Origin of the sequence: Pseudonocardia charpentierae (assembly GCF_031845345.1) — a bacterium.
GTDB classification, from domain to species: Bacteria; Actinomycetota; Actinomycetes; order Mycobacteriales; family Pseudonocardiaceae; genus Pseudonocardia; species Pseudonocardia charpentierae.
Genome location: NZ_JAVREJ010000002.1, coordinates 454,118 through 508,796, shown reverse-complemented (window position 1 = coordinate 508,796; position 54,679 = coordinate 454,118). Strand labels below are relative to the sequence as shown.

Sequence of the window (54,679 nt, the reverse complement as noted above, 5' to 3'; positions counted from 1 at the left end):
TGCCAGTGGTCTGGTTGTCGTCCATGAGAAAAGCCCTTCCTGGGCAGAGGTGACACGCGCAGGTGTCATCGCGGCGCCGGCCGGTCGGCCGAGCCGTGCAGAAATTTCAGATGGGGCGGTGGTTCAGAGGGGGTGGTTCAGATGGTGCGGGGGGCGAGCGCGGTCTTGACCGCCCGCGACGCCCTAAACGCGCCCAGGACCTCGACCGATGCGATCGTCGCCAACGCCAACTCCGGGCTGACGTCCTCGGCGATCGTGGCCAAGCCGAGCACGCGCAGCTCGATCCGCCGCCCGGCCTCGCGCAACTCCTCGAGATCGGCGCGGCCCAGGTGCTGGGTGCCCAACGTCAACGCCCGCCGCTCCACGGTGTCGTTCACCGCCGCCGCCCGGCTGTCGAGCTGACGCCGGATCGCGGTGCGGATGAAGTCGGTGCGGTTGGCGTAGAACCCCTCGTCGACCAGCAGATCGATCTGGCCCAGGTCGACCAGCCCGATGTTGATGGTGATCTTCTCGCTCTTGTCGACCTCAGCCATGCCGTCACCTCTTCCCCATCTGCAACCAGCCTACCACCATCCCGCAGGATGGCAAGCGGCTGGCGTGAGGCCGCCCCGCCCGGCCGGCAAGGTGGTCGGCGCGTAGTGTCACAGCAGTCGGGAGTATCTGGTGCACGGGCTATCGAGCCCGCGTCGTCCCCGAGTAGGTCCAATCCGGACGACACGTCGTCCGGAGGACGGGTAATGATGATCACCAACAACGCCGCCCCGGTAATGCACGCGCAGACTTCAGATCATGAGCAGGTAGGCGCAGCCACGTGCCCGGCCTGCGTCCATCTGGTCGACTCACACGATGTGATCGCCACGCGATTCTGCGCGGCGACGCTCGCGCGCTCGATGGATCGCGGTTGCGCCTGCCTGCGTTGAGGAATCCGATCCGGCTCACGGACCCGTCCGGTACCGCTGCGGTCCTGCTTGCCCTGTTCCCGGACATCGCTGCGTCCTAGACTTCGCCGCGTGCGCCTGCTGGAGCGCGACCTTCCTCTGGCAGTCCTGTGCGACCGTGCCGGCCGCGCCGCCGAGGGCCGCGGTTCGGTGGTGCTGGTGACCGGGGAGGCCGGCATCGGCAAGACCGTCCTGCTGCGGGCGCTCGCGGAGCAGGCTCCGGTACCGGTGCTGTGGGGCATGTGCGACTCCCTCAGCACTCCGCGTCCGCTCGGCCCGCTCCGCGACGTCGCCACGGACCTCGGTCCCGCCGTCGCCGCGGTGCTGCAGGAGGCGACCGCCCAGCACGAGATCTTCGGCGCCGCCCTCGACGCATTGCGGAGCCGGCCGCGGGTGTTCGTCGTCGAGGATCTCCACTGGGGCGACGAGGCGACGCTGGACCTCGTGCGGTTCCTGGGCCGCCGCATCGGTGCGCTGCCGCTGCTCCTCGTGCTGTCGTACCGGGAGACCGTCGGGCCCGCACACCCGTTGCGCGCCGTGCTCGGTGATCTCGTCACCACGCCCGACGCGCGGCGGTTGCAGCTCACCCCGCTGAGCCGCGGGGCGGTCGCCGAGCTGGTCGGCGAGCACGGTCTCGACCCCGCAGGCATCCACGCCCGGACGGCGGGCAACCCGTTCTTCGTCAGCCAGATCCTCGCCCAGCCGGACTCCCCGCTGCCGGAGACCGTGCGCGACGCGGTCGTGGCCCGGACGGCGGCGCTCGCACCGGCCGAGCGGCGGACGCTGGAGCTGCTGTCGTGCGCACCCGAGGGCGTCACCGGCGCGCTGCTCGCGGCCCTGGCCGTCGCGCCCGGGACCGTCGAGGCGCTCGAAGCCACCGGACTGCTCGACCGCCGCGAACGCAGTGTGGTGTTCCGGCACGAGATCGCACGCCTCGCCGTGCTGGGTGCGGTGCCGGCAGGTGCGGAACCGGACCTACATGCCGCGATGATCGAGGCGCTCGAGGCAGTCGGGGGCGACGCCAGCGTGCTCGCCCACCACGCGTCGGCGGCCGCGGACGTCGCGCGCATCCTGCGGTACGCCCCTGCCGCGGCGGTGGAAGCCGCGCGCTCGGGCGCGCACCGCGAGGCCGTGGCGTTCTACGAGCTCGCGCTGCAGCACATCGGGCAGGACGATCCCGCCGCTCGCGCCGCCGCCCTCGAGTTCCTGGCCGAGGAGCTCTACCTGACCGACCGCCTCGACGCCGCGATCGCCGCCCGTACGCAGGCTCTGGAGCTGCGTCGTGGACTCGGGGACGTCGTTGCGGTCGGCGACGGCCACCGAGCTCTCTCCCTGTTCGAGTGGTACGCCGCGGACCGCCGGGCGGCCGAGCGCCAGGACGAGGCGGCGATCTCGATCCTGTCCGACGCGGGCGAGCCTCGTGCGCTCGGCTACGCGCTCGCCAACCGCGCCTACCTGGCCGCGGGCCGCGGTGACGAGACGAAGGGCCTGCAGGCGGGCCACGACGCGCAGCGCATCGCTCACGAGCTGGGTGATCCCGCCCTGCACACCGCCGCGTCGATCGGCGTGGCACTGATCCGGTTGGGCGGCGGCGGAGCCCAGGAGGCGCGGTCCGACCTGTTCGCGGCCCGGGATTCCGGACTGCGCCTGCGACGCGACGAACTGGTCACCGTGCCCATGAGCAACCTCGCGCATCACGAGGTCGAGCAGGGGCGCTTCGCGCAGGCGGACAGCATCCTCGCCGACGCCCTGCGCTTCAGCGAGCAGCGGGACATCCCGATCTGCACCATGTGGCAGCGGGCGGTCCAGGCCCGCCTCCGGCTGCTCCAGGGCCGCTGGCCCGAGGCCGAGCAGGCCGCCCTCGCGGTGCTGGCGGCCGGCGACATCCCGCTGGGCCGGCTGTGGTCGCACCTCGTGCTCGGGCTCCTCGCCGCCCGCCGCGACGCGCCCGTGGAGAACCCGCACCTCGACGAGCTGTGGCGGCTGGCGAGGAAGCTCGGGCTGCCCGGCGTGCTCGCCCCGGCCACCGCGGCACTCGCCGAACAGGCGTGGATCACCCGGCGGGCGGATCCCCGGCTCGACGGACATCTCTCCACCCTGGCCGATCTGCCCGGTCCGGCCGGGAACCAGCTGCGCCGGTGGGTACGACGCCTCGCCGGGGCCGGCATGGCCGACGCCCACCGGTCCGTCCCAGCACAGGAGCCTGTGCCGGCGATCGAGGAACAGCCCTACGAACAGGCCCTCGCACGCTGGGACGACGGGTCGTCGGACGCCCTGCTCGCCGCGCTCCCGCTGCTCGACGACCTGGACGCCCGGGTGGTCGCCGCGCGGATGCGCGGGCGGCTGCGCGAGCTCGGGGTGACCGGTCTCCCCCGCGGTCGCTCACCCGCCACCCGGGCCAACCTCGGCGGTCTCACGGGCCGTCAGCTCGACGTGCTGACCCTGCTCACCGAGGGTCTGAGCAACGCCGACATCGCGGCGCGACTGGTGATCTCGCGGAAGACGGCGGACCACCACGTGTCGGCGATCCTCGGCAAGCTCGGCGCCCGGTCGCGCGGCGAGGCGGTGGCGGCCGCGCGCCGGCTCGGGCTGGAGCAGTAGCGCTCCATCGCGTCGACCTGCACGTTGGAGCGCGGTTGGAGCCCCGCGGTGGAGTGTTCGGCTCGTGACGAACCCGCGCACCGTGACGCTGTACTCCCGATACCGAGCCGTGGGCACGCTCCCGGTCGTCTGCGCGGTGCTCGTCGCGCTCAACGGCCTCTACGTGCTGCTCGTGGCGTTCGGCAACATCACCGACTACGCCGCGAACGCCGCCTTCGTGCAGCACGTGCTGGCGATGGACACCACCAACTTCGGTGCTGCGCCGGGGTCCGGTCTGGATCCCCGGGTCATGTGGCGGGCGATCACCGACCCGGGCCTGCAGACCACCGCCTACGTCGGGGTGATCCTCTGGGAGGCGGCGACGGCGCTCGTCCTCGGCGCGGCCGTCGTCCTGTGGATCCGCGAGCGCGACACCGCCCGGCCGACGGCCCGGTCCGCTTCGACGATCGGGCTGCTGATGATCCTCGTGCTGTTCTTCGGCGGCTTCATCGTCGTCGGCGGAGAGTGGTTCCAGATGTGGCGGTCGACGGCCTGGAACGGCCTCGACCCCGCGTTCCGCAACTGCGTGCTCGCGCTCGTCACCCTCGTCCTGCTGCACCTGCCGACACGCCGTGCAGAAGCGGCCTGAACAGTCACCTCACGGAAAGAGAGCACCCATGTCGTCCCCTTCGTCGTCCGCGTCCTCCTCAGTGACCGAGCAGACCCGCCATTTCCTCACCGACTGGTTCGCCCGCCTGGAGGCCACCGGCTTCGACGGAGGCGTCTTCCTCGACGCCCTCTCCGACGACCTGGTGTGGACCGCCACCGGCCACTCGCCGGTGTCCGGGACCTTCCGCGGCAAGCAGAGCTACATCGACAACGTCTGGCGCCCGCTCGACGACCACCTGTCCACCTGGCCGAGGGCCGACGTGGTGCGCATCCTCGCCGACGGGGAGTGGGCCGTCGTCGAGTTCCGGGGAGTCGGCGGGGTCGGCCGGAACGGGACGGACTACACGCTGCAGTACTGCTGGGTGATCCGGGTCGCCGACGACCACATCCGTGAGGTCGTCGGCTACTACGACCAGGTGAAGGTCAACGAACTCTTCGCCTGACCGAGGGTGCCGGGGACCCGGTACTCCTCGCGTCGGTGACCGCGACGACCACCCGGTCCGGGCGCAGCAGGGCCGCCGTGGCGCGGCCCCGCTGCAGCCAGGCGCGCAGCGTGCCGTCGTCGGACACGACGACGTCGCCGGGCGCGGCGGCGGACGAGGCCAACCGGACGGTGACCGCGCCGAGCGCCCGCGCCCGCTCCCGCAGACCGGCGTCGACCGGACCCCCGACGAGGAGCGCGAAGCCGCCGCCGAGCACGTCGTCGAGCCGATGGACGGCGCCGTCGAGTCGGACGGACGGTTGGGGACACAGGGTGCCCGGCAACGCGTGCCGGTGCGCGCGATGGTCCACGTAGGGCCCGGCCGGGTAGCGCAGCGCGGTACCGCGGAGGGCGCGCGCCTCGGCACCCGGGAGGCGGAGCAGCGCCGCGGCGACGGGGCGGCGCAGCGCGGCGACGACGTCCTGTCCGCCGGTCATGGCCCGGCCGGCGCGGATCGCGACCCGGATCGTCGCCTCGGCCTGCGGCGCCCGTTCGGTCTGATAGGTGTCGAGCAGGCTGTCCCCCGCGGTGCCGTGCAGCACCGCGGCGAGCTTCCACGCGAGGTTGTGCGCGTCGCGCAGCCCGGCGCCGAGGCCCTGGCCGACGAACGGCGGTGTCAGGTGCGCCGCGTCGCCCAGCAGGAGCACCCGCCCGCGCCGCCACCGGTCCGCGACGCGGGCCTGGAAGACGTACTCCGCGCAGCGCACCACCTCCCAGTCGTGGGACGGCACGTCGCCCAGCCACGGTGCGGTCAGCTCGACGAGGTCGCGAGCCAGGTCGTCGCCCCTCTCGCCGTCCCTCAGCCGGAACTCCCAGCGGTAGCGGTCGCCGGTCAGGTGCATGAACGTCGCCGCGCGGCGGGGCGAACAGACCTGGTCGACGCCGCCCCACCGGTCGAGCGGGCGACAGCAGCGCGCGTCGACGACCAGCCACCGCTCGGTGAAGCGCAGGTCCCGCAGTACGGCGCCGACGACGTCGCGCACCGTGCTGTGTGCGCCGTCGCAGCCGAGCACCACGTCAGCGCGCAGGTGCTCCTGCTCTCCGGTCCGGAGGTCGCGGAGCGCGACCCGCGCTCCGTCGCCGTCCGGAGTCAGGGCGGTGACGGCGACTCCGTTCCGGAGGGTCACGGCCCGGCGGGCGAGGTTGCGGCGCAGCAGAACCTCGAGGTCGGGCTGGTCGAACAGATTGGCCTCGGGATGACCGTTGCGGCCCGCGGCGCGGTCGCGACGGAACTCCGCGAACGGGCGCAGACGGGCGTCGAGCAGGCGCAGTCCGGCGGCGGGTCTGCTGATCGCCGCGAACTCCTCGTGCACGCCGATCCGCTGCAGGATGCGCACCGACTCGCCGTCGAGGTGCACGGCCCGCGGCAGCCCGGAGGGGCCGGTCTGGCGGTCGACGACCGTCGCGGCGACGCCGTGCTGGGCGAGCAGAGCGGCGACCGTGAGTCCGGTGGGCCCCGCTCCCACGACGAGCACGGGTACGCGGCGCACGCGGCCAGTCTCGTCGAGGCCGCGGACGGACGCGCGCCGCCGCGGGAGCCGGGTGATGATGAGCGCGTGGACGGGCTCGCCGACGTCGCGATCGTCGGTGCCGGTCCGGCGGGCGCCGCGACCGCGCTGCGGGTGCTGCACGTGCGCCCCGAGGCACGGGTGGTGCTGCTGGATGCCGCGGCCTTTCCCCGCGACAAGACCTGCGGCGACGGCGTCGCCGCACCCGCGCTGGACCTGCTCGACGCGCTCGGCGTCGACCTGACGGATATCGGTCGTCCGCTGTCCCGGCTGCAGGTGCGCTCGCCCGGCGGACGCACGGTCGCCGCCGACTGCGCCCGGCCGCACCGCGTCATCCCGCGCACCGTCCTCGACGCCGCGATCGTCGACGCGGCCGTCGCCCGCGGTGCGGAGCTCCGCCGGCACCGCGTCCGGCGGGTGCAGCAACTCCCCGACCGCGTCGTCCTCGACGGCGAGATCGCGGCCCGCGTCGTCGTCGGGGCGGACGGGGCGAACTCGGTGGTGCGCCGGGCACTGGCGCCGCCACCGGCGCCCGACGCCACGACGGCCGTCGCCATCCGCGGATACACCACCGGTGCTGCGGTCGACCAGGACGCCCTGGTGATCGCGTTCGCCCGGCGGGCGCCGCTGGCCTACGCCTGGTCGTTCCCGCTCCCCGACGGCCGGGCGAATCTCGGCTACGGGGTCTTCGACCGCGGCTGCGGGTTCTCGAGGCGTGAGCTCCTGCAGCGGCTGGCCGAGGAGTTCCCGGACCAGGAGTTCGAGCCGGGCACCGTGCGCGGCCACCACCTGCCGCTGTCCACCGGCCCGCGCTTCCAGCCCGACGGCCGGGTGCTGCTCGTCGGCGACGCCGCCGGCCTGGTCAACCCGTTGACCGGGGAGGGCATCTACTACGCCCTGCTGTCGGGCGTGCTGGCCGCGAACGCGAGCGCTCACGGCGGTGCCCCCGGCGCCCGGTACCGGACGTCGCTGCGCCGCCGGCTCGGCCGCCACCACCGCCATGTCGGCGCGCTGGCGCGGCTCATGCCGCACGGCCGGTTCGTCGACGCCGCCGTCGCCGCGGCCGGGCGCGACCGCCGCGTCTTCGACGCGATCGTCGACGTGGGCCTGGCCTCGGGGACCGCCCGGCCGCGGGTCCTCGCCGCGATCGCCGGCGACTACCTACGAGGTTGAGCCCACCATGGCCGGACCGGCGGCCACCAGCAGCGCGACGTCGATCAGCGCGACGACCATGACGGCCCGGAACGGCGCGCGCGAGCCGGGCCGGCGGCCCGCGACGAACCCGGCCGCGAGGACGACCGCGGCCAGAACCGGTGCCGCCGCGGCCAGGACCGGCGGCACCGGTACCCCGAAGGCGAGCACCGCGGACGCCGCCAGCAGCAGCACGGCGGCCACCACCCGGGAGACCCGCGCCCCCAGACGGTGCGGCAGCCCGCGCACACCGGTGGTCGCGTCGTCGTCGAGGTCGGGCAGGACGTTGGCGAAGTGTGCGCCGGCGCCGAGCAGCCCGCCCGCGACCGGCAGCCACCATGGCGGCGTCGGCGTCCCCGGAGCGCCGAGCACGACGAACACCGGGAGCAGCCCGAAGCACACGACGTAGGGCACCACCGAGCCCCACGTCGCCTTGACGCCGAGGTCGTAGGCCCAGCCCGCCGCCACGGCGACCAGGTGCAGAACCCCGGCGAGCAGCCCGGACGCCAGCGAGAGCGGGACGCAGAGCACCGCCGCGACGACCGCCGCCGCCCGGACCGCCTCCCGCGAGATCGCGCCGGTCGCGACCGGTTTGTCGCGACGGGCCACGAGCACGTCGCGGTCGGCGTCCAGGTGGTCGTTGAGCCAGCCGATCGACAGCTGCCCGGTGAGCACCGCGGCGGCGACGAGCAGTACGCCCACCGCGTCGCGGCCCGTGGTGGCGGCCAGCGCGGTCGCCATCGCCGTGACGGCCATCGTCGGCTCCGGGTGACAGGCCGCTGCCAGAGCGAGGGCACTGCGTGCGACGGGCCGCATGGCCGTCAGCATGGCAGCCTGGGACCGTGCCCCTTGCACAGTCCACTCGGGCGACCCCGGCCCGCCGGGCGCGCAACGACCCTGCCCAGTACGACGATCTCGCCGCCGACTGGTGGCGTCCGGACGGCGTGTTCGCGATGCTGCACTGGATCGCGGAGGCGCGAGCGGCGCTCGTGCCGCCGGCGACGCGCGACGGCGCGGTTCTCGTCGACCTGGGCTGTGGCGCCGGGTTGATGGCCCCGCACCTGAGCGGCAAGGGGTACCGGCACGTCGGTGTGGACGTCACCAGTTCCGCGCTGGGCCAGGCCGCGCAGCACGGGGTGCTGGCGGTCCGGGGCGACGTCGCGGCCGTCCCGCTGGCCGACGGCTGCGCCGACGTCGTGGCGGCCGGGGAGATCCTCGAACACGTGCCCGACCTTGCGGCCACGGTCGGCGAGGCCTGCCGCCTGCTGCGGCCCGGCGGCCTGCTGGTGATCGACACGCTGGCCGCGACCGCGCTCGCCCGCCTGATCGCCGTCACGCTCGCCGAACGGCTGCCGGGTGGTCCGCCGCCGGGGATCCACGACCCCGCCCTGTTCGTCGACCGCGCTGCGCTCGTGCGGGAGTGCGCCCGGCACGGCGTCGACCTCCGCCTGCGGGGTATCCGCCCGTCCGTGCGGGATCTGCTGCGGTGGTTGCGAACGCGCCGCGGCGTGGTCCGGATGGTGCAGGCGCCCACCACGGCGGTGCTGTTCCAGGCCGTCGGGCGCCGCCGGTGAGTCGCGTCACGGGAATCGCATCGGCCGTTCCGGACCAGCGGGTCGGGCAGGCCGAGATGTGGAACGGCTTCTACGCGCAGCATTGCGGCGGTGGTCCCCTGCACGAACGGCTGTTCCGGGGAGCGGGGGTGCAGCAGCGCCACCTCGCGGTGAATCCGCTGGTCGAGGACGTGTCGCAGTGGTCGACCGGGCGACGGATGCGCCGCTACGTCACCGAGGCGCTGCCGCTGGGCAAGGAGGCGGTCGCCGCCGCGCTGGCCGACGCCGGACTCGCGGCCGACGACGTCGGCATGTTCGCCGTCGCGTCGTGCACCGGATACGCGACTCCCGGGATCGACATCCGGACCGCGGCCGCGCTGGGCATGGCGGCCGACGTGCAGCGGCTCGTCGTCGGCCACATGGGCTGCTACGCGGCCGTGCCCGCCCTGGGGGCGGTCGGCGACTACGCGACCGCGCGGGGTCGGCCTGCCGTGCTGCTGTGCCTGGAACTGACGTCCCTGCACGCGCAGCCGCCCACCGACGACACAGGCCAGGTCGTCGCCCACGCCCTGTTCGGCGACGCCGCGGCGGCCGTGGTCGTGGAGCCCGGGCGGGGCGCCGGGCTGGAACTCGTCGACGTCGCCGCCGTCACCGATCCGGGCACGGCGGACCACATGACGTGGGACATCACCGATCTCGGTTTCCGGATGGAGCTCTCCGCCGGAGTGCCCGCGGTGCTGGGCAGGCACGTGGCACCCGCGGTGACCCGGCTGCTCTCCCGCCACGGTCTGCAGACGTCCGATGTGGACGCCTGGGCCGTCCATCCCGGCGGTCCCCGCATCCTCGACACGGTCGCCGAGCACCTCGACCTGCCCTCCGACGCGCTGGACGCGTCGCGCCGGGTGCTGGCCGAGCGGGGCAACTGCTCGTCCGCGACGGTGCTGCTGGTGCTCGACGCGCTGCGGTCGGCAGGTCGGCCGGGCGCCGGCGCGTACGCCGTGGTGCTGGCGTTCGGCCCCGGCCTCACGCTGTACGCGGCGTTGCTCCGCGCCCGCTGAGCCGCGCCTCGGAAGTTGTTCCGGTGGAGATCACCTGAGGCTACGGTCGGTTCGTGCCCATCGCGCAGCCACCGTCGGAAGCCCGGGACCAGCGGTCCGAGGTCGGGGTGAACCCGGTGTTCGCGCAGGAGCCCGTGCGGGTGCCGCGGTTCACGCTGCCTCCGGAGGGGGTGCACCCGGACGTCGCGTACCAGGTCGTGCACGACGAGCTGATGCTCGACGGCAACGCCCGGCTGAACCTGGCGACGTTCGTGACGACCTGGGCCGAGCCGCAGGCCCGCCTGCTCATGGCGGAGTCGTTCGACAAGAACATGATCGACAAGGACGAGTACCCGCGTACCGCGGACCTGGAGCAGCGCTGCGTCCGGATGCTCGCCGACCTGTGGAACGCCCCGGACCCGGCCACCGCGGTCGGCTGCTCGACCACCGGGTCGAGCGAGGCGTGCATGCTCGCCGGGCTGGCCCTCAAACGCCGCTGGCAGCACGCCCGCCGGGCCGCCGGTCGCTCCACGGACCGGCCCGACCTGGTCATGGGCGTGAACGTGCAGATCTGCTGGGACAAGTTCGCCAACTTCTTCGAGGTGGAGCCCCGCCTGATCCCGATGGAGGGCGACCGGCTGCACCTGGGAGCGGCCGAGGCCGTCGCCGCCTGCGACGAGAACACCATCGGCGTCGTCGCGATCCTGGGCTCGACCTTCGACGGCAGCTACGAACCCGTCGCCGAGATCTGCGCCGCGCTCGACGACCTGGCGGCACGCACCGGCGTCGACGTTCCCGTGCACGTCGACGGGGCGTCCGGCGCGATGATCGCGCCGTTCTGCGACCCGGATCTGACCTGGGACTTCCGTCTGCCGCGGGTGGCGTCGATCAATACGTCCGGGCACAAGTACGGGCTGGTCTACCCGGGAGTGGGCTGGGCGCTGTGGCGCGACGCCGCCGCGCTGCCGGAAGACCTCGTCTTCCGGGTCAACTACCTGGGCGGTGACATGCCCACGTTCGCCCTGAACTTCTCCCGCCCGGGCAGCCAGGTCATCGCCCAGTACTACAACTTCCTGCGCCTGGGCCGCGACGGGTTCCGGCGCGTGCAGCAGACCTGCCGGGACGTGGCGACGTCACTCGCGCACCGGATCGCCTCGACCGGAGCGTTCCGGCTGCTGACCGACGGGTCCGAACTGCCGGTGTTCGCCTTCACCACCGCGCCGGACGTGCCCTTCTCGGTGTTCGACGTCTCGGCCGCACTGCGCGAGGAGGGTTGGCTGGTGCCCGCCTACACGTTGCCGAAGAACCGCGAGGACATCGCCGCGCTGCGGATCGTGGTGCGCAACGGCTTCTCCCACGACCTCGCCGATCTCCTCCTCGACGACCTGCACCGGATCCTCCCGCGGCTGCAGAAGCAGACCGGACCGGTCCGCGGCCCGGAAACAGCCTCGTTCGCCCACGGCGCCGGCGCCCCCGCCGGGAACGACGGCCGCCGGCCCGCCTGATCCTCCGCCTCCGCGCAGACTCCGCGTCCTCGTCGCAGGGGTGATCGCCCCTGTGAGGGGGCGACCGCCCCTGCGAAGAGCCGTCGGGTGGTCACGCCACCCGGAGCTCGGGCATCCGCGGCCGGTCGGGACCGCCATCCCGGAAACCGCCGTCGCCGTGGCCGAGACCGACGTCGGGCCCGAGCACCAGGACGTCCGCCCAGCCCGGCGCGCGCTGGGAGACACGCAGCCCGGTGACGCCGAGGGCAGCGGCCAGCTTCCGTTCCGCCGCCCTGATGTCCGAGGCCCGCTGGCCCGGCCGCAGGCGCACGGTGAAGGACACCGGGGGCCCGAAGTCGGCGCGTTCGATCCGCGGCACCGAGACCGTGACACCGCTCGGTGTGTAGACCGTGAGCCCCAGCCCGGCGTGGTGGCAGGCCTCCTGCCAGTCGTAGCGCAGCGCCGCCACCCGCTCCGCCTCGAGGCGGGCGTCCGCGTACCGCTTCCGGCTGCCCGGGCCGAGCTGGTGCCAGAGGCGGGCCCAGCCGCCCTCGGGGGTGCCCGGCGGGATGACCGGGTGGGGCGTGAGCGAGGTGAACATGGGACCCTCCTCCGAGCAAATCGTGACGGTGCTGCTGCGGCTGCCTACGCTGCTCCGGAATCGGACGGGCGACGATGAGGCCCACACCCCGACCGCGCCGGACGCACCCTCCTATAGAGGTGGGGTAAACCCGTCTTGTGACACTGGATCGCGATTCGGGCTCGATCACGTCGGTGCTGGCGGCCATGACAGCCCGGCTCGACCGGTTGCCCACAGAGTCGGGGTCGCGGCGCGAATTCCTCCGGACCTACCGGCGGACCACTGCCGCCGTAGGCGCAGCGGTCGAGGCCGGGGTGTTCGAAGACGCGCGATGGGTCGAGGCGTGGGACGTCGCCTTCGGCGGTCTGTACCTCGCCGCCCTGGACGCGGATCTCGACGGGACCGGCGGCGTTCCGCGGCCCTGGCGCCACGCGTTCGACGCCCCAGGCTCACTGCATCCGCTGCAGCACGTCCTCCTCGGCATCAATGCGCACGTCAACCACGACCTGCCGCAGGCCCTCCTCGCCGTGATCTCCGACGACGACTTCGCCGACCCGACGCTCCTCGCCCGCCGGCGACGTGACCACGAGCGGATCGACGGCGTGCTGGCGGCGCAGGTCGCGGCCGAGGACGGCGAGTTCGCGCGGCAGTCGTCCCGGAGCTTCCTCGACCGGATCCTCGCCCCGCTGAACCGCTGGGCGTCGAGGCGGTTCCTCCGCGAGGCGCGGAGGAAGGTCTGGCACAACACGATCGAGCTGCAGCAGGCTCGCAAGGCCGGTGCGGCAATCTACGCCGCCCGGCTCGCGGAGTTGGAGAGACTCAGCGCCACGCGGATCACCGACCTGCTCGCGCCGGGGCCGGTGCTGCTCAAGCTGGCGATCAGGGGATTCGGGGTCGTCCTGCCACCATCGGCATGACGGTTCGAGGATGCACGGCCTGTCGATCGACGAGGAGGCGCGCCCGTGGCACGTCACCTGCCGGTCCTGCTGCGCCCGGCCGCGCAGCCGTGGGCCGTGCGGCCCGCGGTCGGCGCGATCGTCGTCGCGGTACTCGTCCTCGGTGTGGGGACCGTGGCCGGACGACCGGTCGAGGCAGGCCTCACCTACTTCGGAGTGGCCTGCGCCGCGGTGTTCGTGACCGGCCGGCACTACCGGGTCCGCGTCGCGTTGGTCGGCGCGCAAGCCGCCGGCGCGATCATCGGGATGACGATCGGTGCGGTCCTGCCCACGTCGACGGCCTGGGTGGTCGCGGTCGCGACGGTCGTCGCCGGCCTGTGCGGGGCGATCGGTGCGATCGGGCCGGCGAGCACCGCCTTCGGGATGATGGGCGTGATCGGGCTGGCGTTCACGCAGTTCTCCCGTCTCGGGATGCCCTGGTGGGAACCGCCCCTGTGGTACCTGCTCGGATCCGGTCTCGTGCTCGCGGCCGGCCTGGTCGGCGCGCTGCACCACCCGCGGCGCTACCAGCGGGCGGCGCTGGCCGAGGTGTTCGCTGCCGCGGCGGCTCTCGTCCGCGCCCCGGCCGGCGACACCGGCGTCCGTGCGCGATTGGCCCGTGCGTCGGCAAGTGCCCGCGAGGCCGTGCTCGGCTACCGGATCCGACAGCCCGGGACCGGGGAGATCGACCGGCTGTGGACGGTGGCCGAGGCGACCGCGCTGCGGGTGGCGTCGCACGTGCCGGACGACGCGTCGGACGCTGCCGACCTCGACCGGCTCGCGGAGGAGGTGCGTGACGGCCGGGAGACGCCCACCACGGACCGACGGCCGCCCGCGCAGTGCGATCCGATGATCCCGTGGGTCCGGGTCCGCGACCGGGACGCCCTGCTCGTCGGCGCGCGGCTGGCGATCTGCGTCGGCGTCGCCACCCTCGTGGCGTCCCTGCTGCACTCCACCGAGCACGCCTACTGGATCCCGCTCACCGTCGCGACCGTGCTCCGCCCCGAGTACGGGTCGGTGTTCGCCCGGTTCGTCCACCGGGCACTCGGGACGGTGGCCGGGGTGCTGCTGATGGCGTGCACCCTCTCGCTGACCACCTCGGCCTGGGTGCTGATCACGGTCGGCGCGCTGGCGCTGGGGTGCGCCGTGCTTGCCAGTCCCCGGCTCTACGGCCTGTCCGTCGTCGGGATCACGACGTCGGCGCTCGTCGCCTCCGCCCTGGCCGACCCGGCGCGGGTCGAACCGTGGATCCGGCTCGGCGACACCGCGCTGGGCTGCCTCGTCGTGCTGGTGCTCGGCTACCTCGTCTGGCCGCGGCACGGGGAGCCGGACCCGGCCCGGCGGACGGCGCAGGTCGCCGCGGCCGTCGCCGCCTACGCCGACCTCGAGCTCCGCCTGCCCGACGATCCGCGGCTCGCGGGTGCCCGCGACGAGGCCTACCGCCGGGCCCACACCTGGCGCAACGCCCTTCAGCAGCGGCTCGCCGATCCCCCACCTGCCGGGCCCGACGCTGTGGCCTGGACACCCGTCGCCGCCCGCGTGGAGGACCTCGCCGACGCCGTCAGCGCCGCGGGCGCGCGGATCCGTGCCGGGAACGACCCGCCCGACGACGCCGCCCGCCAGGAGATCGTCCGGGCGATCTCCGCGGTGGGCGACCCGGCGGTGCCCGACGAGGCCCTCGCCGCGCTGGCGTCGGTCGGCCGCGGGGGCGACGCCGGCGCTCCCTAGACTGGACGGTGATGACCACCGACGTCAGCACCTCCCAGCCCCTCGACGACCGCCGACGGGGCGAGGTGTTCACCTACGTCGGGTTCGACCTCGATCCCGAGCGGAACCGGGTCGTCTGCCACTACCGCCTCGACGACCGCGACTTCCGTGAGGAGATCACTTTCCCTGGCGGGGGCGACTGGACACACCCGGCGGTCGCGGAGGCCGCGCGGCTGCTGTTCCTGCTCGCGGGCGTCTCGTACTACAAGGCGGGCGCCCCGCCCGTGATCGACCTCGGCTCGACCGCGGTGACGGCGACCGAACGGGCCTTCCTGCGCGGCTATCACCTCGACGGTCTCGGCGAGTTCGCCCACCGCAACGGCCTGGACCTCACGGACCTGCAGATCGTCGGGCCGGAGCTGGTGCGCACCGCGCCGACCGCCTACGACCCCGCGCCGGGCCGCCCGCTGATCCCGTTCGGCGGTGGCATCGACTCGATCGTCACCGTCGAGCTCCTGCGGCCGAACGTCGACGCCCCGGCGCTGTTCGTGGTCAACCGGCCGGGCGACCGGTTCGCGGCGATCGAGGAGCCCGCAGCCGTCACCGGGCTGCCGGTGGTGCGGGCCGAGCGGCTCATCGACGAGCAGGTGCTGCGCTCGCGCGAGCTGGGCTTCCTCAACGGGCACGTGCCGGTCACCGGGATCATCTCCGCGATCGCCCTCGTCGCCGCCGTGCTGGAGGGCCGCGACGCGGTGGTCATGTCGAACGAGTGGTCCGCCTCGTCGGCGACGCTGGTCGTCGACGGCCGGGCGATCAACCACCAGTACTCCAAGAGCGAGGAGTTCGAGGCCGCGTTCCGGGGAGTCGTCGCCGAGGCTCTCGGCGGCCGGCCGGAGTACTTCTCGCTGCTGCGGCCGTTCAGCGAGCTCTGGATCGCGGGCCGGTTCGCCGAGCACCCGGAGTACCTCGACCACTTCCGCAGCTGCAACCGCGCCTTCCACATCGACCGGTCGCTGCGGCTCGACCACTGGTGCGGGCACTGTGACAAGTGCAGCTTCATCGACCTGATCCTCGCGCCGTTCGTCCCGGAGGAGGTCCTGCGCCGGGTGTTCCGCGGCGCCGAACCGCTGGCGAACCCGGGCCTGCTCGAGACGTTCCGCAAGCTGCTCGCGCTGACCCCCGACGCGAAGCCGTGGGAGTGCGTCGGCGACGAGGTCGAGAGCCGCGTCGCGGCGCGCCTGGCTGCGGACCGCGCGGACCGACAGGGCAACGCGGTGCTCGCGACGCTGGTCGCCGAGTCGGCCGGCTCCGCGGATCCGCCGCCGGACGACCTGCTCAGGCCGCTGTCCGCCCACCACGTCCCGGAGCGGTATGCCCCCGACACTCTCCTGGTCTGACCTGCCCGGCCGCCGGGTCGGGATCCTCGGGCTGGGCCGCGAGGGCGAGGCGAGCCTGCGCGCCTGCCGCGTGCGCGGGATCGAGCCGGTGCTGGTCGACGACGCGCTCCCCGACCCCGCGGTGCTCCCCACGGCCGACGGCGGGCTCGACGCGCTGCTCGGCTGCGACGTGGTGATCAAGACGCCGGGGATCTCCCGCTACGCGCCGGTGGTCGAGAAGCTGGTAGGAGCGGGCGTCCGGGTCGTGGGCGGTCTCGGCCTCTGGCTCGCCGACGCCGACCTCGGCCGCGTCGCCTGTATCACCGGCACCAAGGGCAAGAGCACCACCACCGCGATCGCCGGGCACCTGGTGCGCGGGCTCGGCCACCGTTGCCTGGTGGCCGGGAACATCGGCGTGCCGCCGTTCGACCCGGAGGTCGAACAGGACGTCGACTACTGGATCGTCGAGGTGTCGAGCTACCAGGCGGTCGACGTCCCGGTGACGCCGCCGGTCACCGCCGTGACGTCGTTGAACCCGGACCACCTCCCGTGGCACGGCGGCGATCCCGAGAACTACTACCGCGACAAGCTCTCGCTGTGCACGCGGCCCGGCGCCGACCTCACGGTCGCGAACGGCGACAGCGAGCTGATCCGCGAGCGCCGCCACCTGCTCGGGCCGCGCGTGCGCTGGGTGCACGCGACCGACGAACCGGACGCGCGCTGGCTGCGGCCGCTGAACCTGCGCGGCGTCCACAACCGACGCAACGCGCTCATGGCGCGCGCCGTCCTCGAGGACCTCGGTGTCCCCGGCGCGGACGACCCGGAGGCCCTCGAGCGCGCGGCCGCGGGATACGCCGGTCTGGAGAGCCGACTCCAGGTCGTCGGCGAGGTGTCCGGGGTGACCTTCGTCGACGACGGCCTGTCGACCAACGTGCTGCCGACGCTCGCCGCGGTCGAGGCGTTCCCGGACCAGCGGGTCGCGCTGATCGTCGGCGGCCAGGACCGCGGGATCGACTACCGCCCCCTCGGCGAGGGATTGCGGTCGCGGACGGCGCCGGTGCGGGTCCTCGCGGTTCCGGACAACGGCCCGCACATCCGCGCGATGATCGAGGCCGCCTCCCCGGGCCCGGCCGTCAGCACCCAGGACTGCCCCGACCTTCCGGACGCGGTCCGGGCGGGATTCGAGTGGGCTCGCCCGGACGGTGTCGTGCTCCTGTCGCCCGCCGCCCCGAGCTTCGGGCGCTTCCGCGACTACCGCGAACGCGGGGCGGTGTTCGCCGCCGCGATGGAGGCGTGCCGGTAGCGGCGGACGCCATCGGTCAGTCGCCGCACGCCTCCACGGCCGCGACGATGAGCTCGGCGCACGCCTTCAGCGGCACCCGGGTGCTGTCGATCACCAGGTCGTAGTGCTGCGGGCTCGCCGGGTCGGCGCCGTAGAAGTGCCGGACGTAGGTGGTGCGGGCCTTGTCGTTGCGGGCCATGGCGTCGCGCGCGTCGCGCTCGGTCAGCCCCTGCAGGGTCATGGCCTGCCGCACGCGACGGTCCGGGTCGCCGTCGAGCCGGACGTGGAAGGCACCGGGGTGGTCGCGCAGCACGATCGCCGCGGCCCGGCCCAGGATGACCCCGCCCTCCCCCGCGACGGTCTTCCGGATCACTCCCTCGGTGCAGCGGAGGATGGCCGAGTCGGGCAGGAGCGCCGTCCGCGGGTGGTCGGGCCCGATCATCCACTCGGCGGAGAGTGGAGCCGTCGCCGTCAGCAGGCGCGAGAGCCACCCTCCGCACTGCTCGTCGCGGGACAGCGCGTCGTCGAGGGTGATGCCGAGGTCGTTCGCCACGGCCACGGGGACCGCCCGGTCCACGAAGGGCACGCCCAGGCGATCCGCGACCTCGGGGCCGACGAGCGCGCCCCCGGCGCCGTAGGTGGCGGAGATCGTGACGACATGCATCAGCCCGCTCCTGACCCGTGCACGAGACAGTCCTCAAAGGTTAGGGCAACAGCGGTACCTCTCGGGTCCCCGTAACGGGTGACCAGTGCCTGGTTGGGCCACCCGGCTGCCCCTTCGGGCAACCCGCGGTGCCCGGAAGGTCGCGTCCGGGGCGGTACTCCGGCGGCCGCCGCTCGGTCAGGCTCGACGGATGGGCGGGGCGCGGGAGACGCCAAACGCCTCATCGACACAGCGCGACGACGCTCTGGTCGAGGGCAGGCGGAAGGCGGGCGGCGGATCGGGTCGTGCCGCCGCGGTTCCGCCCGGTCTTCTGGCGTTGCAGCGCAGTGCGGGCAACGCGGCGGTGAGCGCGTTGCTGGCGGGGCGAATGCGCTCTTCAGGTGCTGCGTCCGTGAGCGACATCGATGCGGCTCTGCGTGAGGTGCGCCGAGACGAACCGGTGATCGAGACCGTCGAGAAGGGGTTGCAGGCGGCGAAGACCGCCGGGGTGCCGGTCGACCTGGACGGCGCAGCCCAGAAGCCACCGGCGTCGGCGCTCGCGGTCGTCCGGACGGGGTTCGGGCCGGATGCGGTGCCGGCGGCGAAGCCGGTGGCTCCCCCGAAACCGGTACCCGCGGTCAGCCCGGCAGCCAAGGCGGCTGCACCGGCCAAGCGGAGCACGGGTGGGGGCACCGGCGCCGCCCGGAAGAGCGGACCGGCGCCCGGCGCAGCTGCGGCGTCCCTCGCCGCGCCCGTCGCCGCAGATTCTGCGGTGGCCGTCACGACACCGGCCGCGTCGTCGCCCGACAAGTTGCTCGCGCCTCCGGTGCCCCCGCCCGGTGTCCGGCCGACGGGTGATCCGGCGTTCACCCACGTCACCAACGCGGTGAAAGGCATTGCGGCGGCGAAACGGGCGCACCCGGCTGCGGCGTCGAAGGCGAAGGAGGCCCAGGACGCGGCACTCCCTCCGGCCGACGACCTGGCCGGGCAGGCCAAGGCCGCCAAGGTCGACACGATGGATGCCCAGCAGCCCGGAGCGTTCGACAGACAAGCATTCATCGCCGCGGTGAAGGCCGCGATCGAGGCGAAGTCGCCCAAGACGCTCGAGGAGGCCGACGAGTACAAGCAGTCCGGCAAGGCCGGGGAGGTCAAGGGCGAGGTCAAGGGCCTGGTGACGACCGGGAAGGAGGGGCAGGCGCGCGACATCGAGACTGCCACCGACGCCCCGCCGGACCAGTCGAAGGCCGTCGCGAAACCGGTCACGCCGCTGGCCGCCGAACAACCCGGCGCGGCCCCGGCGGTGGCCGCGGCAGGCGCGGCGCCCAAGCCCGCACCGCCCGAGCAGACCAACCTGGCCGCCGGCCCCGCCGAGGCGAACCAGGAGATGGCCCAAGGCGAGGTCACCGAGCAGCAACTGGCGCAGTCCAACGAGCCGCAGTTCCAGGGGGCGCTGGCCGACAAGCAGGCCGCCGCTGCTCACGCTCAGACCGCACCTGCGCAGTTCCGGCAGCAGGAGCAGCAGGTCGTCACCCAGCACAAGGCCGACGCCTCGGCGCAGGCCACCGCCGGGGTCGCCGGGATGCAGTCCAGCAAGGGGGCCGCGCTGGCCGCGCTGGTCGCCGCGAAGGGCGCCACGAAGACCAAGGACGAAGCCAAGCGCGCCGAGGTCACCACGAAGATCCAGGGGATCTTCGCCGCGACCGAGAAGGACGTGAAGGCGATCCTCGACGGGCTCGACCCCAAGGTCGACAAAGCCTTCACCGAGGGGGAGGCCGCGGCTCGTCAGGCGTTCGAGGCTTTCGTCGACGCGAAGATGCGCGCCTACAAGAAGGACCGCTACGGCGGCTGGCTGGGCGGGCTGCGCTGGGCCAAGGACAAGCTGTTCGGGATGCCCGACAAGGTCAACGAGTTCTACGCGGCCGGCCGGGAGCTCTACCTCAAGCAGATGAACGGCGTCATCACCCGGGTCGCCGACATCGTCGGCGGCGACCTGACCAAGGCCAAGCAACGGATCGCGGCAGGCCGCATCGAGATCGCCACCTACGTCAAGAGCCTGCCCGCCGACCTGCAGAAGGTCGGCTCCGAGGCGTCGAAGGAGATCGGCGACAAGTTCGCCCAGCTCGAGAGCGACGTCGACGCCAAGCAGGAGGCGATGGTCGACGCCCTCGCCACGAAGTACACCGAAGCCCGCAAGGGCCTCGACGAGCGGATCGAAGCACTACAGGCGGAGAACAAGGGCCTGGTCGACAAGGCCATCGGCGCGATCAAGGCCGTCATCAACACCATCCGCGAACTCGCCGCGATGCTCAAGAACGTCCTCGCCCGCGCGGCCGGGGTCGTCGGAGACATCATCAAGAACCCGATCGGCTTCCTCGACAACCTCATCGCCGGGGTGAAGGGCGGCATCCTCAAGTTCAAGGACAACATCCTCGACCACCTGCGCAAGGGCTTGATGAGCTGGCTCTTCGGCGCGCTCGCCGAGGCCGGTGTCGAACTGCCCGACAAGTTCGACCTGATGGGCATCGTCAAACTGCTCGCCTCGCTGTTCGGCCTGACCTGGACCAACATCCGCAACCGGCTCGTCCGCCAGATCGGCGAGAAGGCCATGGGTGCCGTCGAGAAGGGCGTCGAGATCTTCTCGCTGCTCCGCACCCAGGGCGTCGCCGGACTGTGGCAGATGCTGGTCGACAAGCTCGGCGACATCAAGGAGATGATCCTCGAACAGGTCAAGGACTTCGTCATCACGAAGATCATCACCGCGGGGATCACCTGGCTGATCGGCCTGCTCAACCCCGCGGCCGCCTTCATCAAGGCCTGCAAGATGATCTACGACGTCGTGATGTTCTTCGTCGACAACGGCAGCCGGATCCTCAAGTTCGTCAACACCGTCATCGACTCGGTCGCCGACATCGTGAAGGGCAACGTGTCCGGCGTCGTCAACAAGATCAACGACGTCCTCGGGCAGATGGTGCCGATCATCATCGGCTTCCTGGCCAGCCTGGTCGGGCTCGGCGGGATCGGTCAGAAGATCCGCTCCATCATCGAGACGCTGCAGAAGCCGGTCACCAAGGCGCTGGACTTCGTCATCAAGACCGGCTTGAAGCTGGCCGGCCCGATCATCCGCGGGATCAAGGGGATCAGCGGGAAGGTCAAGGCCAAGGTGGCCGCCGGGAAGGCGTGGGTGAAGGGGAAGGCCGAGGCGGGCAAGAAGTGGGTGAAAGGCAAGGCAGCAGCAGCCGGCAGCTTCCTGAAGTCGACCTGTGACCGCCTACTCGGCTTCGCCTTCAACACACCTTTCAGCGCCGACGGGAAGCCCCACCGCCTCTTCACCGAGCCCGGTAGCCCCGACGAACTGTATGTGGCATCACAGCCCACACGCCTCGTCGCCGCGTTCTCGCATCTGAAGCCGGCGTCCTTGAAGTCACGCATAATCGAACTGGACGGCCAGTTCCGGTACCGCATGCGCGAGTACCGGGCCCGCATCAAGGCGCTCCAGGACCGAGGTGAAGTGTGGGCGCAGCAGAATCCAAGCGCAGTACACGGCGAGGAGCGCTCGATCGCGGCCGTTCGCGAACAAGCGAGAACCGTCCAGGGCGAGATCGCACAGTTCGCAAAGGACAACCTGAAGGCCGGACAGGGAGCCGGCACCCATGCGCCGGGCATCGCGAACCTCGCGCCCTACGGATCCCAGCTGCGCAGCCTCCATGACTCCGTTCCCGAATGGAAGATGACCGCGGAGCACATCGTCCCGGACGGCTTGCTGCGAGCCACGCTGATGGCGCTCACCCGGATCGGGAGGCGGACCAAGGCGGACACGAGGTACCACGACCAGCCCACAATCACGATCTACCACGCCGCGGGGGCGGGTAAGACCGGCGGCGTGCCGTGGAACGCGACCCGCGGCGGCGACCAGGACCTCATCATTCGCATGCGCAACGTCGTGGGTATGGTCCGGACCCAGGCAGGTGGCGAGTACCAGGGTTTGCGCAAGCCGGCGTCCGGCGACCCTCCGGAGGGCCTGACCCCCAAGCGTTACTGGCGGGTCTACCTGAAGGATCAGTTCGAGCGTCGCGTCGGGCCGTTGTTCGCCAGCCTCGCGGAGAAGGCACTGGGGCGCACGAAGGCGGCCGTGAAGGCGGAACAGGCGGAGGTCGGCGACCGCCGGGGTGTCAATGCTCAAACAAGGCCGAACGACTCCGAACTCGATGCCGCGTACTCCGCACAGAAGGCCCACATGGACGTCGTACTCGCGCAGTATCGAGAAGAGGCCGACTTCGACTGATCGGGTAGTCCGATTTGGGGACGGAGAGACGGCTGGCATCGTCATGGCCGGCGCGTCTCCGGGCATTCCGCTCCGCGGCAGGCGGCTCATGGAGCGGAGGCTTCGCAGAGCGCGTCGCCACCTTGCAGGGGCAATGGCCTCTGCGGCGACTCCACGAGCCCTGTGAGGTCGACCCACCGCCACTCGCTGCACCAGGCTGAAACGCTCCCGTTCATCGGGCGGCATCCGAGCCCCGATCCACCCGGTCACCCGGGTGCTGAAACCCTTGCCGACGAGTTCACTTCGCCGTAACCGCTGCTCCCGAGAGCCGCTCTACAGTCCGGGCCATCCGCGACGACGTTGATCCCTTCATCGGCACCGCCGCGACGTGCCTTCCCCCGTCCGACGGGCTGGCAGCGACGTGGTGGTGGCCCAAGCCGCAGGTCGGCAACACCCATCCGGGCGCCACATCACCGCTCGGCATGGTGTCGGCCTGCGCGTTCTCCGGTGCTTACCCCACCGGCTACGGCCGCTACGGCAAGAACACCGAAGGTGTGCCCGACGAGATGTTCGACGCCGCCCAGGCGTCGGGGTTCACGCACTTCCAGCAGTCGGGTACCGGCGCGATCCGCAAGTATTACAACTACGTGCGGGTCACGCCGATGGTCGCGCCGCTCGACGACCTCGGCGAGTCGTGGGCCCTGCACGACGAGACGGCCTCGCCCGGGTACTACGCCGCCACCCTCGACACGCGGGTGCACTGCGAGATCACGGTGGGCGAGAAGGTCGCCGTGCACCGGTACACGTTCCCCGACACCCGCAGCGCCCGGGTCGTGCTGGACCTGTCGTGCGGCGGGCTCGCCATCGATCACGGCCGCACGGTGCCGCTGCGGGCCCACGTCGAGAGCATGGGGTACGGCCGCGCGCAGGGCACCGTCGTGATGGAGGGCGTGCCGCTCTCGGTGTATCTCGAGGTGCACAGCCCGAACTGGCGGCAGATGCTCTGGTACGACCGCCGACTGATCGAGGGCGGCACGCGACTCGACTTCGACAGCATCCGGCAGACGACGCTGCGTCCCTTCGGCCTGCTGTTCATGGGCCCGGGCCGCCCCGGCCAGCCGGTCGAGGTGCGCATGGGTTTCTCGCTGCGCGGCTGCGAGCAGGCGCGCGAGAACCTGTGGCGCGAGTGCGGCACGTCCGAACCGGTCTTCGACGCGGTCCGCGCCCGGACCGAGACTCGGTGGGACGACCACCTCCACCGCGTCCGGGTGGAGGGCGGCACGCCCGCGCGGCGCACGGTCACGGCGACCGCGCTCTACCACTCGCTGATCAAGCCCTGCTTCGGCGACGACGAGAGCCCGTTCTGGCCGACGGCGGGACCGTTCGCCTTCGACGTCTGCACGATGTGGGACATCTACAAGACGCAGATCCCGCTGCTGATGGCCATCGCGCCGAACCGGGCCGCGGACCTGCTGGAGTCGCTGATCCGGGTCTGCGAGGAGGAGGGCAACTTCCCGATCGGCTACCGGATGGCCCGCGGCGCGGACCGGTTCTTCCGGCAGGCCAGCGCGCTCGCCCACACCGCGCTGGCCGATGCGCACTCCCTCGCGCTCGGTGGCCTGGACTGGAGCTGGGCGCTCGTGCACATGGAGGCCGACCTCCGCCGCATGTACGGCGAAGACTTCATCGAGCACGGCGTGGTGCACCCGATCACGCACACGCTCGACCTCGCCTACGGCCACCACTGCACCGCCCAGGTCGCCCGCGCGCTCGGCGACAAGCGGCTGGCCGACGACTCCGATGCGCGCAGCAGGCTGTGGGTCAACGCCTTCGACCCGGTGACCGGCCTGCTCCGCGACTCGGAGTACTACGAGGGCGGCAAGTGGAACTACTCGTTCCGGCTGCTGCACGACATGCGGGCGCGGATCACGCTGGCCGGCGGCGACGACGCCTTCGTCGACATGCTCGACGCCTTCTTCGGCTTCGGAGCCGGCCCCGTGACCCAGCCGGGCCGCCGCCCGTCCCCCACGGAGATGGTCGCCGGCTACGGGCTCAACCGGTTCGAGGGGTTGAACAACGAGCCGGACATGGAGGCGCCGTGGGCCTACCACTACGCCGGTCGCCCGGACCGCACCGCGGAGATCGTGAACTCCGCGCTGACCTGGCAGTTCGGCACCGGCACGGGAGGGCTGCCGGGCAACGACGACTCGGGCGGCCTCAGCGCGTGGTACGTCTGGGCGTCGCTCGGGCTGTTCCCCGTCGCCGGGCAGAGCCTGTTCCTCGTCAACGCCCCCGCCTTCGCCCGCTCGACCCTTCGGGTGGACGGCGGCGAGTTCGTCGTCGAGACCACCGGGCACCGCGAGGCGCCGGTCGGTGCGGACGGGATCGAGAAGACACCTCCTGTTCAGTACGTGCAGGCCGCGACGTTGAACGGACGTCCACTCGAATCCACCCACCTGCGTGCGGCCGACGTCCACAATGGCGGCGTCCTGCACCTCGAGCTCGGCCCGGAACCGTCGCCCTGGGGGCGCTCGGCCCGGCCGCCGTCCCTGTCCGACGCTCGCACGGGAGGTGCGACGCCATGACGCACACCCAGCACACCCAGCACACCCAGCATCCGCACCGCAGGCTCGTCATCGTCGTCCGGGCGGACCCGGTGATCTGTGGCCACTCCGGCGAGGCGCGCAACCTCGCCGAGGTCGCCCTGACGAGAGGCTTCGACGACGTCCGGCTCCTGACGTGGCCGATCGCGGCGCTGCAGGCCGCCGGACTGCCGCTCAAGCCGCTCGACCGTCTCCAGCCCTACAGCCCCGGGATCACGGTCGAGCGCCCCGAGCCCGTCGGCGACTACCGGGTGCCGGACGGGCGCCTTCTGGCCGGGCTCACCGGGCGGCTGGTCGAGTTGCTGTCCGAACCGGTGCCGACCACCTGCCTCGCCATGTACCTGGTGCCGCACGCGAACGTCGTGATCGACGCCGTGCGCTCGGCCCGCGACGCGGGCTTCGCCCCCGACGTCCACACGATCGCCAAGGCGGTGGGGTCGGACATCACGAACGTGGTGCAGAACTGCCTGCGTGAAGGGCGCTTCGGCGCCGCGGCGTTCCTCTTGACGACGTTCCTGGCGCACGACGAGGTCGTGGCGGTCTCCGACTTCACCCGCGACGAGATCGTCCTCGCTGCCGAGGCCGTCGACCTGCACTGCGGCACGCGGTTCGCCGCCGAGTGCGACAGGCGGGTGACCGTCAGCTATCCGCCGATCGACACCTCCGCCTACCTCGAGGTCGACGCGGCGGCCGTGGACGCCGCGCTCGCCCGCCGGGGCCTGGAGCGCGACGGCTACGTGCTGTTCCTCTCGCGGGTCACGAAGGCGAAGGGCGTCCACGACCTCATCGAGGCCTATGCCGCGTCACGCGCGCGCGACCGGGTCGAGCTCGTGATCGCGGGCACCGGCACGGCGCTCGCGGAGGCCCGCGCGCTGGCGGCGAGCCAGCCCGGGCTGGTGGACCGCGTCGTCTTCCTCACCGATGTCGACGACGACGAGAAGCCGCTGCTCATGCACGGCTGCGCGACCTACGCCCTGCCCACCAAGCCGGAGCCCGACTTCGTCGAGACGTTCGGCATCGCGCTGGCCGAGAAACTGCTGACCGGCGGCGGTCCGGTGATCACGACACTGACCGGCGGGACGGGCGAGGCGGTCGGCGACACGGCCGTGATCGTCGAGGCCGGCAACGTCGCCGCCCTGGCCGACGCCCTGGACCGGGTGGTGCTCGAGATGTCCGAGCACGAGCGGCGCTCCCTCGAACGGCGCGGCCGCGAGCACGCCCTGGCCTTCGACCGCGTCAGGGTCTTCGACGATCTCTTCTGTCCGGGCCCCGGAACCGCGGCCATCGTCCCCGTGGAACTGCCCGATGAGCAGGCCGTCTGAGGGGTCCTGCGAGGTGCGTCACTACTGCTTGCAACTGCTAGCAGTGCTGCGTAGTTTAGTTATCAGAACACCAACGCAGCCGCCCTACGGAAGGACCACCGAGATGACCGCCCCCACCGACCAGCTCACCGACATCACCAAGCGCAGCCAGGAGGCGGTCACCACCGCCGTCCGCAACTGGACCGACGCCGTCCAGTCGCTCTCCGGCAACCAGCCGGCGCTGCCCGACGCGCACGCGCTCGTCAACACCTACTTCGACTTCGCCGAGAAGGCCCTCTCCGTGCAGCGTGAGGCCGTCCAGCAGGTCGTCTCCGCCGGTCTGAAGGCCACCGAGGCCGTCAAGGACCAGGCTTCGAAGGTCACCGCGCAGGTCTGACCCTCTCCCTCGCAACGCCCCCGACCTCGTCCGGATTCCGCCGGCCGAGGTCGAGGCATGTCCGGGGCCGGCCGCCCGGCCGTCACACGGCGAGGAACGCGTGGTGTGCGGTGTCGCTGAACAAGACGAACCGGACCAGCGCCACGCTCGTGCTGGTGGCGCGCACCGTCTCGACGGCGATCCGCGCGGCGTCGTCCATCGGCCAGCGGTACACACCGGCCGACACCGCCGGGAAGGCGACGCTCGCGGCGCCGAGCTCGTCGGCGACCCGCAACGACTCCCGGTAGCAGGATTCGAGCAACGCCGAGCGGTCGTCGCGCTTCGACCACACCGGGCCGACGGTGTGGATCACCCATCGCGCCGGGAGCCGCCCGGCCGTGGTGGCGACCGCCTGGCCGGCCGGCAGCCCGTCGCGGTAGCGGCCGGCCCGCAGCTCGCGGCACTCGGCGAGGATTTCCGGACCGCCCCGGCGGTGGATCGCGCCGTCGACCCCGCCACCGCCGAGGAGCGACGAGTTGGCGGCGTTGACGACGGCGTCGACGTGCTGCTCGGTGATGTCGCCCCGTACGAACTCGATGTCCATCGCGACACCTCATCACGGTCGTGGGACGTGCGGAGCTATCGTGCCCGGCATGTCGAAGCGCTCCCGGCGGCCCCGCTCGGCGCGGCCGAAGCAGCGAGCAGCGAAAACGCGCAGACCACAGCGCCGGCAGGAGCCGGACCTGCTCGAGCAGATTGCCACCACACTCGACGACGACGATCCGCTCGGCCTGCTCGGACTGGCGAGCGCGTTGCTGGCCGCGGTGGATCCCCGCTCGCACAACCCGTTCCAGAAGACACCCGACGGACCGACCCGCGACGAGTTCGTCGAGTCGTTCCTCGCCGTACCGCTTCCCGAGACCAGCGCACTGCTCGCAGCTGTGGCGGGCGTGTCGGGCGACGACCTGCTCCGCCGCCGGGTCGCCCGCGAGATCGCGAATCGCGCCCACCCGCTACCGGGCTGGCTCGTCGGCCTGCCACACGCGGCCGCGGCATCGGAGGCCGTCCAGGTCACCCACGTGCTCGGTGATGCGGATGACGTCCTCGTCGCCGCCACCCTGCCCGGGGGCCGGGCCCTCACCGCCGTTGTCCTCATCGAGCACAATCTCGGCTCCATCGTGAAGGACGCCTTCGTACTGGACGAACCGCTCGACGACGTGGTCGACGCCGTCCGGGCCGCCTCGGGAAACGATCCCGACATGCGTGCCCGGCCTCTGGCGCCGGCCGACGCGAAGGTGCGGATCATCGAGGCCGTCGAGCGGGGCGCGATGACGTTGCCGCCCGTCGAGACCGACACGTGGCCCGCCTGCCGTCCGCTCGTCGAGTGGATGGTCGCACTACTGCCGGACGGCGGGACGGGCTACGACCGGCCGGAGTGGGACGACGACGCGGTCGCCGACCTGGCGCAGCGCTTCCGGGCGTCGCCGTTCGGGGCAGAGGTCGAGGTCGCGGGCGATCTGCTGTCGTCCCTGCTGTGGTTCGGTACCGACTACGGCCCGGGCGACCCGATGCGCTGGAGCGCCGTCGCAGCGGAGATCCTCCTGCTCGACTGGATCCCCCGCAAGATCATGGCGGATGTCGAGTACCTGAAGAGCGCGCCGGACCTGCTGCGGGCGTTCATCCGGTTCTGCCACCACGAGCGCGGAATCCGCTCCGGCCTCACGGACGAGACCATTGCCGCGATCGACGAATTCGAGCCCGAGTACCAGCGGCTCATCCGTTCCGATCGACTGCAGGGGCCCGAGGCGTTGCTGGCCGCCATGGGCATCGTCGGCGACGACGATCCGGACGAGTCACTGAGCGAGATCATGCTCGACAGCCTCCGTCGCGTGGTCGGCGGCGCGGCGGCGCTCGACTCGGTCGATGCGGAGCCGCTGCCGGACGAGCCGTTCGCGTGGGAGTCGATCCCGCCGGACGTGCACGGCCGTGTCGGCGAGGTACTCGATCTCGTGGAGCGCTGCTGCACCGATCTGCTCGACGAGCAGTACCGGACGGCATGTCGCCGACTGCTCGCGGACGCGGCCGCGGGTGACCCCGAGATCTTCCGGCGTCGAGGCCGCGCGAACACCGCCGCCGCGGCGGTCTGTTGGATCGTCGGGAAGACCAACTCGTTGTTCGACCACATGCGGGTCGAGCCGAAGCTGCAGGTCAAGCAGCTGGCCCAGTACTTCGGGCTGCCGGGGTCCAGCGTGTCGCAGCGCAGCGGACCGCTGCTGCGGGCGATCGGGATCGATCCGCACGGGCAGTACGGCAGGATGGACCTGGGAACACCGCGCTACCTGACCCGGCAGCGGCGCGAACAGATCATGGCGGACCGCGACCGGTACCGGGCGATGGCGGACTGACGAGTCGCAGCCACTCGCCCTACCACGCGTGAAAGGCGCGCCATTGCTGTTCGATCATGTGTCGACAGCGATGGCGCGCCTTTCACCGGTCCCGGTCACCCAGATGGTGCGCCCGTGGGGCGCGAGGGCGGTCGCAGCATGTCGGCGGACGTCGCCCTCGGATCGAGATGCGGGTGGCGGGGACAGCCCCGATGCGATCGATCGACCTCCGCGGCTCGCAGGTTCAGGTCACTCCCACAGGCACTCGTCGGGCGGTGCGCGCTGCCGCGCGCGTCGTCGTCGCGCCCCGGCCGCGTCGTACCACGGGCTGGAGCGGCGACGCCCTGCGCTGGTGCGCGGTGCGGACGGGAGCCGGGTGGCCGGAGCACACCGTGCCGGCGGAGGCGTGCGGTCCGGCCCGTCGGACGGCGGCGGGTAGTTCGCCGCCACGATCGCCTCGAACTCGAGCGCCAGCAGATCGGGATCGGCGAGGACGTCGTCGATGAGACACGAACTGACCACGGTCACACTCCTGCGCAACCGGGTGGGGGCGGTGCGGCCGCCCCCACCGCTCGGGATCAGGCGTTGATCTGCTTGTTCTCTTCCTCGGCGTGCGTGATCGAGATCTTGCGCGGCTTCGCCTGCGGGGCGACGGGGATCCGCAGCGTCAGGACCCCGGAGTCGTAGTGCGCGGAGATCCGTTCGGTGTCCAGGGTGTCGCCGAGGAACAGTTGGCGGGAGAACATGCCCAGCGGGCGCTCGGACACCTGCATCTCCACGTGCTCGGTCCCGGTGGCCGGCCGGCGCTCGGCCTTCACCGTGAGGACGTTGCGCTCGACGTCCAGCTCGATCGCGTCCGGGGAGACGCCGGGGAGGTCGAACGCGACCACGAACTCGTCGCCGACGCGGTAGGCGTCCATCGGCATCGCCGTGGGCCTGCTCCAGGTGCCCTGGTTGTTCCCGAACACCTGCTGCGTGAGGCGGTCCAGCTCACGGAACGGGTCGGTGCGCATCAGCATCGCAGAACACTCCCTTCGTGATCGACATTGTCGCGATGCACTCGGAGCGGCTCCGAGGGTGGCAGTGCCGCTCCGGATAGCTGTGATGATAGCTACAGCTTTACTGCTGCGCAAGAGGTTGTTCCTCGTCAGTGTCGAACCCAGGTAGAGGTCGACGGCGAGTGCAGCTCCGTGCCGCGCGCGACGACCGGCCGACCTCACGGTGGGGCGGTCGCCGCGCTGCCCGGGCACGTCGAGTCAGGAGTCCGCGGTCGCCGGGCCGAACGTCGTCGCCACCGGGGTCACGAGGTCCGCGGGGAACCCGCCCCGGCGGGCGTGCTCGCGGACGGTGTCGGCGTCATCGGTCTCGTGCACGCAGTAGATCTTGTCGCCCGCCACGTAGCTGTGCTGCCAGGTGTAGGCGACGCCCAGGCCGTCCACGACCTCGTTGGAGGTGCGGGCGATGTCGCGCAGCTGCTCGGGCGTGAGCTGCGAGGCGCCGGGGATGTTGCGCTCGACGATGAAGGTGGCCATGACGTGCTCCCTGTAGTAGATCCGCTGTGTTCGATCGATGTTGTCGTGTCCGACATCGAGAACGGTAGGAGCGGAGCACGGGTGGGGGCGTCGGGAGAACTTCCCATCTCGCGCCCGCCCGGTACCCATCCCGCAGCGCGACATCCTGAGGTGCGGCCTGGTCGTGGCTAGGCTGCGCCCGTGGGGTGGTGGCGCCGGTTCCTGACCCGGCTGGTGGCCGCCGACCCCGGGATGCGCCGGTTCCGGGCCGCGGTGCAGGTGATCGTCGCGGTCGTGCTGGCGATCGGGGTCACCCTCCCCGTGCTGACGGCCCTGCACCAGCCGCTCGTCGCGGTCGCTCCGGCCGCCGTCGTCGGGATGGTCAGCATGCTCGCGGTGCGCTCCGGCGGGCGCGAGGGTGTGATCACCACGCTGCTGCTGCCGTTGGCGGCGACGGTGTCGTTCACGCTCGCCGCGCTGGTGCACGGCTCGATCCGGATCGCCGAACTCGTGTTCCTCGTCGTGATGTTCGTGGCGGTGTGGATGCGCCGGTTCGGGCCGCGCTGGTTTGCAGCGGGGATGGCCGCGTTCATCGGCTACTTCCTGGCGCTGTTCCTGCAGGCGTCGTTCGCGACCTTGCCGGCGATGGCCGGGGCGGCTTTCGTCGGCGCGGGCGCGGCGCTGCTGGCCCGGTTCGTGCTGCTGCCGGAGCGGCCGGAGAAGGCGTGGCACAGCGGGGTGCGCGCGCTGCGGGCGCGGGTGCACACGCTGCTGCACGCCGTCGACGCCCTGGGTGACGAGCCCGGTTCGACCGCGAAACGCCGTCGGGTGCACGACGAGCTGCTGCGCCTCAACGCGACGGCGCTGTCGCTCGGCACTACCTTCACCGCGCTCGACGCCCTGCCCGCGGAGCGGGCGGACGAGCTGCGGCGGCACGTGCTGGACGTCGAGCTCGCCGCAGGCGGCCTGGTGACCGCGGTCGACGGGCTGATCGACGAGCCCGTCGACGCCGCCGTGCGCCCCGCGGTGGCGCAGGTGACGGCCGCGCTCGACCGCGACGTCGCGGAGGCCGTCACCGTGTCCCGCGACGTCGCCGACCGGCTCGACGGCGCGGGCTCGCCGTCGATCGGCATGGCGGTGCGTCGGCTGGCTGCGGCCGCCGCCGACCTCGGCGCGGCCACCCAGGCGATGCAACACGACGTCGACATTCCGGAGGAGCCTCCCTCGGACGACGACGAGCCGGAGCCACCGGCGGACGAACCCGAGGAGCCCGAGGAGACCCGGCGCCTGCTGCCGACCACCCGCACCGCGGTCCAGGTGGTCGTCGCCGGCGCTCTGTCGATCTACATCGGCGGCCTCGTGGCCCCGGGCCAGTGGTTCTGGGCGGTGATCACGGCGTTCGTCGTGTTCGCCGGGGCCAACAGCCGGGGCGAACTGCTGGTACGGGCCTGGTCCCGCACCGTCGGCACGCTCGCCGGGGTGGTGGCGGGCGTCGTGGTGGCGAGCGTGGTCACCGGGCACGTCGCGGCGCAGGGAGCCGTCGTGCTGCTGTGCGTCTTCCTCGCGTTCTACCTGCTGCCGCTCTCGTACGGCCTGATGACCTTCTTCGTCACGACCATGCTCGGCGTGCTCTACGGCCTGCTCGGGCGCTTCAGCGTCGCGTTCCTGGAGATCCGGCTGCTGGAGACCGCCATCGGTGCCGTCGCGGGGGCGGTGGCGGCCCTGATCGTGCTGCCCACGCACACGCGCGGGCGGATCGCGGAGCAGGCCGAGGCCTTCCTCACGCCGGTGGCGGAGCTGCTGCGGGCCGCGGCCGACGACCTCCGCTCCGGGGCGGACGTCCGGCCGCTCGCCGCCGAGGCCCGCGACGTCGACACGCAGATGCACGCCCTGCTGCTCAGTGCCCGACCACTCGGCAGCTACCGGTTCGGCGACGCGCGAGCCCGCTACGAGCGGTGGCGACTCCTCGTCAGCTCGTGCGCGACGGCCACGCGGGGGTTCGCCCGCGTGATCGGGCCGACCGCGGTCACGTGCGACGCCGACACCCGCATCCGGCTCGGCGACCTCGCGGCCACGGTGGCCGACCTGGCCGACGCCCTCGCCGTCCGGGACCCCGACGCCGCCGCGACGTCGGTGAGACGAGCCTGCGAGCAGGAGGGGACGCTGGTCGACCTCGTCGAGGCGGTGGAGGCCGGGCCGACCGTGCTCCGGACGGCGATCCACCAGTTGGGGCGGCTGCGCGGGGTGCTGGCCGACCTGTCGGCCGAGTTCGGGCCGCGGTCGACCACGACGCTGGCCCCGGAGGTGCCGCCGGCCCGACACTGAGGGCCGTGTCGACGACCGCGGTCCCTCGTGCGCACCTGACAGTCGTGCGCGGTGCCCGCCTCTTCGACGGCGCCGAGGTCGCGGCGTTCGCAGCGCCCACGGTCGTGATCGACGGAAGCCGGATCACGGCGGCCGGCGACGCCGTGCCGGTGCCCGAGCACGCCGTACTCGTCGACCTGCCCGGCGCGACGCTGTTGCCCGGCCTCGTCGACACCCACGTGCATCTCGCCCTCGACGCGAGCGCGGACCCCGTCGGGAGGCTGGCCGGCCAGGACGACGCGGCTCTCCTCGCGGCGATGGCGGACGCGGCCCGCACGGCGGCCCGGGCCGGGGTGACGACCGTGCGCGACCTCGGCGACCGCGACTTCCTCTCGCTCGACCTGCGCGCGAGTGCGGACCCGACCCTGCCGACGATCGTCGCTTCCGGACCGCCGCTCACCACGCCCGCCGGGCACTGCCACTTCCTCGGCGGCGCGACCGCGGACATCCGGGCCGCCGTGCACGCGCACGCGGAGCGGGGCGTCGACGTCATCAAGGTCATGGCCAGTGGCGGCAACCTCACCCCGGGGAGCCGCCCGGAACTGCCGCAGTTCGAGCCCGACGAGCTACGGGTGGGCGTCGACGAGGCGCACCGGCACGGCCTGCCGATCACCACTCACGTACACAGCACACGGGCGGTGGCGGCTGCGCTCGCGGCCGGCGTGGACGGGCTCGAGCACGTGACGTTCATGACCGCCGACGGCGTCGACCCGGTACCCGCCGACCTCCTCGCGGAGATCGTCGCGCGGCAGGTGGTGCTGGGGCTGACCGTCGGGTCGGTCCCCGGCGCTCCGATCCTGGCGCCGATGGCCGCGCGGATGCCCGCTCTGCTGGCCAACGTGCGGCTCTTGTGCGCCTCTGGAGCATCGGTCGTGGCAGGCACGGACGGGGGCGTCAGCCCGGGTAAGCCGCACGACGTGCTCCCCTACGCTATCGAGACCCTCACCCGCGTCGGGATGAGTCCCGCCGATGCGCTCGTGGCCGCGACGTCGCGGGCGGCGGAGGTGTGCGGGCTCGACGACCGCAAGGGCAGGCTCGTGCCGGGGTTCGACGCCGACCTGCTGGCCGTCGACGGCGATCCGCTGCACGAGCCTGCGGCGCTACGGAGGGTGCGCGCAGTGTTCGTGCGAGGCGTGCGCGTGCGGTGAGGGGCCCGCGGAGCCTTGACGTCGCGGCGCTTCCCGGGCCGTGCACCGGTTACGGACACCGCACGACCCGACACGGCGCGCGGAGTGGCCGGATCAGCCCGGTCCCGCGATCCACTTCTCGACGGTGTCCGCGATCGCGATCTCCTGCACGGCGTCGGCCATCGTCGGGAAGCCGTCCATGAGGAACCACGTCTCGTGACCGGTCCGGGCGGTGTGCCCGGCGGCCCACAGTGCCCGCTCCCGGTAGGACCGGAACGGGATCATCAGCGGGTTCGTCGCCGACGAGCAGGACCGGCAGACGATGACGCAGCGCTCGGCCACGTCCACGACCGTACGCGCGACCTGCACCGTCGGCGCGTCGATCACCGCGGCCCCTGCGGAGCGGCCCGGGTAGGGTCGCCCCATGTTCGGCCGCGCCTACGGGATCGCCCGGTCCATGGCCCTCTACCACGGTGTCCCGGGCCGACACCGGAAGATGCTGCGGTTCTACGGGGAGTTCCTGGGTCCCGGCGACATCGGCTTCGACGTCGGGGCGCACGTCGGCAGCCGCGTCCGCGCCTGGCGGGCCCTCGGGGCCCGGGTGGTCGCGGTCGAGCCGCAGCCCGACTTCGCCCGCATCCTGCGGCTGTTCTTCGGTCGCGACGGCGACGTCACGATCGTGCCGAAGGCGCTCGGGACGGAGCCGGGGACGGCGCGGCTGGGCATCTCGACGGCGACGCCGACCGTGTCGTCGCTCTCGACCGACTGGATCGAGACCGTCGCGATGGACCGCAGCTTCGCCAAGGTCCGCTGGGACCGGTCGGTGGAGGTCGAGGTGACGACGCTCGACGCGCTCGTCGCCACCTACGGCGAGCCCGCGTTCTGCAAGATCGACGTCGAGGGCTTCGAGGCGGACGTGCTCAACGGGCTGAGCAGGCCGCTGCGTGCCCTGTCGTTCGAGTACCTGCCGATGGCGCACGACGCCGCGCTGGCCGTGCTCGAGCTCGTCGAGAAGCTGGGCGACTACCGCTACAACTACTCCCCCATCGAGACCATGACCTGGGCGAGCGACCGCTGGCTGGACGCCGCGGAGCTGCTCACGCTGCTGGACCGCTACCGCCCGCTGAGACGCTCGGGCGACGTCTACGCCCGGCTCGCCTGAGCGTGGACGACCGACCCCGCATCGAGCAGCTCGACCGTCACCGAGAACTGATCGTCCACGGCGGCGTGGAGCGCGAGGGCCTCGCCCGGAGCGTCGTCGAGCAGCAGGACGCGCTCTCGGCCCGCGCGCTCGGGCTGATGGACGGGTTCCTCCGGGAGTCGTTCGAGCCGCCCGCGTTCTTCCTCGACTCGATCGAGGTCCTCCCGGGCGACGAGCAGGGCGACGTCGTGCTCCGGTACTCCTTCTGGCCCGACGACGACCCGCACGCGTACGGCTACACCTACTTCGACGTGGTGTTCGCCGCCCGCGAGCCGCCGAACGAGCCGTTCTGGCCGATCCGCTTCACGGTCGGCTTCCACTGACGATTGCCGGTCAGGTCACATCCCAGGCCGTCACGACGTCGTCCGTGGTCAGGTGCACCGAGCGGTTCCGCAGGACGATGCCGTCGGTCACCCGCGCCACGCCGAGGTCGCCGACGGCCTCCGTGCCGGCTCCGATGATCCGCGGCGCGGTGCCCACGATGATCCGGTCGACCAGCCCGGCGCTCAGCAGCGACGTGATCACCTGCGCCCCGCCCTCGACGAGCAGGCTGCGCACACCCTCGTCGCGCAGCTGCTTGAGCGCGGCCTTGAGATCGACGCCACCCGGGCCCTCCGGCAGCACGCGGATCCCGGCGCCGAGGTCGCGGACGCGCTGCCGATCGGCTTCGGTGGAGCGCTCGGTGGTGAGCAGCACGGTGGGCGCAGCGCCGTCGCTCAGATCGCCGAACAGCAACGCCTCCGACGGGCTGCGCAGCGTCGAGTCGAGCACCACCCGCAGCGGCGACGCGCCCGGGACCAGCCGCACGTTGAGCCGGCAGTCGTCGCGCAGCACCGTCCCGACGCCGACCATGATCGCGTCGCAGGCCGCGCGCAGGGCGTGCGACAGCGCGCGCTCCTCCTCACCGCTGATCCACTTGGAGTCGCCGACGCCCGTCGCGATCCGCCCGTCCAGGGTCTGGGCGTACTTGAGGACGAGGTAGGGCCGGTCGGCGGGCGGGTCGACGGTGCCGAGCAGGTCGACGGCCTCGGGTGGCGCGGCCGGTCCGGGCAGCTCCTCCCCCGCCGTGTCGCCGTGGCCGAGCCGTTGCTCCTTCGTCCGCAGGTAGCCGACGTTGCGGGCGTGCGCGGCCGTGCGCAGCGGCTCCACACCCTCGACCGTGATCCCGGCGGCCTCCAGGCCCTGCACCTTGTCCGGGTTGTTGGTCAGCAGCCGGACCGACGCGACGCCGAGCTCGCGCAGCACGTCCGCGGCCTCGATGTAGCTGCGGTCGTCGACCGGCAGCCCGAGCCGGAGGTTGGCGTCGACCGTGTCGGCGCCCTCGTCCTGCTCGACGTAGGCCCGCAGCTTGTTCAGCAGCCCGATGCCGCGGCCCTCGTGCCCGGTGGCGTAGAGCACCACGCCGCGCCCCTCGGCGGCGATCCGGCTCAGGGCCAGCCGGAGCTGGATCCCGCAGTCGCAGCGCAGCGAGGTGAGCGCGTCGCCGGTCAGGCACTCCGAGTGGACTCGGGTGAGCACCGGCTCGTCCGTGGAGAGGTCGCCCCGGGCGAGCGCCAGGTACACCCGCCCGGGCCGGACCTCGACGGCGGTGACGTCGAACTCGCCGAACTGTGTCGGCAGCACCACCCGGACGGCCTCCTGCAGCAGGTTGTCGTGCACGGTGTTGCAGCCGGTCACGCGGGGCTCCTCTCCAGCATCGCCGGCCGTGGGGCCGGATTGCGTCGGACGGGGGCGCGCGCCGCCAGCAGCAGCACCACGGCCCCCGGAAGGCAGGCGATCAGGCTCAGCACCCCGTACACGACAGCGGTCGTGAGCCCCTGGGCCGCGCCGAGGCCGACCGCGCCGAACGCCACGGCCATCACCCCTTCACGTGGACCCCAACCGCCGATGTTGAGCGGCAGAGCCATCGCGAGCAAGCCCAGGACGAGCAGCGGCAGCAGCTCGCCGAGCGACGCCTGCGACCCCGCGACCCGGGCGGCGACGAAGAACAGCGCGAGGTAGCCGGCCAGGGTGACCACCGACAGGGCCAGCAGGCCCGGCCAGGTCGACCGGGACAGGGCGCCGGAACGCGCCTCGGTGCAGGCCGACCGCAGCGCGGTGCGGATGCGGGCGGCGCGGGGGTGGCGCGCCGTCCACAGCACTGCGGCACCGAGCGCGACGAGGACGCCGAGCAGCTCGGCGCCCCCGAACCGGCCCGGGACCATTGCGCCCAGCAGCGTCGGCCGGGACGCGAGCAGCACACCCAGGCCGACGACGATGATCGCCAGCTGGCCGGTGACGCGCTCGATCGCGACGACCCGCACCCCGCGGCCGACGTCGCCGATGCTGCGGCCGTAGCCGACGGCGCGGTGCACGTCGCCGAGCACGCCCGCAGGCAGCACGGAGTTGAGGAACACGGCCCGGTAGCAGTCGGACACCGCGGCGGCCAGCGGCAGTCGCAGCCCGAGACCGCGCGCGACGATGCACCAGCGTGCCGCGCTCGCCGCCGTGGTGAGCAGGCCGAGAGCGAGCGCCGCGAGCACCGAACCGATCCCGATGGACGTCAGGCCGTCGACGAACGCCTGCGCGCCCAGCCGGACGACGAGCGCGACGAGGATGCCGGCGCCCGCCACCACCTTGACGAGCGGCCACAGGCCTCTCACGGCTCACCTCTCTGAGGGGATTGGCTGGGTAGGGCGAGCACGTCGACATGGTTGACGACGACCCGCAGGTCTCCCGCCGCGCAGGCGTCGAGCCGGCGGCGCAGGTAGTCGGCCGCGTGGGCCGTGAGATCGGGCTGCTGCTCGCAGCCGGCGGCGATCCAGCCGCGCAGCCACTCCTCGATCAGCTCCGCGTACTCCGGGCCGAGCCTCCACGGGCTGGACCGGACCTCGGTCGGGACGCCGCGCCGCGCGAAGGCCGACTCTGCGGCGGCGCCCGCGTCCGGCCCGAGCAGGCGGCGGCCGTCCACAGTCCGCCGCTGGTGGGCGTCGAAGGCGGCGGCGAACACCGAGTCGAGCGGTTCCGACGGGAAGAACCCGACCGAACCGCTGACCGAGAGCGTCAGCAGCGCGGGGCACCCGGCAGCGGTGCAGGCGTCGGCCAGCGCGTCGACCTCATCCGCGGTGAGCAGGTCCAGCAGCGCCGACGCGGTCACGAGAGACGTGCCGTCGAGCTGTGCGGCGTCGAGGTGGGTGAGGTCGCCCTGCTCGGCGCGGGCGGTGACCGGCGAGCCGTCGGCCGCCGTCCGAGGCAGGCCGGCCTCCGCGCGCACCAGCAGCTCGGCGTCGCGGTCGTGCAGGATCCAGCTCTGCGGGCCGGCGAGCTGCGGTGCGAGCCAGCGGCCGAGCGAGCCGGTGCCGCAGCCGAGGTCACGGACGACGAGCGGCCGCTCGGCGCCCAGCCGGCCGGCGACGAGCGCGGCGAGCTCGGGCGAACGCGCGGCGGCGTCGGCGGGCTCGCGCAGCGCGAGCCAGTCCGGGGTGCAGACGGGCGATCCCGGGGTGCTCAGGCGGGCGTCCCACCCGGCAGCGTCAGTGCTTGGGTTATGCATGTCGAGGTCACCTCCCACCCGTGCAGCATGCCTCGGCGAGCTCCGGCCGCGTGACGGAGCCCGTCGCGCAGCGCCGGATCCAGCATCCAGCGGCACAGGGCGGCGCCGAGTGCCGCGGGTCGAGCGGCCGGGACGACGATCCCCGGCACCCGCCCCTCGGGGTCGTGACCGAGCGTCTCCGGCAGGCCGCCCGCGTCGCTGGCGACCACCGGGATGCCCCTGGCCAGCGCCTCGGTGACGACCATCCCGTAGGTCTCGGCGCGCGAGGGCACCACGAGCAGGTCCGCTGCGGCGTAGACCGCGTCGAGGTCCGCGCCGGTGAGCGGGCCGGTCAGTGACACCCGCTCGGTGAGTCCGTGCCGGGCGAGGGCGGCACGGAGGGCACCGACGTGCGCGGTGTGGCGGAGCGGGCCGACGAGCGTGCAGGTCCACGGCAGGTCCTGCATCTCGGCGAGCGCGTCGACGAGCAGGTCCTGACCCTTGGTCGGGGTGAGTGCCCCGACGCACAGCAGTGCGGTGCCGCCCGATCCGGGAGCGAGCGGCGCGGGGTCGACGCCGGGCGCCGCGACCGTCACGCGAGCGGGGTCGAGGCCGTGCAGCGCGACGATCCGGCGACCCGCCCACGGGCTGGTGGCCACCACCGCGGTCGCCGCCGACAGCACCTCCCGCTCGCGCACCGCCAGCTCGGGGGACGCTCCCGACTCGTCGCCGAGCGGCAGGTGCAGGAGCACGACCAGCGCGAGCCGGCGGGCCGCCGGGACCACGACGTCCGGGACCCCGCACGCCACGAGCCCGTCGACGAGCACCACCGCGCCGTCCGGTGCCGCCGCGAGAGCGGCTCCCAACGCGTCGCGGGCGGTGGAGTCGGGGTGCGGCCATGCTCCGGCGACCGCGCGCTCGTGCACCACCCAGCCGTCGTCGGCCAGTCCCTCGCAGACGCGCCGGTCGTAGCGGTTGCCCCCGCTGGGCGAGGCGGGGTCGTCGATGCCGGCGGGCACGACGACGTGCACCTCAGGGGTCAGCACAGCCGAGGAATCCAGCCCAGCGGAATCCAGCCCAGCGGAATCCAGCCCAGTGGAATCCAGCCCAGCGGAATCCAGCGCTGTCACAGGTCACGCTCGTAGCTGGCCCACGCGATGTGCGACTCGTGCAGGGCCACGGTGATCCCCGTGAGGCCGCGTGCCCCGTCGCCCAACGCGCCGGCGTGCACCTTGTCGGCGAGCCGGTCCGCGATCACCTTGGCGAGGAACTCCGTGGAGGTGTTGGTCCCGGCGAAGGCCGGCTCGTCGTCGAGGTTGCGGTAGTTCATGTCGGCCAGCACCACGTGCAGCTCCTGGGTGGCCAGCCCGATGTCGACGACGATGTTGTCGGCGTCCAGGTCGGGCCGCCGGAAGGTCGCGTCCACCACGAACGTCGCGCCGTGCAGGCGCTGGGCCGGGCCGAAGACCTCGCCGGTGAAGCTGTGGGCGACCATCAGGTGGTCGCGCACGGTGATGCTGAACAAGGGTGGTCCTTTCCGGCTGTCAGGCCTCGTCGTAGGTGACACGCACGCACAGGGCGGACGGTTCACCGGCGAGCCGCGGCATTTCCTGAGGCAGGTCCGCGAACCGGATCTCGCGGGTGATCAGCGCGTCGAAGACCGGGTCGGCGAGCAGGCGCAGCGCGAGCGCAATACGGTCGGCGTAGCTGCGGCGCCCTCGCCGGGCCGGGGCGATCGTGCCGACCTGGCTCGCCCGGATCGCCAGGCGCCGCGAGTGGAACGACTCCCCGAGCGGCAACGTGACCGGGCGGTCGCCGTACCAGCTCAGCTCGATCACCTCGCCCTCGTCGGCCAGCAGTTCGAGCGAGCGTGCCAGCCCTTCGCCCGTCGCGCTGGCGTGCACGACCAGGTCACAGTCGCCCGCGGCGTCGGCGGGGGCGGCGAAGCCCACCCCGAGCGCGGCCGCGACACCGGCCCTGGCCGGGTCGACGTCGACCAGCTCGACCCGTGCGCCCGGCACCCGAGCCAGCAGCGCGGCGACGCAGCAGCCCACCATGCCGCCCCCGACCACCGCGATCCGGTCGCCGACCAGCGGCGCCGCGTCCCACAGGGCGTTGACCGCGGTCTCGACCGTGCCGGCCAGCACCGCGCGCGCCGCGGGCACGTCGTCGGGAACGGGAGTCACGGCCGTCGCCGGCACCACGTACCGGGTGCGGTGGGTGGCGAGGCAGAACACCGTCCGGCCGATCAGCGACTCCGGACCGTCTTCGACCTCACCGACGTTGAGGTAGCCGTACTCGAGCGGCGCCGGGAACTCGCCGACCTGGAACGGCGCCCGCATCCGGGCGTGCTGGCTCGCCGGCACGCCACCCCGAAACACGAGCGTCTCGGTTCCGCGGCTGACCGCGGAGTAGCGGGTCCGGACGACGACGTCGCCGGGCCCGGGGGCGGGGAGATCGACGGTGCGGATCTCGCCCTCGCCGGGAGTGCGGAGCCAGAAGGCACGTGCCGTGTGACGCAGATTAATCTCGTCTCCTAGTGAACCGATATGCCAGCGGGTGCGTGCATTCAAGCGTGCTCGACTACTCCACGACCCCGGCCCGGGTCGACCACCAGCTCGCTGCAGCCGCGGTGGCGCAGGTCGCGCTGCTCGGTGCCCTGGCCTACCAGGTCGGCCTCGGCCCCGTGGGCTGGCTCAGCGGCGTCGCCTACGCCCTCGGTCTGGCTGTACTGCTCGGCGGCGCCGCCCGTCGCGCCGGTTCCGCCGCTCTGGGGCCGGCCGACATCGTCACCCTTGCCCGGGCCAGCCTGGTCGGGGGCGTGACGGCGCTGGTGGCCGACCGGCTCGGCGGCGACGGCTACCCGGTGGCGACACTGGTGCTGCTGTCGTCGGTCGCGCTGGCGCTCGACGGCGTCGACGGCTGGGTCGCTCGGCGCACGGGAACGGTCTCGGCCCTGGGCGCGCGGTTCGACATGGAGGTCGACGCGTTCCTCGTGCTCGTGCTCAGCGTGCACGTGGCGGTGCTCGTCACACCGTGGGCGCTGGTCATAGGGGCCATGCGCTACGTCTTCGTCGTGGTGAGCTGGGTGCTGCCCTGGTTGTCGGGGAACCTGCCGACCCGCTACTCCGCGAAGGTCGTGGCCGCGGCGCAGGGGATCGTGCTGGTGGTGGCGTCGGCCCAACTGTTCGCGCAGCAGATCGCGGCCACGATGGTCGTCGCGGCGCTGGCCGCCCTCATCTGGTCGTTCGCCAAGAGCGCCACCTGGCTGTGGCGGGCGCGCCCGGCGCACACCGCCGTCACGCGACGGGTCGGCTGGGCGTCGGCCAGGTGAGCGACGAGAGCCGGGTGGACGCCGAGAGCCCGGTCGACGCCGAGAGCAGGGCGCGCCCGTCCGGCCGCCTGCGCCGCCTCGCCGGCCACCGCGCCGTCGGCGCCGGCCTCACGGCGGTCGCGTTCCTCCTCGTCTACCTCGCTCTGGCCCTCCCGCGAGAGCTCGACCAGCTCACGCCCGCCGCGCTGGTGCGCATCCCGGTCGAGGGGCTCCTCGGCGTCGCGCTACTGCTCGTGCTGCCGCCACGGATCGGGCGGGCCCTCGCCGTCGTCGGGGGCGCCGCGCTGGGCGCGCTGACGATCCTCAAGGCCGTCGACATGGGCTTCCTGTCCGCGCTGGGGCGGCCGTTCGACCCGGTGTTCGATTGGGTCCTGCTCGACAACGCGCGGGAGTTCCTGGAGGCCTCCTACGGCTCCACCGGCGCGACGGCCGCGGCCATCGCCTCCGTCGTTCTCACCGTGGTCGTGGTCGTCGTGCTGGCCCTGGCCATGCTGCAGATCAGCCGAGCCGTCGGGCGGCACCGGCCCACCGCGGCCAGGAGCGTCGCCGCGCTGTCGGTGGCCTGGGTGGCCTGCCTCGCGCTGGGCGCACAGCTCGTCGCGCCCGTACCCGTCGCCTCGCGCAGCGCGGCGTCCCTCGCCTACGGCGTGGCCGTGCAGGTCCCGGCCAGCCTGCGCGACGAGCGTGTGTTCGCGCAGGAGTCCGCCGCCGACGCCTTCCGCGGCACCGCCCCGAGCGAGCTGCTGACGGGGCTGCGCGGCAAGGACGTCGTCGTGGCGTTCGTCGAGAGCTACGGGCGCAGCGCGGTCGAGGACCCGGGCATCGCGCCGGCGGTGGACCCCGTGCTCGACGCCGGTACCGCGACGCTCGCGGCCGCCGGCTTCTCCGCCCGCAGCGGGTGGCTCACCTCGCCCGTGCTCGGCGGCGGCAGCTGGCTCGCGCACTCCACGTTCCAGGCCGGCCTGAAGATCGACAATCAGCAGCGCTACCGCAGCCTCGTCTCGAGCGACCGCCTGACGCTGGGCTCGTCGTTCCAGCAGGCGGGGTGGGAGACCACCAGCGTCATGCCGGCGACCGTCCGGGCGTGGCCGGAGGGCGCGTTCTTCGGCGTCGACCGGGTGCACATCGGCCCGGAGCTCGGGTACCGCGGCCCCGGCTTCAGCTTCTCGCCGATGCCCGACCAGTACGCGCTGGCGGAATTCGAGCGTCTGGAGCGCGGTCGCGCGGACCGCGGGCCGCTGATGGCGCAGGTCGAGCTCACTTCGAGCCACGTTCCCTTCACGCCCATCCCGAAGCCCGTCGACTGGAACGCCCTCGGCGACGGGACGATCTTCGCTCCGCAGGTGGAAGGGGCCGTGACCGGCGACGACGTCCTGAAGGACGCCGACCTCGCCCGGGCGCAGTACCGCGACGCGACGGTGTACTCGTTGAGCACAGTGATCGACTACGTGCAGCGCTACGGCGACGACCGCACGGTCATGATCTACCTGGGCGACCACCAGCCGCAGACGTCGATCGTCGGCGAGGGCGCGAGCCACGACGTGCCGATCACGATCGTCGCCAAGGACCCGGCGGTGCTGGACAAGATCGCGGACTGGCACTGGGACGCGGGCCTGAAGCCGAGCCCGCAGGCGCCGGTGTGGCCGATGGAGGCGTTCCGCGACCGGTTCCTGACGGCGTTCGGGCCGGAGCCTGCGCAGGCCCGCTGACCGGACATCCGGCACGCAACGGACCAGTCACCACGTGACGTAACACGCCCGAAACTCGTGAGATCAACTGTTCACCCCGCGGTGATCCGTCGTGCCCCGCGACCGCCGACCGTCAGCCGGAGCCGACAGCGTGCGGCCCGGTCGATCCGGTCCGGTGAAGAAGGGTGACCCATGACCGCCAGTCCGTCCCTCGACGAGCTGCAGCACGAGTACGGCAGCAAGGCCACGGCCGTCGAGCCCGGTGGCGCCGAGCCGATCCCCGTCGAAGACCGGCACGGCAGGCCCTCCCAGATGTTCTGGACGTGGGTGTCGCCGAACATGGAGTTCGCGACGATCTTCGTCGGGATCATCGCCGTGCTGTTCTTCGGCCTGACGTTCTGGCAGGCCGTGTCGGCGATCGTGATCGGCAACGCGCTGGGCGCGGTCTCGCACGGCCTGCTCACCAGCTGGGGACCCGAGCGCGGGCTGGCACAGATGGTGCTCAGCCGCCGCCCGTTCGGCTACCGGGGCAACCTGCTGCCTGCGGGGATCAACGCGGTCGTGGCGGGCGTCGGGTGGTTCGCGGTCAACGCGATCAGCGGCGCACTCGCGCTGTCCGCACTGACCGGGTGGAACGGCTACGTCTGCCTCGTCATCGGCGTCGCGCTGATGCTCGCCGTAGCCTTCCTCGGCTACAACTTCGTGCACCTGTTCGAGCGGTTCACGTTCCCGGTCCTCGTCGTGATCTTCATCGCCGGGATGGCCGTGATCCTCCCCGGCACGCAGACCGGCCCCGTGGGCGACGCCGTCCCGGGCGGGTTCTGGATCGCGCTGGCCGCCTCGTTCGGCTACACCGCCGGCTGGAACCCCTACGCCGCCGACTACTCCCGCTACCTGCCGGCCGCCGCCGCCAAGCGGGCGGGGATCTTCGCCGGGCTCGGGAACTTCCTCTCCTCGACCGTGCTGCAGGTCGCCGGAGGGGCGGCGGTGACCGCGGTGGGCGTCGCGAACTGGGACGGCGCCAACCCCACCGGCTCCTACATCTCGCTCATGCCGGGCTGGCTCGGCGGGATCACGCTGCTGGCGATCTTCATCGGGGCGATCTCGGCGAACGCGCTCAACCTCTACTCGGCGGCCATGTCGTTCGCCGCGGTCGGCCTGCGCCTGCCGACGACGTTCGGCCGCGCGGTGCTCGCGGTGGTGGTCGGGCTCGCGGGCCTGGTGGTCGCGATCTTCGCGCTGAGCCACGTCGAGGCGTACGAGGGCTTCCTGCTGGTGATCGCCTACTGGATCGCGCCGTGGCTGGGCGTGGCGTTCGCCGACCGGCTGCTGGACAAGACGACCAGTGGCAGGACCGGCGACCTCACGCCCTTCACCAGCACGAGACACGTCAACCTGGCGGGGCCGATCGCGATGGCGGTCGCGATGGTCGTGTCGATCTTCTTCTTCAGCAACCAACAGCTCTACGTCGGCGTGCTGGCGTCGGCGATCCCGGCGATCGGGGACATCACGTTCATCGTCGGATTCGTGCTCGCGTTCGCGCTGTACGCGGCGCTGCGGCGGGTGCTGAGCCGGCGGGGGCCGCCACGGCCTGAGAGCCCCGTCATGTGATGTCAGGAAGGCCACCTTCAGGACGTCAGATGCCTTGAAGGTGGCCTTCCTGACAAAGCCGGAGGCGCAGCTCGCGATCACGCTGGCCCGCCGCCCCGCCGAGGGACGAGACTGCAGGCGGGTCCAGCGAGGAGGCGAGCCCATGACCGCACCGGAGCGGCTCGAACGGTTCCAGAACTACATCGGCGGCGCGTTCGTCGACGCACCGGACGGGCGGACGTTCGGCTCCCTAGACCCCTACGCGGGCGAACCGTGGGCGACCGTGCCGGAAGGCACCGTCGAGGACGTCGACCACGCCGTCGCCGCCGCTCGGACCGCCCTGGACGGCGAGTGGGGCGCGATGACGGGGTTCCAGCGCGCCGCGCTCATGCGCCGGCTCGCCGACCTGATCGGGGAGAACGCGGAGCGCCTGGCCCGGGTGGAGGTGCGCGACAACGGCAAGCTCTACCGGGAGATGATCGGCCAGCTGCAGGGCCTCGGCGCCTGGTACCACTACTTCGCCGGGCACGCCGACAAGATCGAGGGCCGGGTCATCCCGACCGACAAGCCCCAGTTCTTCCTCTACACCCGCCGCGAGCCGGTCGGCGTCGTCGGTGCGATCACGCCGTGGAACTCGCCGCTGCTGCTGATGACCTGGAAGCTCGCTCCCGCGCTGGCGGCCGGCTGCACGTTCGTCGTCAAGCCGTCGGAGCACTCCCCCGCGTCGACGCTCGCCTTCGCCCAGGTGCTGCACGAGGCCGGCTTCCCGGCCGGGGTGTTCAACGTCGTCGCAGGATCCGGCCGGGAGCTGGGCGCGGCGCTCGCCGGCCACCCGGGCGTCGACAAGATCGCCTTCACGGGGTCGACGGCCACCGGCCGGGCGGTGGCGCACGCCGCGGCGGAGAACCTCAACCGGGTCACCCTCGAGCTGGGCGGCAAGTCGCCGCAGGTGGTGCTCGAGGACGCCGACCTCGAGGCGGCCGCCAACGGGATCATCGCCGACGTCTTCGCCGCCACCGGGCAGACCTGCATGGCGGGTTCGCGGGTCGTCGTCCACGAGAGCGTGCACGACGAGCTGGTCCGCCTCGTCGCCGAGCGCGCGAACGCGATCAAGCTCGGCGACCCGAACGACCCCGAGACCGAGATGGGGCCGGTCGCGAACCCGCCGCAGTACGAGAAGGTGCTCGGCTACCTCGACAAGGCCAAGGCCGAAGGAGCCGTCGCGGCCTGCGGCGGCGGAGCCGACGACGAGCTGGGTGGCCTGTTCGTCCGCCCCACGCTGTTCACCGGTGTCACCGCGGATTCCACCGTCGTGCGCGAGGAGGTGTTCGGCCCGGTCACCGCCGCGCTGACGTTCCGCACCGAGGAGGAGGCGCTCAAGATCGCCAATGACACCCCGTACGGGCTCGCGGGCTCGGTGTGGACGCGCGACGTCCAGCGCGCCCACCGGGTCGCGGCGAAGCTGCGGGCCGGCACGGTCTGGATCAACGCCTACCGGGTCGTCGGGCCGTACGCGCCGTTCGGCGGGTTCGGGGCAAGCGGTCTGGGCCGGGAGAACGGCGCCGACGCGCTGCAGGAGTACACCGAGGTCAAGTCCATCTGGGTGGAGCTGAGCGGCGCGACACGCGACCCGTTCAAGCTGGGGTGACATGATCGGCCCAGGAGGTGGGCCGTGCTGGTCGTGGCTGTGATCGGATCGCCGCACGCGGGCGGGCGCACGCGGGTTGCGGTGGACGCGGTGCTGAGCGGCGCCGCCCAGGAGGGCGCCGAGACGCGGGTCGTCGAGCTCGCCGACACGGCCGTGCCCGACGCCGTGGCGGCCCTGGGCGAGGCCGACGCGGCGGTGTTCGCCTCGCCGACCTACCGCGCCGACATCACCGCCCAGCTCAAGGCGCTGCTCGACGCCACGCCGCGCGGGATGAAGTACGAGTCGGGCGACGCGCTGCGCGGCACCGTCTGCGCGACGGTGCTGACCGGCGCGAGCGACCACCACTTCCTCGCGGTCGAGAAGGTTCGGGGGATCCTCGGCGGCTTCTTCGGCGCGCAGTTGCTCTCGCCCGGGCTCTACTTCCCGTCGGCGGCCTACGTCGAGGGCGGCGCGGCGCTGCAGGACGAACAGCAGCAGCTCGCCGAGCTGCACGGGCGGGCGTTGGTCGAGCTCGCGACCGCCGTCGGCTCGTCGCGGTGGCTCCGGGGGCTGCGTCCGCAGGTCTGACGCGCCATCATGGCTCGGTCCCCGACCCGAGGAGAACCCGTGGCCGACCACACCTACCGCATCGCCGAGATCGTCGGGACGTCGCCGCACGGCGTCGACGCGGCGATCCGCAACGCCGTCTCCCGCGCGAGCCAGACGTTGCGCAACATCGACTGGTTCGAGATGACCGAGGTCCGCGGCCACCTGGCCGAGGGCCAGGTGGCCGACTGGCAGGTCACCGTCAAGATCGGCTTCAGGCTCGACGACACGGAGTAGCGGCTTCCGTCCGCGGTGGCATCGTCGGTCGCCGGTCTCACCCGTTCCCGTCGCGGGTCAGGCTGGCGACCGCCCGCCTGATGTCGTGGTGGACGGCCCACTGCCGGTCCAGCCCCAGCAGCGACACGATCCGCCACACCGCACCTCGGTCGGCGCACACGACGCGCACACTCCGTCCCTGCTCGCGGAGCTCGGCGACCGCCACGTCGATCCGGTCGATGCCGGCCACCCCCAGGAACCGCAGGTCGCACAGGTCGACGAGCACGGCGGCCCGACCGGCGTCGAGCACGTGGTCGAACGCCTTCTGCACCTCGGCGCGGTGGCTCATGTCGATCTCGCCGGCGAGGCGGACGAGCACGTAGCCCTCCGGCTGCTGAACGACCTCGACCTCGACCATTCCTCGCCCGGATTCGATGAGCCCAGTCCTGCCTGCACAACCGCCTGCGGCGCGTGGGGACCTTACGGCGTAAGTGATATCCCCGGTCAAGGGGGGTTAGCGTATGCCCGCATGGGAGGCGACGGCGATCGCGATGAGCGGAACAGCCGGGCGCCGCTGTCGCGCGAGCGGATCCTCGACGCTGCGATCGCGTTCGTGGACGCGAAGGGGCTGACCGCCCTGACGATGCGCCGGCTGGGGACCGAACTCGGCGTCGAGGCGATGTCGCTGTACCGGTACGTCGGAGGACGCGACGACCTCCTCGAGGGCATGGTGGACGAGATGGTCGACCGGTTGCACCTCGACCCCGACGGCGTGCGGCCCGGTCCGGGCGAGGGCTGGCAGGCGTATCTCCAGTGGCTCGCCCACGGCGTGCGCGGTCTCGCCCGCGAACACCCCCAGGTCTTCCCTCTGATCGCGACGCGGCACCCCGCCGCACCGTGGCTGCGTCCGCCACTGCGCAGCCTGCGCGTGGTGGAGGACTTCCTCAGCACGCTCGTGGACCGCGGCTTCACCGACGAGCGCGCGGTCGCGGCCTACCGCGCGTTCTCGAGCTTCCTGCTCGGACATCTGCTGCTGGAGGCCGCGGTGCTCGGCAGCAGGACCGCGCCGGCGGTGGAACTGACCGACGTGGCGCGCTCGATGCCGACCACGAGCAGCTCCGTCGATGTGCGGGACTACCCGCTCCTGCGGCGGCTGGAAGACCGGTTGTCCGAAGACCACGCGAGCGCGGAGTTCGAGCGTGCGCTGGAAGACCTGCTGGACCGGATGGAGCGCGAGCTCGCCGACGACCTCCCGGGATGACGCTCACCCCTGCCGCACCGGGCGGTAGTGCCCGAACGCGGTCTCCAGGAGGCCCTCGCCTCCGGTGAGGCCCGGCAGCTGCCGCGTCAGGCTGTGGATCTCCGCGGCCGGGATCTCGCCCTCCACGAGGCACACCGCCCCCTCCACCGCCGACCGGTCGGGATTCGCCCGGTGGCGCACGAGAGCGGGCAGCACCACGCCGAGCGTGTCCGCCGGGATCTCCAGTCGGAACACCTGGACGGGCTCGTACACGGCAGTGCCCGACTGCCGGAGCGCGTCCGCGAGCACGAGCGGAACGAGGTTGCGGAAGTCGCCCGCGGTGCTCGACATCGACTTGTCGAAGGTCCCGTGGGCGTGGCTCTGCCGGGCCCAGTAGCCGGAGTGGGTCACGGTGACGACGCAGTCGATGACCTGCCAGCCGTACAGCCCCTGGCGCAGCGCGTCGGTGACCGCCTCCTCGACCGCCCGGAAGAACGCGGCCGGCATGGAGCCCCGCTCGACCTCGAGCCGCTGGACGACACCGGTCCCAAAGGGCGCGGCGTCGACCCGCAGGCCGACGGTGGCGAGGAACGGGTTGGGCTCGACGCCGATGAACTCGACCCCGGCGCCCGTGCCGAGCGGGCGCTCGATGCAGATCGTCGTCGTCTCGCGGAAGGTCACTGCGATCCCGGGATCGGCGGCCAGAGTCTCCTCCACCACCTCCTTCTGCACCTCGCCGTAGAGCGAGACCGCGATCTCGTCGCCGTCGCGGCGCAGGTCGATCAGCGGATCCTGCTCGGCGAGCCGCTCGAGCGCGGCGAACAGCAGGCCACGGTCGGCCGGATCCCGGGGATGATCACGGTCTCGAGCGTCGGCGGGGCGAAGTGGTGGTGTGCCACACCGGATCGCGGCGCGCCGACGGCGTCGCCGATCCGGGCGTCGTCGAGGCCGCGGAGGATGCCGATCTGTCCGGCGCGCAGCACATCGGTGCGAGTGGGCGGACCGCCGTCGAACACCTCGACGCCGGTGATCCGGTTCTTGCTACGGCCGACGGTGGGCCGGTCCCGGATCCGCAGGCGGCCCGCGAACAGGCGGACGTACGCGAGCTTCTCCCCCGCCGTCCCTCGTGCGATCGTGAAGACGGTTCCGGAGAGGGGTGCGTCCTCGTCGTCGCCGGCGGTCGGCAGCAGCGTGGGAAGGCCGCCGAGCAGCGCATCGGTGCCCGCGCCCGTGATCGCCGAGCCGAAGAACACGGGATGCGCCCGGCCGCAGCGGGACAGGGCAGCGAGCGTGCCGCGCAATTGGTCGGCCGGCACGGGACGGTCGGCGAGGAACCCGGCGAGGACACCGTCGTCGTGCTCGGCCACGACCTCGACGCCCGGTGCGTCGAACGGCACGAACTCCGCGGCCCGCGTGCCGAGCCCCCGCACGGAACCCATCGCGACGATGTCCGGCGCCAGTTTCGCCGCCAGCTCGGGCACCAGATCGGCGGCCCGCGCACCGCGCCGGTCGATCTTGTTGACGACGATCAGCGTCGGGATGTGCAGGCGCCGCAGCGCCCGCATGAGGATCCGGGTCTGCGGCTGGACCCCCTCGACGGCGGACACCACGAGCACGGCCCCGTCGAGCACGCCCAGCGACCGTTCCACCTCGGCGATGAAGTCGGGGTGGCCGGGGGTGTCGACGATGTTGACCGTGACATCGCCGAGGCGCAGCGACGCGACCGCGGCGTTGATCGTGATGCCGCGGCGGCGCTCCAGCGGCGAGGTGTCGGTGCGGGTGCTGCCCGCGTCGACGCTGCCGAGCTCCGCGACGACGCCGGTGGCGTGCAGCAGGCGCTCGGTGAGGCTGGTCTTACCGGCGTCGACGTGGGCGAGGATCCCGAGGTTGAGCGTGGGCAAGCGACATGTCTCCCAGAACGAGCGGACGGGTGGACATGCGCTGTGCTCGCACGGGGGCTCCTCGGGCAGGGGTCAGGACCGGGTGAGTGAACCGAGTGCGAGCGGCTCGGGCAACTGCATTTCGTCGCGTGAGGTGAACATCAGCGCGGATTCCGCTGCCGGGGATCGCGCTGGTGTTCATGTCACGGGGGTGATCCCTCAGTTAGCTGAGCAGCGCGTGCAGGACCGGGTTGTCCACCACCGCGCCCAGGGCCCACGCCGCGTCCCGCGCCGCCGCGTCGCCCAGCCGCCACCGGTGCACCGCCGCACGCGCCGCGAGCTCAGCCATGCCGCACCGCCCGGCCAGGGCCGCGAGCTCGGCCACCCATTCCGCGGCGTGCGGCAGGCGGTGCGCCACGCCGACCGTCGCCAGCGCGTCGAGGACGTACGCGTGCACCCAGACGTAGGCGTCCGGGAGCCGGACGGCGCGCCGCCGGGCGTCGAGCAGCGTGGTGACGGCGGCGTCGACGTCGCCTCGTGCGGCGTGCACGAGGCCGAGTCCGCGGGCCGCCAGCCCCTCCCAGCACGGGTCGCCGATCTGGCAGCCCAGGGCGAAAGCGTGCTCGAAGCGGGCCGCGGCCCCGTCGACGTCGCCCTGCTGCAGGTCGGCCTCCGCGCGGAGGGCCTGCGGCCAGGGTAGGAACGACATCCAGCCCGCCGCCGAAGCCCGGGAGATCGACTCGTCCAGCACCTCTGCCGCGTCGGGCTCGCCGCGCAGCAGCTGCACCCGGCCCACCATCGACAGGACGTAGGCACGGCGGCGCTCGTCCTGCGCGACGTCGAACGCCTCGCGGAGAGCCGCCAGCGCCGGCCCGTACCGGCCGACGTCGCTGAGCGCGCTGCCCCGCACGGTCAGGGCGGCGGCCTGCTGGGCCGGGTCGGTGGTCACCTCGGCCGCTCGCGCGAGCGACACCTCCACGCGGTCGTAGCGGCCCCGGAGGAACTCGACGTACGCGAGTTCGCCCAGCGCGTGCGCCACTGTGTGCGGCTCGGCGCCGGGACCGGCCAGCGCGCGGTGCAGCGAGGTCACGCCCTCCTCGTCCGACCCGCGGGCCGCGTGCACGAGCGCCGAGCCGAGCGCCGCGGCGCTGCGGGCGCCGAGGTCGCCGGCACCGAGCGCGCCCGCGTCGGCGACGGCCCGGCGCAGGCACTGCAGGCCCGCCTCCAGTGCCCCTGCGCCGACCGCGGCCTCCCCGGCGTCGATCAGCGCCCGCACCGCGGCACGGCCGCCGGCCGCACGGGCCGTCGGCGTGGCGGTCGACGAGGTCAACGCGGCGTCCAGGGCGGGCCCGGGCTCCACGCCGAGGTCGGTGCGAAACAGGTCGCGGCACGCCGCGGCCTGGCGGGCGGCGTCCACACCGCGACCGCCAACGGCGAGCGAGCGGACCAGCAGCACCTGGGAGTTCTCGTCGTAGGGGTCGAGGGCGACGAGCCGGGCGGCGAGGTCGGCGCTGCCGTCGGCGTCGCCGCGGGCGAGGCGGGCGAGCGCCGCGTCGTGCAGCAGCGACGCGGCCGCGCAGCGGGCGTGCCGCCGCTGCGCCTCCAGCCAGATCTCGAACGACGGGCAGCCCGGGAACGTCATCGACTCGAGCAGGTCGTGGTCGAGGTCGGCGAACGACGCGACCTCCGCCGGGTCCGCCGTCCGGATCGCCGGCACGTCGACGACCGGGGCCTGCTCCCACGTGATCCGCAGCGGATCAGCTCCGACGGTGGCGGTCTCGCCCAGCAGCCGGCGCAGCATCGACAGCGCCCATCGCAGGGCCGCGAGCGGATCGTCCGCGGCCGGGAACAGCAGCCCGGCCACGTGACGCGCGGGTGGGCGGGGCGTCGCGGAGCAGGAGGTAGGCGAGCAGGCCCCACACCTTGTGGCCACGCGGGTCCCGCCGCGCAACCCCGTCACAGACGACGCGCGGAGGGCCGAGGAGGTGGATCTCCACGTCCATCGATCCCTCCGCGCGTCCCGTCAGCCCTCGGCGGTCGTCGGGTCGACGACCGCAGCCACCGCCGCCACGCTGTCGGCCGGGAACCCGCCCCGGCGCGCGTGCTCGCGGACCGACTCGGCGTCGTCCGCCACGTAGATGCAGTACATCTTGTCCTGCGTCGCGTAGCTCTGGACCCACTGGACCTGCGGGGCCAGCTCGGCCAGCACCGCGTTGGACTTCTGCGCGACCGCGCGCAGGTCCTCCGCGCTCGCGTCGCCCAGCCCGGGGATCTCCCGCTCGATCACGTACTTCGGCATCGTCGCCTCCTCCCATCGTGTCCTGTGGTTCAACGCCGCAGCGGAGCAAGGCGGTGAACCACAGGTGGAGTAACGGCGGGGTCCGGACGACCCCGATGCGGCGAGCTTCGGCGGCGGGCGTGTGACGGCGCGGTTGACGCCGCGGGTCAGTCCTCGATGTGCAGGCGGTAGTCGCCTGCGGCGTCGTCCCAGCCCATCTCGAGCAGGCCCTGCGCCCGGGCGGCGCGGACGAACGAGAGGAAGCTGCCGAAGCCGAACCGCTTCTCGCTGAAGTCCGGCTGACGCTTCCGGAGCTGGTTCTTCAGGCCGCTGAGCTGCGGCGACCCGAGGTCGGCGACGACGTCGGCCAGCAGGCGGAAGGCGTCGTCCACCGGGGAGGCCGCCGACGGGAACGTCACCTGCGGGTCGCCCTGCGCGCTTCCGTCGGCCAGCTCGACGACCCGCTGACCGGCGAGGTGCCGCAGCAGCTCGGTGAAGCTGCGGAAGCCGTGGGCCGCCTCGTCGAAGGTCGGGTCCTTGCGGAGGATCGCCCGCTTGAGCCGCGAGGCGAGCACCGGGCCGTCGGTGTGGCGCTGCAGGCCGGCGAGGGTCCGGGCGACCAGCGGGCCGACGTCGGCGTCGCCGTCTGCGGTGGGTGCCGCCGGCTCGGGCACGGCCTCGGGGGCGGTGGGCTCCGGGGTAGGCGCCGGGGTGGGCGTCGTGGTGCGGCGCGCCGGCCGGGCCCGCTCGCGGACGGGCTCCACGCCCGGCAGCCGGTCGTAGAACAGGAACTCGTCGCACGCGGGCGGCAGCAGCGCGGACGTCGACGACTGCACGCCGATCCCGATGACCCGCTTGTCCAGCTCCCGCAGCTTGTGGACGAGCGGGGTGAAGTCGGAGTCACCCGTGCCGATGGCGAAGGTGGTGATGAACCCGCGCTCGTAGGCGAGCTCGATCGCGTCGACGGCCATCTTGATGTCGGCGGCGTTCTTGCGTGAACCGCCGAGCTTCTGCGGGATCTCGATCAGCTCGACCTGCGCGCGGGCGAGCAGGCGGCGGTCTTCGTCGAAGTACGACCAGTCGGCGTAGGCGCGGCGGGACACGACCCGGCCGCGCTCGGCGAGGGCGTCGGCGACCGGCCCGAAGTCGAACGGCGACACACCAAGCCCGTCGCGGGCGCCGATGGCCAGGTTCTCGTAGTCGAGGAACAGCGCGATGCGCTCGTCGTCGTTGTTCACCGTGACGTTCCGACTGACCTCATGGGGCCAGCGTAGGGGCCGGGACGAGCCGCGCTACCGGCCCCCGCAGGGCGTGGCGTAGGGCAGGTCGCCGACGAGGCTGCGCCACTCGTCGGGGGTCAGTGGCGCTCCGGTCCGCGCGCAGAGCGCCTCCGCCGCGCGCTGCGGGTCGATCGTCCACAGGTGCACGCGCCGGTCGGCGCCGCCCGCGGCGAGGGTGTTCCCGTCCGGGCTGAAGGCGACCGTGAACAGTGGGTCCGTCGAGGCGGCGATGCCGATCGGGTCGCGCGGCGCGGTCGGTGTGGAGACGTCCCACAGCCACGCGGTGCCACCGGTGCTCGCCGCTGCGAGCTGCGTGCCGTCCGGACTGAAGACCACG

Annotated in this window: 51 protein-coding genes (1 of these 51 only partly in view); 28 read left to right on the top strand and 23 right to left on the bottom strand. The window is 72.9% G+C overall.

Going from position 1 to position 54,679, the window contains the following annotated elements:
* Window positions 1–137 precede the first annotated feature (137 nt).
* Window positions 138–533: a CopG family transcriptional regulator gene (locus RM445_RS05430; RefSeq protein ID WP_311554898.1), complete on the bottom strand. Its 396-nt coding sequence runs from the start codon at window positions 531–533 to the stop codon at window positions 138–140.
* 204 nt (window positions 534–737) lie between these two features.
* On the opposite strand from RM445_RS05430, the gene RM445_RS05425 reads away from it, so the two are divergent.
* From RM445_RS05425 to RM445_RS05410, 4 genes are all read left to right on the top strand, one after another.
* The gene (locus RM445_RS05425) at window positions 738–920 is read left to right on the top strand and encodes an RGCVC family protein (RefSeq protein WP_311554897.1); all 183 of its coding nucleotides are present in this window, start codon (window positions 738–740) and stop codon (window positions 918–920) included.
* 90 nt (window positions 921–1,010) lie between these two features.
* Window positions 1,011–3,539 carry an ATP-binding protein gene (locus RM445_RS05420; RefSeq protein WP_311554896.1) on the top strand — a complete coding sequence of 843 codons (2,529 nt, stop codon included), beginning with the start codon at window positions 1,011–1,013 and terminating at the stop codon, window positions 3,537–3,539.
* 64 nt (window positions 3,540–3,603) lie between these two features.
* On the top strand, window positions 3,604–4,167 hold the full coding sequence (locus RM445_RS05415) for a DUF2165 domain-containing protein (protein ID WP_311554895.1): 564 nt from the start codon (window positions 3,604–3,606) through the stop codon (window positions 4,165–4,167).
* A 61-nt stretch (window positions 4,168–4,228) separates the two neighbouring features.
* Window positions 4,229–4,630 (top strand): nuclear transport factor 2 family protein, encoded by a 402-nt coding sequence (locus RM445_RS05410; protein ID WP_311554894.1) that lies wholly within the window; start codon window positions 4,229–4,231, stop codon window positions 4,628–4,630.
* On the opposite strand, the gene mhpA is transcribed toward RM445_RS05410, so the two are convergent.
* Complete coding sequence (gene mhpA, locus RM445_RS05405; RefSeq protein ID WP_311554893.1) at window positions 4,611–6,158, bottom strand: bifunctional 3-(3-hydroxy-phenyl)propionate/3-hydroxycinnamic acid hydroxylase MhpA; 1,548 nt, start codon at window positions 6,156–6,158, stop codon at window positions 4,611–4,613. The two genes, RM445_RS05410 and mhpA, sit on opposite strands and share 20 nt — an antisense overlap.
* 66 nt (window positions 6,159–6,224) lie before the next feature.
* Between mhpA and RM445_RS05400 the strand changes: the two genes are divergently transcribed.
* Window positions 6,225–7,349, top strand: coding sequence for a geranylgeranyl reductase family protein (locus RM445_RS05400; RefSeq protein WP_311554892.1), 1,125 nt, complete (start codon window positions 6,225–6,227; stop codon window positions 7,347–7,349).
* On the opposite strand, the gene RM445_RS05395 is transcribed toward RM445_RS05400, so the two are convergent.
* Entirely contained in the window at window positions 7,338–8,183 is an 846-nt protein-coding gene (locus tag RM445_RS05395; RefSeq protein ID WP_311554891.1) for a UbiA family prenyltransferase, read from the bottom strand. The genes RM445_RS05400 and RM445_RS05395 overlap by 12 nt on opposite strands.
* A 26-nt stretch (window positions 8,184–8,209) precedes the next feature.
* Between RM445_RS05395 and RM445_RS05390 the strand changes: the two genes are divergently transcribed.
* The 3 genes from RM445_RS05390 to RM445_RS05380 are packed head-to-tail and all read left to right on the top strand — an operon-like array spanning window position 8,210 to window position 11,462.
* Window positions 8,210–8,941 (top strand): methyltransferase domain-containing protein, encoded by a 732-nt coding sequence (locus RM445_RS05390; RefSeq protein WP_311554890.1) that lies wholly within the window; start codon window positions 8,210–8,212, stop codon window positions 8,939–8,941.
* Window positions 8,938–9,978, top strand: coding sequence for a type III polyketide synthase (locus tag RM445_RS05385; protein ID WP_397469230.1), 1,041 nt, complete (start codon window positions 8,938–8,940; stop codon window positions 9,976–9,978). The genes RM445_RS05390 and RM445_RS05385 overlap by 4 nt, the downstream gene beginning before the upstream one ends.
* 53 nt (window positions 9,979–10,031) lie before the next feature.
* Window positions 10,032–11,462 (top strand): glutamate decarboxylase, encoded by a 1,431-nt coding sequence (locus RM445_RS05380; protein ID WP_397469229.1) that lies wholly within the window; start codon window positions 10,032–10,034, stop codon window positions 11,460–11,462.
* Window positions 11,463–11,553: 91 nt separating this feature from the next.
* Here RM445_RS05380 and RM445_RS05375 read toward each other — a convergent pair whose 3' ends face one another.
* Complete coding sequence (locus tag RM445_RS05375; protein ID WP_311554889.1) at window positions 11,554–12,042, bottom strand: hypothetical protein; 489 nt, start codon at window positions 12,040–12,042, stop codon at window positions 11,554–11,556.
* A gap of 137 nt (window positions 12,043–12,179) precedes the next feature.
* On the opposite strand from RM445_RS05375, the gene RM445_RS05370 reads away from it, so the two are divergent.
* Genes RM445_RS05370 through murD form a run of 4 tightly spaced genes read left to right on the top strand, consistent with a single transcriptional unit; the run spans window position 12,180 to window position 17,342 of the window.
* Window positions 12,180–12,938 carry a DUF5995 family protein gene (locus RM445_RS05370; protein WP_311554887.1) on the top strand — a complete coding sequence of 253 codons (759 nt, stop codon included), beginning with the start codon at window positions 12,180–12,182 and terminating at the stop codon, window positions 12,936–12,938.
* 45 nt (window positions 12,939–12,983) lie between these two features.
* A complete protein-coding gene (locus RM445_RS05365) occupies window positions 12,984–14,684 on the top strand; it encodes an FUSC family protein (protein ID WP_311554886.1) in 1,701 nt (566 codons plus the stop codon).
* 11 nt (window positions 14,685–14,695) lie between these two features.
* Window positions 14,696–16,060 carry a hypothetical protein gene (locus tag RM445_RS05360; protein WP_311554885.1) on the top strand — a complete coding sequence of 455 codons (1,365 nt, stop codon included), beginning with the start codon at window positions 14,696–14,698 and terminating at the stop codon, window positions 16,058–16,060.
* Entirely contained in the window at window positions 16,035–17,342 is a 1,308-nt protein-coding gene (gene murD / locus RM445_RS05355) for a UDP-N-acetylmuramoyl-L-alanine--D-glutamate ligase (protein WP_311554884.1), read from the top strand. Before RM445_RS05360 ends, murD begins: the two co-directional genes overlap by 26 nt.
* Before the next feature lie 16 nt (window positions 17,343–17,358).
* On the opposite strand, the gene RM445_RS05350 is transcribed toward murD, so the two are convergent.
* Window positions 17,359–17,985 (bottom strand): cytidylate kinase-like family protein, encoded by a 627-nt coding sequence (locus tag RM445_RS05350; RefSeq protein WP_311554883.1) that lies wholly within the window; start codon window positions 17,983–17,985, stop codon window positions 17,359–17,361.
* Window positions 17,986–18,376: 391 nt separating this feature from the next.
* Here RM445_RS05350 and RM445_RS05345 point away from each other — a divergent pair, with 391 nt between their 5' ends.
* The 4 genes from RM445_RS05345 (at window position 18,377) to RM445_RS05330 (ending at window position 26,526) form a co-directional block, all read left to right on the top strand.
* A complete protein-coding gene (locus tag RM445_RS05345) occupies window positions 18,377–22,246 on the top strand; it encodes a phage tail protein (protein ID WP_311554882.1) in 3,870 nt (1,289 codons plus the stop codon).
* A gap of 326 nt (window positions 22,247–22,572) precedes the next feature.
* Window positions 22,573–24,810 carry a glycoside hydrolase domain-containing protein gene (locus tag RM445_RS05340; protein ID WP_311554928.1) on the top strand — a complete coding sequence of 746 codons (2,238 nt, stop codon included), beginning with the start codon at window positions 22,573–22,575 and terminating at the stop codon, window positions 24,808–24,810.
* The gene (locus tag RM445_RS05335; RefSeq protein ID WP_311554881.1) at window positions 24,807–26,150 is read left to right on the top strand and encodes a glycosyltransferase; all 1,344 of its coding nucleotides are present in this window, start codon (window positions 24,807–24,809) and stop codon (window positions 26,148–26,150) included. The genes RM445_RS05340 and RM445_RS05335 overlap by 4 nt, the downstream gene beginning before the upstream one ends.
* 103 nt (window positions 26,151–26,253) lie before the next feature.
* A complete protein-coding gene (locus RM445_RS05330) occupies window positions 26,254–26,526 on the top strand; it encodes a hypothetical protein (RefSeq protein WP_311554880.1) in 273 nt (90 codons plus the stop codon).
* An 82-nt stretch (window positions 26,527–26,608) separates the two neighbouring features.
* On the opposite strand, the gene RM445_RS05325 is transcribed toward RM445_RS05330, so the two are convergent.
* Window positions 26,609–27,109, bottom strand: coding sequence for an O-acetyl-ADP-ribose deacetylase (locus RM445_RS05325; protein WP_311554879.1), 501 nt, complete (start codon window positions 27,107–27,109; stop codon window positions 26,609–26,611).
* 49 nt (window positions 27,110–27,158) lie between these two features.
* On the opposite strand from RM445_RS05325, the gene RM445_RS05320 reads away from it, so the two are divergent.
* Window positions 27,159–28,910: a DUF6398 domain-containing protein gene (locus tag RM445_RS05320; RefSeq protein WP_311554878.1), complete on the top strand. Its 1,752-nt coding sequence runs from the start codon at window positions 27,159–27,161 to the stop codon at window positions 28,908–28,910.
* Between the two features lie 228 nt (window positions 28,911–29,138).
* On the opposite strand, the gene RM445_RS05315 is transcribed toward RM445_RS05320, so the two are convergent.
* The 3 genes from RM445_RS05315 to RM445_RS05305 all read right to left on the bottom strand — a co-directional run bounded on the left by RM445_RS05315 (window position 29,139) and on the right by RM445_RS05305 (window position 30,421).
* A complete protein-coding gene (locus tag RM445_RS05315) occupies window positions 29,139–29,411 on the bottom strand; it encodes a hypothetical protein (protein ID WP_311554877.1) in 273 nt (90 codons plus the stop codon).
* A 56-nt stretch (window positions 29,412–29,467) separates the two neighbouring features.
* Entirely contained in the window at window positions 29,468–29,908 is a 441-nt protein-coding gene (locus RM445_RS05310; protein ID WP_311554876.1) for an Hsp20/alpha crystallin family protein, read from the bottom strand.
* 237 nt (window positions 29,909–30,145) lie between these two features.
* Window positions 30,146–30,421: a DUF4242 domain-containing protein gene (locus tag RM445_RS05305; protein WP_311554875.1), complete on the bottom strand. Its 276-nt coding sequence runs from the start codon at window positions 30,419–30,421 to the stop codon at window positions 30,146–30,148.
* A gap of 180 nt (window positions 30,422–30,601) precedes the next feature.
* Between RM445_RS05305 and RM445_RS05300 the strand changes: the two genes are divergently transcribed.
* Entirely contained in the window at window positions 30,602–32,725 is a 2,124-nt protein-coding gene (locus RM445_RS05300; RefSeq protein WP_311554874.1) for an FUSC family protein, read from the top strand.
* Window positions 32,726–32,730: 5 nt separating this feature from the next.
* On the top strand, window positions 32,731–33,912 hold the full coding sequence (locus RM445_RS05295) for an amidohydrolase family protein (RefSeq protein WP_311554873.1): 1,182 nt from the start codon (window positions 32,731–32,733) through the stop codon (window positions 33,910–33,912).
* Window positions 33,913–34,005: 93 nt separating this feature from the next.
* Here the strand turns inward: RM445_RS05295 and RM445_RS05290 are convergent, their stop codons facing one another.
* A complete protein-coding gene (locus RM445_RS05290; protein WP_311554872.1) occupies window positions 34,006–34,317 on the bottom strand; it encodes a hypothetical protein in 312 nt (103 codons plus the stop codon).
* On the opposite strand from RM445_RS05290, the gene RM445_RS05285 reads away from it, so the two are divergent.
* Window positions 34,316–35,053, top strand: coding sequence for an FkbM family methyltransferase (locus tag RM445_RS05285; protein ID WP_311554871.1), 738 nt, complete (start codon window positions 34,316–34,318; stop codon window positions 35,051–35,053). The genes RM445_RS05290 and RM445_RS05285 overlap by 2 nt on opposite strands.
* A 2-nt stretch (window positions 35,054–35,055) precedes the next feature.
* Window positions 35,056–35,415 carry a hypothetical protein gene (locus RM445_RS05280; protein WP_311554870.1) on the top strand — a complete coding sequence of 120 codons (360 nt, stop codon included), beginning with the start codon at window positions 35,056–35,058 and terminating at the stop codon, window positions 35,413–35,415.
* 10 nt (window positions 35,416–35,425) lie between these two features.
* Here the strand turns inward: RM445_RS05280 and ribA are convergent, their stop codons facing one another.
* The 6 genes from ribA to RM445_RS05250 form a co-directional block, all read right to left on the bottom strand.
* Entirely contained in the window at window positions 35,426–36,769 is a 1,344-nt protein-coding gene (gene ribA / locus RM445_RS05275) for a GTP cyclohydrolase II (RefSeq protein WP_311554869.1), read from the bottom strand.
* Window positions 36,766–37,734 carry a lysylphosphatidylglycerol synthase transmembrane domain-containing protein gene (locus RM445_RS05270; protein WP_311554868.1) on the bottom strand — a complete coding sequence of 323 codons (969 nt, stop codon included), beginning with the start codon at window positions 37,732–37,734 and terminating at the stop codon, window positions 36,766–36,768. The genes ribA and RM445_RS05270 overlap by 4 nt, the downstream gene beginning before the upstream one ends.
* Window positions 37,731–38,624, bottom strand: coding sequence for a class I SAM-dependent methyltransferase (locus RM445_RS05265; protein ID WP_311554867.1), 894 nt, complete (start codon window positions 38,622–38,624; stop codon window positions 37,731–37,733). Before RM445_RS05265 ends, RM445_RS05270 begins: the two co-directional genes overlap by 4 nt.
* Complete coding sequence (locus RM445_RS05260) at window positions 38,579–39,649, bottom strand: glycosyltransferase family 4 protein (RefSeq protein ID WP_311554866.1); 1,071 nt, start codon at window positions 39,647–39,649, stop codon at window positions 38,579–38,581. Before RM445_RS05260 ends, RM445_RS05265 begins: the two co-directional genes overlap by 46 nt.
* Before the next feature lie 80 nt (window positions 39,650–39,729).
* Window positions 39,730–40,128 (bottom strand): 6-pyruvoyl trahydropterin synthase family protein, encoded by a 399-nt coding sequence (locus tag RM445_RS05255; protein WP_311554865.1) that lies wholly within the window; start codon window positions 40,126–40,128, stop codon window positions 39,730–39,732.
* A 19-nt stretch (window positions 40,129–40,147) separates the two neighbouring features.
* Window positions 40,148–41,125 (bottom strand): zinc-dependent alcohol dehydrogenase, encoded by a 978-nt coding sequence (locus RM445_RS05250; RefSeq protein WP_311554927.1) that lies wholly within the window; start codon window positions 41,123–41,125, stop codon window positions 40,148–40,150.
* Between the two features lie 53 nt (window positions 41,126–41,178).
* On the opposite strand from RM445_RS05250, the gene RM445_RS05245 reads away from it, so the two are divergent.
* The 6 genes from RM445_RS05245 (at window position 41,179) to RM445_RS05220 (ending at window position 47,685) form a co-directional block, all read left to right on the top strand.
* Window positions 41,179–41,937 (top strand): CDP-alcohol phosphatidyltransferase family protein, encoded by a 759-nt coding sequence (locus RM445_RS05245; protein WP_311554863.1) that lies wholly within the window; start codon window positions 41,179–41,181, stop codon window positions 41,935–41,937.
* A complete protein-coding gene (locus RM445_RS05240) occupies window positions 41,934–43,646 on the top strand; it encodes an alkaline phosphatase family protein (RefSeq protein ID WP_311554862.1) in 1,713 nt (570 codons plus the stop codon). The genes RM445_RS05245 and RM445_RS05240 overlap by 4 nt, the downstream gene beginning before the upstream one ends.
* A gap of 171 nt (window positions 43,647–43,817) precedes the next feature.
* Window positions 43,818–45,236, top strand: a complete 1,419-nt coding sequence (locus RM445_RS05235) for a purine-cytosine permease family protein (RefSeq protein WP_311554861.1) — start codon at window positions 43,818–43,820, stop codon at window positions 45,234–45,236.
* Between the two features lie 142 nt (window positions 45,237–45,378).
* On the top strand, window positions 45,379–46,863 hold the full coding sequence (locus RM445_RS05230) for an aldehyde dehydrogenase (protein ID WP_311554860.1): 1,485 nt from the start codon (window positions 45,379–45,381) through the stop codon (window positions 46,861–46,863).
* A 24-nt stretch (window positions 46,864–46,887) separates the two neighbouring features.
* A complete protein-coding gene (locus RM445_RS05225; RefSeq protein WP_311554859.1) occupies window positions 46,888–47,430 on the top strand; it encodes a flavodoxin family protein in 543 nt (180 codons plus the stop codon).
* A gap of 39 nt (window positions 47,431–47,469) precedes the next feature.
* Complete coding sequence (locus RM445_RS05220; RefSeq protein ID WP_311554858.1) at window positions 47,470–47,685, top strand: dodecin; 216 nt, start codon at window positions 47,470–47,472, stop codon at window positions 47,683–47,685.
* A 37-nt stretch (window positions 47,686–47,722) separates the two neighbouring features.
* On the opposite strand, the gene RM445_RS05215 is transcribed toward RM445_RS05220, so the two are convergent.
* Window positions 47,723–48,082 (bottom strand): STAS domain-containing protein, encoded by a 360-nt coding sequence (locus RM445_RS05215; protein WP_311554857.1) that lies wholly within the window; start codon window positions 48,080–48,082, stop codon window positions 47,723–47,725.
* 111 nt (window positions 48,083–48,193) lie between these two features.
* On the opposite strand from RM445_RS05215, the gene RM445_RS05210 reads away from it, so the two are divergent.
* Window positions 48,194–48,925, top strand: a complete 732-nt coding sequence (locus RM445_RS05210) for a TetR/AcrR family transcriptional regulator C-terminal domain-containing protein (protein ID WP_311554856.1) — start codon at window positions 48,194–48,196, stop codon at window positions 48,923–48,925.
* A gap of 3 nt (window positions 48,926–48,928) precedes the next feature.
* On the opposite strand, the gene RM445_RS05205 is transcribed toward RM445_RS05210, so the two are convergent.
* The 6 genes from RM445_RS05205 to RM445_RS05180 form a co-directional block, all read right to left on the bottom strand.
* A complete protein-coding gene (locus tag RM445_RS05205) occupies window positions 48,929–49,621 on the bottom strand; it encodes a hypothetical protein (protein ID WP_311554855.1) in 693 nt (230 codons plus the stop codon).
* Between the two features lie 65 nt (window positions 49,622–49,686).
* Entirely contained in the window at window positions 49,687–50,805 is a 1,119-nt protein-coding gene (locus RM445_RS05200; RefSeq protein WP_311554854.1) for a GTP-binding protein, read from the bottom strand.
* 202 nt (window positions 50,806–51,007) lie between these two features.
* Window positions 51,008–52,648 carry an AfsR/SARP family transcriptional regulator gene (locus RM445_RS05195; protein ID WP_311554853.1) on the bottom strand — a complete coding sequence of 547 codons (1,641 nt, stop codon included), beginning with the start codon at window positions 52,646–52,648 and terminating at the stop codon, window positions 51,008–51,010.
* A 159-nt stretch (window positions 52,649–52,807) separates the two neighbouring features.
* Window positions 52,808–53,083: a DUF4242 domain-containing protein gene (locus RM445_RS05190; RefSeq protein ID WP_311554852.1), complete on the bottom strand. Its 276-nt coding sequence runs from the start codon at window positions 53,081–53,083 to the stop codon at window positions 52,808–52,810.
* Between the two features lie 146 nt (window positions 53,084–53,229).
* Window positions 53,230–54,300, bottom strand: a complete 1,071-nt coding sequence (locus RM445_RS05185) for an NYN domain-containing protein (protein WP_311554851.1) — start codon at window positions 54,298–54,300, stop codon at window positions 53,230–53,232.
* Window positions 54,301–54,354: 54 nt separating this feature from the next.
* Window positions 54,355–54,679, bottom strand: the final stretch of a protein-coding gene (locus tag RM445_RS05180) for an nSTAND1 domain-containing NTPase (RefSeq protein ID WP_311554849.1). The gene runs 3,506 nt beyond the window's last position; only the last 325 of its 3,831 coding nucleotides appear in the window; its start codon lies off the right edge, out of view; its stop codon occupies window positions 54,355–54,357.

Bases quoted from the DNA above. Each gene is read 5' to 3' on its own strand.
- RM445_RS05310 (WP_311554876.1), bottom strand. From the start codon at position 29,908: ATGCTGATGCGCACCGACCCGTTCCGTGAGCTGGACCGCCTCACGCAG.
- RM445_RS05290 (WP_311554872.1), bottom strand. From the start codon at position 34,317: ATGGGGCGACCCTACCCGGGCCGCTCCGCAGGGGCCGCGGTGATCGAC.
- RM445_RS05210 (WP_311554856.1), top strand. From the start codon at position 48,194: ATGGGAGGCGACGGCGATCGCGATGAGCGGAACAGCCGGGCGCCGCTG.
- RM445_RS05360 (WP_311554885.1), top strand. From the start codon at position 14,696: ATGACCACCGACGTCAGCACCTCCCAGCCCCTCGACGACCGCCGACGG.
- murD (WP_311554884.1), top strand. From the start codon at position 16,035: ATGCCCCCGACACTCTCCTGGTCTGACCTGCCCGGCCGCCGGGTCGGG.
- RM445_RS05350 (WP_311554883.1), bottom strand. From the start codon at position 17,985: ATGCATGTCGTCACGATCTCCGCCACCTACGGCGCCGGGGGCGCGCTC.
- RM445_RS05320 (WP_311554878.1), top strand. From the start codon at position 27,159: ATGTCGAAGCGCTCCCGGCGGCCCCGCTCGGCGCGGCCGAAGCAGCGA.
- RM445_RS05325 (WP_311554879.1), bottom strand. From the start codon at position 27,109: ATGGACATCGAGTTCGTACGGGGCGACATCACCGAGCAGCACGTCGAC.
- RM445_RS05235 (WP_311554861.1), top strand. From the start codon at position 43,818: ATGACCGCCAGTCCGTCCCTCGACGAGCTGCAGCACGAGTACGGCAGC.
- RM445_RS05425 (WP_311554897.1), top strand. From the start codon at position 738: ATGATGATCACCAACAACGCCGCCCCGGTAATGCACGCGCAGACTTCA.
- RM445_RS05190 (WP_311554852.1), bottom strand. From the start codon at position 53,083: ATGCCGAAGTACGTGATCGAGCGGGAGATCCCCGGGCTGGGCGACGCG.
- RM445_RS05215 (WP_311554857.1), bottom strand. From the start codon at position 48,082: ATGGTCGAGGTCGAGGTCGTTCAGCAGCCGGAGGGCTACGTGCTCGTC.
- RM445_RS05395 (WP_311554891.1), bottom strand. From the start codon at position 8,183: ATGCGGCCCGTCGCACGCAGTGCCCTCGCTCTGGCAGCGGCCTGTCAC.
- RM445_RS05330 (WP_311554880.1), top strand. From the start codon at position 26,254: ATGACCGCCCCCACCGACCAGCTCACCGACATCACCAAGCGCAGCCAG.
- RM445_RS05430 (WP_311554898.1), bottom strand. From the start codon at position 533: ATGGCTGAGGTCGACAAGAGCGAGAAGATCACCATCAACATCGGGCTG.
- RM445_RS05265 (WP_311554867.1), bottom strand. From the start codon at position 38,624: ATGCATAACCCAAGCACTGACGCTGCCGGGTGGGACGCCCGCCTGAGC.
- RM445_RS05285 (WP_311554871.1), top strand. From the start codon at position 34,316: ATGTTCGGCCGCGCCTACGGGATCGCCCGGTCCATGGCCCTCTACCAC.
- RM445_RS05305 (WP_311554875.1), bottom strand. From the start codon at position 30,421: ATGGCCACCTTCATCGTCGAGCGCAACATCCCCGGCGCCTCGCAGCTC.
- RM445_RS05230 (WP_311554860.1), top strand. From the start codon at position 45,379: ATGACCGCACCGGAGCGGCTCGAACGGTTCCAGAACTACATCGGCGGC.
- RM445_RS05375 (WP_311554889.1), bottom strand. From the start codon at position 12,042: ATGTTCACCTCGCTCACGCCCCACCCGGTCATCCCGCCGGGCACCCCC.
- RM445_RS05335 (WP_311554881.1), top strand. From the start codon at position 24,807: ATGACGCACACCCAGCACACCCAGCACACCCAGCATCCGCACCGCAGG.